This window comes from Streptomyces panaciradicis (genome assembly GCF_023516615.1).
Classification (GTDB): domain Bacteria; phylum Actinomycetota; class Actinomycetes; order Streptomycetales; family Streptomycetaceae; genus Streptomyces; species Streptomyces panaciradicis.
Map to the genome: position 1 here is coordinate 1 of NZ_JAMGBF010000110.1, position 48,591 is coordinate 48,591.

Sequence of the window (48,591 nt, forward strand, 5' to 3'; positions counted from 1 at the left end):
CCCCGCGTGGGGGCCGCGCCGCGCCGAGCGGACGGCCGGGGCGCCGACGGGTGGCGCGGTCGGGCGGTCTCCGGGTGTCCAGGCGCGTGCCGTGCGGGAGTTGCTCGCCGGGGCCTTCCGCATGCCTGCCGACGAGGACCCGCAGGAGGACGGGGCCACGCTCGACGCCCCGGCCGGCGAGGGAGGCCCGGCCGCCGCGGGCGCTCGGCGCGCGGACCCCGACGAGGTGCGCGGTCCGGACGGGCTGTCTCCGGGAGGCGCCGGTTCCGGCGGCGACGCGTCCGCCGAGCCGTCCCTTCCGGCGCCGGCCCTCTCCATGGCCGCCCCCTCGCGCGACGGCGAGTTGCGGCGCACGTTCGCCGCTCTGCCGCCCCCGGACGCCGGGACGTTCGCGCGGACCTGGTGGGGGAACGCGTGGGTCACGGCCCTGGAGGAGGGCGCGCTCGACGCCAAGAGACTGGCCCGGGGCAGGAGTTACGCCGAGCAGGGACACGTGGACGCCATCACCGTCACACCGGGGCTGGTGCTGGCGTACGTGCAGGGCAGCCGTCCGCGCCCGTACCGGGTGCAGGTGCGGCTGCGCACGCTGGAGGACGACGACTGGCGGCGTTTCCTGGACGCCGCCGTCGAGCGGCCCGGGCACATCGCCGCGCTGCTCGACAAGGAGCTGCCGCACACGCTGGCCGACTGCGGGGTGCCGCTGCTGCCGGGGCCGCGCGACCTCGACCCGCACTGCAGCTGCCCCGACCGCGGGCACCCCTGCAAACACGCCGCCGCCCTGTGCTACCAGACGGCCCGGCTGCTCGACGCCGACCCCTTCGTCCTGCTTCTGCTGCGCGGCCGCGGTGAACGCGAACTGCTCGACGCCCTGTCGCGGCTGAACGCGGCCCGGGCGGCCCGCGCCGCCCAGGAGCGGGAACCGGCGCAGCTCCCCGGCGTCCGCGCCGCCGACGCCGTCCTGGCCGAAGGCCGGCTCCCGGCCCTGCCGCCGCCGCTGCCCGTGCCCGCGCACCCCGGGCAGCCTCCTGTCTACCCGGCGGCGCCGGGCGGCCCCGACCCGTTCGCGCTGGACCAGCTGGCGACCGACGCCGCGGCCCGTGCGCACGCCCTGCTCAGCACCGGCCGTGACCCCGTGGCCGAGCTGACGCTGTGGCAGGACGCCGTCCGGGTCGCCGCCGCCCGCCCCGGTTCCGGCCTCACCGCGGCCACCCGGTCCCTGTACGCCTCGCTGGCCGCCGCGTCCGGCCGCACCCCGGCCGAGCTCGCGCGGGCCGTCGCCGCCTGGCGACAGGGCGGTCCGGAGGGGCTCGCCGTCCTGGAGGAGCCCTGGGACCCGCCGGCCGGCCGCTTCGACCGTGCGCGTCCGCTGCTCCTCGCCGCGGACCTTCCGGCCTTCCGTCCCTGGCACAACCACCTCACCCACCCCCGCGGCCACGTCCAGCTCCGCCTCGGCCGTGACGGCCTCTGGTACGCCTACGAGTCCGAACCGGGCCACGACGACTGGTGGCCGCGCGGCACGCCGGACCTCGACCCGGTGGGGGCGCTCACCGGTCTGGGCGCGCCGAACGACCTCTGACGGTGCCGTGCCGTCAGGCCTTGGCCACGGTGAGCAGGACGACGGCGTCCTCGTCCGCCCGCAGGCTGTGGCGGGCCGGGGGGAGGGCGATGAGGTCGCCGGTCCGGCCGTCCCAGGACGTGTCGCCGCTGATGAGGCGGACCCGGCCGCGCAGGACCAGCAGGGTCGCTTCCCCGGGGCTCTCGTGCTCGGCCAGCTCGGTGCCGGCGGTCAGGGCGAGCACGGTCTGGCGGAGGACGTGTTCGTGCCCGCCGTACACGGTGGTGGCGCTGCGGCCGGTGGCGGCGGCCGTGGCGCGTTCGAGGTGCTCGCGGGCGAGTGCGTCCAGTGACAGTTTCTGCATGGTGACCAGTGTCCGCGCGAGGCGCGGCTGCGGCCACCGTGGGTGCGGGCGGCGGCACCGCACAGGACCAACAGCCCCTGCGATGGGGGCTGTTCGGCCCGTGTGCCGCGCTTGCGGGTCGGCGATGCTTCTTCCCGGAACCGGACGGCGGGAGCCGCCGAAGGTCGCTGTCACCCGTGCGCCGAGTGTTCTCCATGCCTGACGGCCGCGGAGGGGAGCGGCGGCCCGCCGTCCCGGTCACCGCCGGCCGCCTCCCGTGCCGGGGAGGCGGCCGGCCCCCCGCACGGCGCCTGCCACGGCTGCCCCGCCTCCTGGCTCACCCTGCACCAGCGGCTCGAGCGCCGCATTCGGCAGCGCCATCCCGCGTTGCGGGAGGTCCGCGACAGCGCCGCGCCGCACGGCCCGCCGTTCAGAGCAGGCCGCTCCAGTAGGACCAGAAACGGGTGAGGACCAGCATCACGATCACCCCGTACCAGCCCGCCAGCAGCAGCCCGTGGGTGTCCCGCAGGACCGTGACCACACCGCGTGGCGCGCGCAGGATGCCTCGTTCCAGGCAGTGCAGGGTCAGGTACCAGAACAGGGCGATGGTGACGGCCCAGACCGCGGCGCAGTAGGGGCAGAGCTTGTTCAGCTCGTACAGGGACTGGCCCATCAGCCAGTGCACGAAGACCACTGCCGCCAGCGCCCCGGCGTCCAGCGCCAGCCACAGCCGGGGGTGCAGGCGGGCCCCGGCCAGCACGGCCACGCCCAGCGCGGTCACGGCCGCGAACGCGCCCAGCCCGAGCAGCATGTTGGGAAACCCGAAGAGACTGCCCTGGGCACTGGACATGACGCTGCCGCAGCTCACGACGGGACTGATGTTGCACGGCGGCCGGTAGCCCGGGTCCTTCAGCAGCCGCCAGTCGTCCACCGTGAGCTGGAAGGAGGCGAACCAGCCGACGACCCCGGCCACGAGCATGACCAGACCGGTGCGGCGTCCGGCGCCCACCGCACGCGTGGGCGGGAGGGGTGCGGGGGCGCCGCTCATGCCGCGCGGCGCGAGCCGGACGAGGAGCCCGCCCCGACGGCCGGCTTCGGTACGGGCGGTGTGCCGGCCCGCCGCCGGTAGACCAGGTAGGGCCGCACGAGATAGCCGACCGGCGCGCTCCACACGTGCACGAGCCGGGTGAACGGCCAGGCCGCGAAGAGCAGGCAGGCGCTCAGGGCGTGCAGCTGGAACAGCAGCGGCGCCCCGGAGATCGCCTCGGGCTGCGGGTGCAGGGTGAAGACGCCGCGGAACCAGACGGAGACGGTCTCCCGGTAGTCGTAGCCGCCGCCGAAGACGTTGTGCACGGCGGTGGCGCTGAAGCCCAGCAGGACCGTGAGGGAGAGGAGGGGGAAGAGCAGCTTGTCGCTGCGGTCGGTGGTCAGGCGGATCCGGCGGGCGAGCAGGCGGCGGGCGCACAGCATGCCCAGGCCCGTGACCATGGCGACCCCGGCGACCGAACCCAGCGCCACGGCCGCGGTGTGGTAGGCGTGTTCGCTGATCCCGGCCGCCTCCGTCCAGGTGGCGGGGACGGCCAGGCCGACGACGTGTCCGGCGATCACGGCGAAGGCGCCGAGGTGGAACAGCGGGCTGCCCCAGCGCAGCCAGCGGTGCTCGAGGAGCTGACTGGTGCGCGAGGTCCAGCCGAACTGGTCCTGGCGGTAGCGCCAGACGTGCCCCACCACGAACACCGCGAGGCAGATGTAGGGGAAGGCGGTCCACAGCAGCAGGTCGGTGCTGCTCGCCGTGGCGGTGGCCGACAGGGTCAGCGGGGCGTTCATCGGGGGCCTTCCGTACGGCTGGTCGGGGCGGGCGGTACCCGGGTCGGCGGGGCGGGCGGCGGCGGCACGAACGCGCCCGGAGGCGCGAACTCGCCGTCCCCGTAGGTGCCGTAGGGATCGAGTCCGACGTCCTCGTTGGGCGGCCCCTCGGCGGCCAGCCGGGCCACCGCGGCCCGGTCGGCGTCGGTGGGCGGCGGCAGCAGGGTGAGCAGCGCGGCGAGGACGTGCCGGTAGGGCGAGTCGGCGTCGGTCAGCGCCCGGTGGATCAGCTCCAGGCCGCGCCGGTGCTGGCGCAGCGGCGCCTCGCCCCCGCCCGGGCCCGCCAGGGCGGCGAACTCCAGGACGACCGGGAGGTGGTCGGGCAGCTCGCCCCCGTCGGTGTCCCAGCCGGCGGCGCGGTAGCGCTGGTTGAGGGTGAGCAGCGCCATGCCGCGGCGCCGGGTGTCGCCGTGCAGGTAGTAGGTGAGGTAGAGGCTGCTCTTGCGGCGCAGGTCGAACATCTCGACGTAGTGCCGTTGCAGCGCCTCGGGCTCCTGCGCGGCGAACCAGCCGGCGAACCGCGTCAGCCGCTGCGCCGCCGGGGTGTCCGGCAGTGCCGCCACCACGGTCGTCAACTCGGCCCGCGCATCGGTCAGTTCCTCGTCCGGGTACTGCAGCAGCAGCGACACCAGCCGCAGGGTCAGCGCCCGGCCGGCGGTCTCCTCGGGCGTGAGCCGGGACGGGCGGCGGACGGCGGCCCGGACGCGGGTGCGCACGAGTGCGGGAATGGTCGTCGGCAGGGGGCTCATGCTCGTCCTCCGTCGGACGCCCGGCGCAGGGTGGGGATGCCGAGCATCACCTTGCGGGGCTGCGGGTCGCCGGTGGTCTCCACCGGGCAGCGGTTCTCGATGGCGCTCAGCGCGGCCGCGTCCTCCTTGTGCGCGGCCGGCACGACGTAGCGGTCGGCGTACTTGGCGACGGCGAGCAGCCGGTGCAGGTCCTCGGCCTCGCCCGCGGTGAGCCCGACGGCCGCCAGCGCCGACTCGTCGGCCTCCTCGCCGAGCGTGCTCGAGCGCATGTGGGAGCGGAGCGCGGTGAGTTTCATCAGCACGCCGGCCACCACGTCCGTGTCGCCCGCGGTGAACAGCTCCGCCAGGTACTCCAGCGGGATGCGCAGCCGGGTGACGGCGGCGAAGACATGGTCGGGGTCGTTCTGGTCGCCGCCCGCGCCGGTGACGGCGTCCAGCACCGGTGACAGCGGCGGCACGTACCAGACCATGGGCAGGGTGCGGTACTCCGGGTGCAGCGGCAGCGCCACCTTGTATCGGCAGACCAGGTCGTACACGGGGGAGCGGCGGGCGGCCGCCAGCCAGTCCTCCGGGATGCCCGACTCCCGTGCCGCGGCGGCGACTTCGGGGTCGTTCGGGTCGAGGAAGACCCCGCGCTGGGCGTCCAGCAGGTCCTGTTCGTCCGCGGTGGCCGCGGCCTCGCCGACGCGGTCGGCGTCGTACAGGAGCAGTCCGAGGTAGCGCAGCCGGCCGACGCAGGTCTCCGAGCAGACGGTCGGCTGGCCGGCCTCGATGCGCGGGAAGCAGAACGTGCACTTCTCGGCCTTGCCGGTGGCGTGGTTGACGTACACCTTCTTGTACGGGCATGCCGTGACGCACATCCGCCAGCCCCGGCAGCGGTCCTGGTCGACCAGGACGATGCCGTCCTCGGTGCGCTTGTACATCGCGCCGGACGGACAGGCCGAGACGCAGGCGGGGTTGAGGCAGTGCTCGCACAGCCGGGGCAGGTGGAAGAGGAAGGTCTGCTCGAACTCGAACTTCACCTTCCGCGCCCACTCACCGGAGAGGTTCGGGTCGCCGCCGGCGTGTTCCGGGGCGCCGCCCAGGCCGTCCTCCCAGTTGGCGCCCCAGGTGATGGCGGTGGGGCGGCCGGTGAGCACGGACCGGGGGCGGGCGACCGGGATGTCCGGCCCGGCCGGGGCGCCGACGAGGTTGTCGTAGTCGTAGGTGACCGGCTCGTAGTAGTCCTCGATGGACGGCAGGTCGGGGTTGGCGAACAGCGACAGCAGCCGCTTGACCCGGCCGCCGGAGCGCAGCACCAGCCGGCCCCGCTTGTCGAGCATCCAGCCGCCCTTCCAGCGCTGCTGGTCCTCGTAGCGGCGCGGGTAGCCGACTCCGGGCTTGGTCTCGACGTTGTTGAACCAGGCGTACTCCACGCCGGTGCGGTTGCTCCACGTCTGCTTGCAGGTGACGGAACAGGTGTGGCAGCCGATGCACTTGTCGAGGTTCATCACCATCGCCACTTGGGCCAACACGCGCATGTCAGTACTCCACGTCCTGCGAGCGACGGCGGATGACCGTGACCTCGTCGCGCTGGTTTCCGGTCGGGCCGTAGTAGTTGAAGGCGTAGGTGAACTGCGCGTAGCCGCCCGCGAGATGGGTGGGCTTGAGCAGCAGCCTCGTGAGGGAGTTGTGGATGCCGCCCCGCTTGCCGCTGACCTCGGTCTTCGGCACGTTCACGGTGCGGTCCTGGGCGTGGTACATGTACACCGTTCCCTCGGGCATCCGGTGGGTGACCACGGCCCGGGCGGCGACGACGCCGTTGCGGTTGTAGGCCTCGATCCACTCGTTGTCCTTGACGCCGATCTTCTCGGCGTCGGCTGTCGACATCCAGATCGTGGGGCCGCCGCGGGACAGGTCGAGCATGTACTTGTTGTCCTGGTAGTTGGAGTGGATGGACCACTTCGAGTGCGGGGTGAGGTAACGCACCGTCACCTCCGCGCGTCCGTCCCGCAGCTGCTCGTCCCCGTAGTGCCTCGGGGCGTTCAACGGCGGCCGGTACACCGGAAGTTGCTCGCCGAGCTCGGTCATCCAGTCGTGGCTGACGAAGAAGTGCTGGCGGCCGGTGAGGGTGTGCCAGGGCTTGCGGTGCTCGGTGTTGATGACGAACGGCGAGTAGCGCCGTCCGCCGGTCTCCGAACCCGACCACTCGTAGGAGGTGATGACCGCCCGGGGCTGGGTGCGGGTGTCGGCGAACGTGATCCGTTCCGCCTCCCGCTCGGCGGACAGTTCCACCAGGCCCTCGCTGCCGGTCTGCTCCTGCAGTCGCCGGAAGCCCTCCGTGGCCAGACGTCCGTTGGTGGTGCCGGACAGGGCGAGGATGGCCTCGCACATGTCGGTGGCGGTGGCCAGGGACGGGCGGCCGGCGGCCACGCCGTCGCGGACGGTGCCGTTGCGGTGGCGCAGGTCCTCGATCTCCCGGTCGGGGTGGACGGTGACGCCCTTGGTGGTCGTGCCGAGCGTGTCGAGGAGCGGGCCGACCGCCCGCATCTTCTGCGCCACGGCCGTGTAGTCGCGTTCGACGGTGACGAGCTTGGGCATGGTCCGGCCCGGGACGGGCTCGCACTCGCCGGCCTTCCAGTCCCGCACCACGCCGCCGGGCTGGGCGAGTTCGTCGGGGGTGTCGTGCTGCAGCGGCACCGCCATGACGTCGGTGCGCGTGCCCAGGTGGTCGACGGCCAGCTCGCTGAACCTGTCCGCGATCGTCAGGAAGGTGTCGTAGTCGGTGCGCGCCTGCCAGGGCGGTGCGATGGCCGGGGTGAAGGCGTGCACGAAGGGGTGCATGTCCGTCGACGACAGGTCGTCCTTCTCGTACCAGGTCGCGGCCGGCAGGACGACGTCGGCGAGCAGGCCGGTGGACGTCATCCGGAAGTCCATCGCGACCAGCAGGTCGAGCTTGCCCTCGGGTGCCTCGTCGTGCCAGACCACCTCCCGCGGCCGGTGCTCGGGCGGGGTCTCGGCGGAGCGGACGGCCGCGTCCGTGCCCAGCAGGTGCCGCAGGAAGTACTCGTTGCCCTTGCCGGAGGAGCCCAGCAGGTTGGCCCGCCACACCGTCAGCACCCGCGGGAAGTTGGCCGGGTCGTCCGGGTCCTCCACCGCGAACCTCAGCCGTCCTGACTTGAGTTCGTCGACGACGTGCTCGGCGACCGGCCGGCCCTGCGCCGCGGCCTCGTCGGCCAGGTCCAGCGGGTTGCGGTCGAAACCGGGGTGGCCCGGTGTCCAGCCCAGCCGCACCGCCTGCGCGAGGGTGTCGGCGAACGCCTTGCCCTTGAAGCGTCCCGCGCCGAGCGGCGAGGCCAACTCCTCGGGTCCGAAGGCCTCGTAGCGCCACTGGTCGGTGTTCAGGTACCAGTACGAGGTGCCCGCCATGTGCCGGGTGGGCCGCTGCCAGTCGAAGGCGAACGCCAGATGCTGCAGCCCGGTGACGGGACGGACCTTCTCCTGGCCGACGTAGTGCGCCCAGCCGCCGCCGTTGACGCCCTGGCAGCCGGTCATCGTCGTCAGCGCAAGAAACGCGCGGTAGATGGTGTCGGAGTGGAACCAGTGGTTGGTCCCGGCCCCCATCGCGATCATCGAACGGCCCTGGGTGCGCTCCGCGTTGCGGGCGAACTCCCGGGCGATACGGGCGGCCTGCTCGGCGGGCACCGAGGTGACGGTCTCCTGCCAGGCCGGGGTGTACGGCTGCGAGGCGTCCTCGTAGGAGGCGGGCCAGCTGCCCGGCAGGCCGGGGCGGTGGACGCCGTACTGGGCGAGCATCAGGTCGAAGACGGTGGTCACCAGCCGGCCGCCGACCGTGCGGACCGGCACCCCGCGCACCATCACCGAACCGCCCTCGGTGGGGCCCTCGTCGAAGCGCGGCAGCGCGATCCCCACGGTGTCCTCGGCCGACTCCAGCAGGCTCAACTCGGGCACCACGTCACCGAGTTCCAGGTTCCAGCGGCCCCGCTCGGCCTCCCCCCAGCGGAAGCCGAGCGAGCCGTTGGGTACCACCGGTTCGCCGGTGGCCGTGTCGAGGAGCACGGTCTTGGACTCCGCGTGCTCCGTGTCGTGCCCGAGGTCGGCCGCGGTCAGGAACCCGTCCGGGACCATGCCGTGTTCGCTCTCCCGCAGGGTCACCAGGAACGGCGCGTCCGTGAACGACCTCAAGTAGTCCCGGAAGTACGGCACTTCACGGTCGACCAGGAACTCGCGCAGGATCACGTGCCCCATCGCCATGGCCAGCGCCCCGTCCGTGCCGGGATGCGGGGCGAGCCATTCGTCGGCGTGCTTGACGTTGTCGGCGTAGTCCGGGCTCACCGCGACGACCTTGGTGCCGTTGTAGCGGGTCTCGGTCAGGAAGTGCGCGTCGGGCGTGCGCGTGACGGGGATGTTGGAGCCCCACATGATCAGATACCCGGCGTTCCACCAGTCGGCCGCCTCGGGCACGTCCGTCTGGTCACCGAACACCTGCGGCGAGGCGATCGGCAGGTCGGCGTACCAGTCGTAGAACGACAGCAGGGTGCCGCCGATCAGAGACATGAAGCGGGCGCCCGCGGCGAACGACGCCATCGACATCGCCGGGATCGGCGAGAAACCGGCGACGCGGTCGGGCCCGTACTCCTTGACGGTGTGCACCTGCGCGGCGGCCACCAGCTCGGCCACCTCGTCCCAGTCGGCGCGCACCAGGCCCCCCTTGCCGCGAGCCCGCTTGTAGGCGCGGGCCTTCGCCGGGTCGGAGGTGATCTCCGCCCACGCGGCCACCGGGTCGCCGAGGCGCCCGCGCGCCTCGCGCCACAGCTTCAGCAGCGCACCGCGCACATACGGGTAGCGCACCCGGCTGGGCGAGTACGTGTACCAGGAGAACGACGCGCCCCGGGGGCAGCCGCGCGGCTCGTACTCCGGGCAGTCCGCGCCGATCGACGGATAGTCGGTGGCCTGGTGCTCCCAGGTGATGATGCCGTCCTTGACGTACACCATCCACGAGCAGGAGCCCGTGCAGTTCACGCCGTGCGTGGAGCGCACCACCTTGTCGTGCGCCCACCGGTCCCGGTAGAAGCCCTCCCACTTGCCGTCGTTCTCACCGAACACGGCCCGGCCGTCGGCCGAGACCTCACGCCGCGTCAGCAACCGCCGGGCCGCGAGCGGCCAGCCCTGCTCGCCGCGCGGCTGTTCCCGCCGAGCGTTTTGATCGTTCTCCATGGACCGGAACGCTAGGTGGCGCGTCCCCTGGTGCGCCTGGGGCCGGCGGTCCTGCCCGGACAGCCTTTCGGCCCCGTTCCGGCGGTGGGGCCAGGGCCCAATGGCCCCGGTGCGGGGACCGGTCGGCGGGCGAGGCGGGTGAGCCCGGCGTTGCATTCTGAGCACGGGGCTGGCCGCGCCGCACGGCCCGTTTCCGCTGCTCGCCCAGATCGCTGACCGGTACCCCGGCGTCTTCGCGGTGGAGTACCTGGAGCGAGGCCCGGAGACCTGGCGGCTCCGGCTCGGCCACCGCTGACACCCGTTCACCGCCCCGCGTACGAAGGAAGACCCCTCATGAAGGCCGCGCCCCGCCCCACCCGTGCCCTGATCGGCCTGGTCGGCATCGCCCTGTCCGCCGCCGGGCCCGTCATGCTGCTGCGCGGGCGCAGCGGCCGCAAGGAGATACGGGCCGAACTGACCGCGCAGCGCATCTCCTTCCCGGACCACGGACTCCCCGCCCACCTGGCCCGCTTCACCGGCTGCCAGGTGCGCACCGGGATCGAGGCCCATGCCTACGCCGACCTCATCAAGGACCATCTCGCCCGGGCGACCGGCGGCCGGACCTACGCGGAGATCACCGACGAACTCCACGCCGGCGGCGGCGAGGACGACACGCTCGTCCGGCTGCGGCAGACCGCGTTCATGGGCGAGACCCTGCGCGGCTCGCTGCTGTCCGCCTGCCAGGCCTGGCACCTCACCACCCTCGTCATGGGCCTCGGCGCCCTGCTGACCGGCACCGGAGCGGCCCTCGTGGCCACCGCCACCGGCCTGGAAGCACAGCTCCGCCGCCCTGACCGGCCGTAGGTCAAGGGACCGTCGGCCCTCCGGCGGGGACCGGTCGGCCGCCGCGCCGCGCCCTTCCCGCTCCGCATGATGATCAGCGACCGACCCGGAGGTATCCCGTGCACCACCGCAATCCGCGCCTGTGGGGCCGTTTCCGTCGCCGTCCCCCGGCACAGGCGCCGCGCACGGTCCGAGCCGGTCACCGTCCGGCCGCCCGCCTCGTCTGCCCTGACTCCAGGGCGGCCGGACACAGCCCCGGCACACGGGGGAGGGCGGGCAGATGAGCACCGCCGTACGGGCCGTGCGCCGCCAGCGGCACGACGCGGCGGAACGCCCGTTCATCGTCATCTGGGAGTCCACCCGGGCCTGCCCGCTGGCCTGTCTGCACTGCCGGGCCGAGGCCGTACCCGGCCGTGACCCCCGCGAACTGGACACCGCCGAGGCCGAGGACCTGCTGCGCCAGGTCGCCGACTTCGGGCAGCCCGCCCCGCTGTTCGTCATCACCGGCGGAGACCCCTTCCAGCGCCCCGACCTCACCGAACTCATCGCCCACGGCAGGCGGATCGGGGTCCGGGTCGCCGTCTCGCCCTCCGGCACCCCCACGCTCACCGAGGAGCGGCTGCGCGCCGTGCACGCCGCGGGCGCGTCCGGGCTCTCGCTCAGCCTGGACGGTTCCACCGCCGAGGTGCACGACACCTTCCGCGGGGTGCCCGGCGTCTACCGCTGGACCCTGGACGCCTGGGACACCGCCCGCTCCCTCGGCATGAAGGTGCAGATCAACACCACGGTCGCCCGGCACAACCTGCACGACCTGCCCGACATCGTCCGACTGGTCGCCGACCACGGGGCGATGCTGTGGAGCGCCTTCTTCCTGGTGCCCACCGGCCGCGGCCGCGACCTCGGCGCACTGACCGCGGCCGAGACCGAGGACGTGCTCCACTTCGTCCACGACGTGGGCCTGACCGTGCCCGCCAAGACCACCGAGGCCCACCACTTCCGCCGCGTCGCGCTGCAGCGCCGCATCCTCGCGGACCGCGGCGAGGACCATGTCGCGGTCCTCGGCCTCGGCCCGCTGTACCGCGAACTGCGCGAGCGCGCGGCCGAGTCGGGCCTGGACGGCACGGTGCGCCGGGTGCGGCGGCCGCCGCTGGACGTCAACGCCGGCCGCGGCTTCGTCTTCGTCTCCCACACCGGTGACGTGCACCCCAGCGGCTTCCTGCCGCTGAGCGCGGGGAACGTGCGCACCTCGCCGCTGACGTCGGTCTACCGCACCTCCCCGCTGTTCACCGCCCTGCGCTCACCCGGCATGCTCCAAGGCCGGTGCGGAGCCTGCGAGTTCCGCGAGGTCTGCGGCGGCTCGCGGTCACGGGCGTACGGCGTCACCGGCGACCCTTTCGCCGAGGAGCCGTGGTGCGGCTACCGGCCCGGCTCCTTCCCTCACCAGCGGGAACTGGCCGCACTGCTGAACAGAGGTGACAGCCGCCCGCACCGCGGCTCCAGGGAGTGAGGACCCCGTACCGCAAGCCCTGCTGTGATCAGGTTCGGTCGGGCCGGCACGCGGTTCAGGCGCCGGTCCCGGCGGGGCGCGGCACGGCACTCTCCTTCGCCGCCACTCCCACGGCTCCGTTGACCTCCCGGCCGGTGATCATCTCGGCCTCGATCCGGACGAAGACCCCGTCCCGCGGGGGCATCCAGGAGATGGGGCCGGAGCGGGACAGCCGCTCGTGCTCGGCGGGGTCGGTCACCACGGTGGCCCGCCCGGTGACGACCACGCTCCAGCCCGACCGGGTGAGCGCGTCGAACTCGTCCGCCTCGAACGCGACCACGACGCCGTCGATGGCCCGCACCAGGTCGGAGGCCGGCGAGGTGTACACGAGGACGGCGTCGTCCTCGTCGAGGGAGAAGTTGATGGGCAGGACCGCGGGCAGCGCCTGACGGGTGTACACGACGCGGCCGACCGGCACCTCGGCCAGCAGGCGCAGACTCTCCTGTCGGTCGAGTGTGCGGAAGCTGTCTGTCTGGAACATCAGTCCATCGTCCGTGGGAGTGTACGGGCGGGGTAGGGCCGACCGGCCCCAGGGCGTGTTTCGGAAGTCCCGTCTGCCGGGCGACGCGAAACACGCCCTGGTGCGGCGGGCGGGACCTCCGTCCTCGGCCGGGGACCGATGGCCCCTGCCGTCGGCGGACGCGGGGACGCACCGTGGTGGGAGCGCCCGTCTGCGGCGCGCCCGTCCCGGCACAGGAGCGAGGAGAGACACCGGTGTGCGAGTACTGCGGCTGCCAGTCCCTGGCGTCCATCGACGAGCTGACCCGTGAGCACGACGAGGTCGTCCGCCTGATCAGCCACCTGCGCAGCGCCCACCGGGAAGCCGACGAGGCACGGATGGCCGAGGTCGCCCGGCGGATCAGCACCGTCCTCGGCCCCCACACGCGGGTCGAGGAACACGGGCTGTTCCCCGCGCTGGCCCCGGACTTCCCGGAGCAGATCGCCGCCCTGGAGGCCGAGCACCGCCACGTCGAAGCGGTGCTGGCCGAGTGCGCCGACGGTGTCACACCCTCCGACCCGTCCTGGCCCGATCGGCTGATGGCGGCGATGGCGGTGCTGCGCGACCACATCCTGAAGGAGCAGGACGGCGTCTTCCCGGCCGCGCTCGCGACCTTGGGCACCGAGGAATGGGAAGCGGTGGAGGAGGTGCGCGCCCGGGCGGGTGGCGCCCTGCGCGGACGCGCCGCCTGACCCCCGGCTGTTGACCTTCGCGGGGGCGGCGGTCGTAGAGTCGTGAAAGGCCGGACTCGATCACGACTCGTACGGGCCTCGACGCCCGGGGCGGAGCGGCACGGTGGGCACGGAAACCAGCCGGACACGGGCGGGCCTGGACGGCGAGCTGACGGACGCGCTGGTGCGCTCACGCCGGTTCTTCACCCGGGCGGAGATCTCCGAGGACCTGCGCACCCTGCACCGCAGCGGCGGCCGCCAGGCGGACGCGTTCTACCGGGACCGCTGGTCGCACGACAAGGTGGTGCGCTCCACCCACGGCGTGAACTGCACCGGCTCCTGCTCGTGGAAGGTGTACGTCAAGGACGGCATCATCACCTGGGAGGCGCAGCAGACCGACTACCCCTCGGTCGGCCCGGACCGCCCCGAGTACGAGCCGCGCGGCTGCCCGCGCGGAGCGGCGTTCTCCTGGTACACCTACTCGCCGACCCGGGTGCGCTACCCGTATGTCCGCGGTGTGCTGCTGCGGATGTACCGCGAGGCCAAGGCCCGCCTGGGCGACCCGGTGGCGGCCTGGGCGGAGATCGTCTCCGATCCGGAACGCGCCCGCCGCTACAAGCAGGCGCGCGGCAAGGGCGGTCTGGTGCGGGCGAGCTGGGACGAGGCGGTGGAGCTGGTGGCCGCCGCGCACGTGCACACGATCAAGGAGTACGGCCCCGACCGGCTGGCCGGCTTCTCGCCGATCCCGGCGATGTCGATGGTCTCCCACGCGGCGGGCGCCCGGTTCTACTCGCTGCTCGGCGGGGTGATGCTGTCGTTCTACGACTGGTACGCCGACCTTCCGGTGGCCTCGCCGCAGGTCTTCGGCGACCAGACGGACGTACCGGAGTCGGGGGACTGGTGGGACGCCGGCTACCTGATCATGTGGGGCTCGAACCTGCCCGTCACCCGCACCCCGGACGCGCACTGGATGGCCGAGGCCCGCTACCGCGGCCAGAAGGTGGTGGCGGTCTCCCCGGACTACGCCGACAACGTCAAGTTCGCCGACGAGTGGCTCGCGGCCAGGCCCGGCACCGACGGGGCGCTGGCGATGGCGATGGGCCACGTCCTCCTCAAGGAATTCTTCGTCGACCGGCCCACCGGTTACTTCACCGACTACGTCAAGCGGTACACGGACCTGCCCTTCCTGGTCACCGTCGAGGAACGCGAGGACGGCACGTACACGCCGGGCAAGTTCCTGACGGCGGCCGACCTGGGCGGCGAGCACGCCGCGGCGGAACACGCCGAGTTCCGCACCGTGCTGCTGGACGGCGCGACCGGGCGGCCCGTCGTGCCCAACGGCACCCTCGGCGACCGCTACGGCGAGTCGGGCGCCGGACGGTGGAACCTGGATCTCGGAGACGTCGACCCGCTGCTGTCCGCCGAGGGCGGCGGCGAGGAACCGGTGCCGCTGGAGCTGCCCCGCTTCGACACCGACGGCGGAGCGGACCGGCTGCGCCGCGGCGTGCCGGTGCGGCGCGTGGCCGGCCGCCTGGTGACCACCGTCTACGACCTGCTGCTCGCCCAGTACGGCGTGGCCCGCGCCGGACTGCCCGGCCGCTGGCCCACCGGTTACGACGACGCGAGCGAGCCGTACACCCCCGCCTGGCAGGCCGCCGTCACCGGGGTGGACGCCGGCAAGGCGGCCCGGATCGCCCGGGAGTTCGCGGCCAACGCCGAGGAGTCCGGCGGCCGTTCCATGATCGTCATGGGGGCGGGGACGAACCACTGGTTCCACTCCGACACCATCTACCGCGCCTTCCTGACGCTGACCACACTCACCGGCTGCCAGGGCGTCAACGGCGGCGGCTGGGCCCACTACGTCGGCCAGGAGAAGGTCCGCCCGCTCACCGGCTACTCGGCGATCGCGACCGCGGCCGACTGGAACCGCCCGGCCCGGCAGATGATCCAGACCGCCTACTGGTACCTGCACGCCGACCAGTTCCGTTACGACCCCTTCTCCGCCGACACCCTCGCCGCGCCCGGCTCCGGCGGCCCGTTCGCCGGCCGGACCACCGCGGACGTCATCGCCGCCTCCGCGCGCATGGGATGGATGCCGTCGTACCCGACCTTCGACCGCAACCCCCTCGACCTCGCCGACGAGGCCGCGGCGGCCGGGCGCACGGCCGCGGAGCACGTGGTGGCCGAACTGAGGGCGGGCCGGCTGGGGTTCGCGGGCGAGGACCCGGACGCCCCCGAGAACTTCCCGCGGGTGCTCACGGTCTGGCGGGCCAACCTGCTCGGCTCCTCCGCGAAGGGCAACGAGTACTTCCTCAAGCACCTGCTGGGCACGGACTCCTCGGTGCGCGCCGCCGAGGCCCCGCCGCACGCCCGCCCGAAGGACGTGGTCTGGCGGGAGGAGGCCCCCGCCGGAAAGCTCGACCTGCTGCTGACCCTGGACTTCCGGATGACCAGCACGACCGTCTTCTCCGACGTCGTGCTGCCGGCCGCCACCTGGTACGAGAAACACGACCTGTCCAGCACGGACATGCATCCCTTCGTGCACGCCTTCAACCCGGCCATCGCCCCGCCCTGGCAGACCCGCACCGACTGGGACGCCTTCCACACCCTCGCCCGCGAGTTCAGCCGCCAGGCCGCCGGACACCTCGGCGTGCGCATGGACGTGGTGGCCGCGCCACTGCTGCACGACACCCCCGACGAACTGGCCAATCCCCGCGGCCGGGTCCGCGACTGGAAGGCCGGCGAGTGCGAGCCCGAACCCGGCCGCACCATGCCCCGGCTCGTCACCGTCGAACGCGACTACGGCGCGATCGCCGACAAGATGGGCGCCCTCGGCCCCCTGCTGGACTCCCTCGGCGCCACCACCAAGGGCGTCACCTTCCACCTCGACAAGGAACTGCAGTACCTGCGGCACAAGAACGGCGTCGTCCGCGGCGGCCCCGTCGACGGCCGTCCCTCGCTCACCCGGGACGTGGACGCCTGCGAGGCCGTCCTCGCCCTGTCCGGCACCACCAACGGCCACCTGGCGACCCAGGGCTTCCACACCCTGGAAGCCCGCACCGGACGGCAGTTGGCCGACCTGGCCGCCGAGCACGAGGGCAGGCGGATCACCTTCGCCGACACCCAGGCCGCCCCCGTCCCGGTCATCACCAGCCCCGAATGGTCCGGCTCGGAGACCGGCGGCCGCCGCTACTCCCCGTTCACCGTCAACGTCGAACGCCTCAAGCCCTGGCACACCCTCACCGGCCGCCAGCACTTCTACCTCGACCACGACTGGATGGCCGCCCTGGGCGAACAACTCCCCGTCTACCGGCCGCCGTTGGACATGCACGCCCTCTTCGGCGAACCGCAGGTGGGGGAGAGCGGCGAACTCGGCCTGACGGTCCGCTACCTCACCCCGCACAACAAGTGGTCCATCCACTCCGAGTACCAGGACAACCTGTTCATGCTGTCCCTCTCCCGCGGCGGCCCGACGATCTGGATGAGCACCCAGGACGCCGCCAAGGTGGGCGTGAAAGACAACGACTGGGTCGAGGCCGTCAACCGCAACGGCGTCGTCGCCGCTCGCGCGATCGTCTCGCACCGCATGCCGGAGGGCACCGTCTACATGCACCACGCCCAGGACCGCCTGATCGACGTGCCCCGCACCGAGACCACCGGCCGGCGCGGCGGCATCCACAACTCCCTGACCCGCCTGCTGATCAAACCCACCCATCTCATCGGCGGCTACGCCCAGTTGTCGTACGCCTTCAACTACCTGGGTCCGACGGGCAACCAGCGCGACGAGGTCACGGTCATCCGGCGCCGCGCGAACCAGGAGGTGACCTACTGATGCGCGTGATGGCCCAGATGGCGATGGTGATGAACCTCGACAAGTGCATCGGCTGCCACACCTGTTCCGTCACCTGCAAACAGGCGTGGACCAACCGCACCGGCGTCGAGTACGTGTGGTTCAACAACGTCGAGACCCGCCCCGGCCAGGGCTACCCCCGCCGCTACGAGGACCAGGACACCTGGAAGGGCGGCTGGGAACTCAACAAGAAGGGACGCCTCGCCCTGAAGGCGGGCGGCCGGTTCAAGAAGCTCATCCAGATCTTCTCCAACCCGGTGCTGCCCACCCTCGACGACTACTACGAGCCGTGGACGTACGACTACGAGACCCTGACCAACGCCCCGGCGCAGGAGCACACCCCCGTCGCCCGGCCCAAGTCCCTGATCTCCGGCAAGGACATGAAGATCTCCTGGTCGGCGAACTGGGACGACGACCTCGGCGGATCGGCCGCGACGGGCGAGAAGGACGTTCTGCTCGGCGAGATCTCCGAGAAGATCAAGCTGGAGTTCGAGCAGAGCTTCATGTTCTACCTGCCGCGCATCTGCGAGCACTGCCTCAACCCCTCGTGCGCCGCGTCCTGCCCCTCGGGCGCCATCTACAAGCGCACCGAGGACGGCATCGTCCTGGTCGACCAGGACCGCTGCCGGGGCTGGCGGATGTGCGTGACGGGATGCCCGTACAAGAAGGTCTACTTCAACCACCGCACCGGCAAGGCCGAGAAGTGCACCTTCTGCTTCCCGCGCGTCGAGGTCGGCCTGCCCACCGTGTGCTCCGAGACCTGCGTCGGCCGGTTGCGCTACATCGGACTCGTCCTGTACGACGCCGACAGGGTGCTCGAGGCCGCCTCCACGCCCGACGAGAAGGACCTCTACCAAGCCCAGCGCGGCGTGCTCCTCGACCCCGCCGACCCGGACGTCGTCCGTGCCGCGGAGCGGGCGGGCATCCCCCGGGACTGGATCGAGGCCGCCCGGCGCTCCCCGGTCCACGCCCTGATCGACACCTACAAGGTCGCCCTGCCGCTGCACCCGGAGTACCGCACCCTGCCCATGGTCTGGTACATCCCGCCGCTGTCCCCGGTCGTGGACGCCGTCCGTGACACCGGCCACGACGCCGAGGACCACACCACCCTCTTCGCCGCCGTCGACGCCCTGCGCATCCCCGTCGACTACCTTGCCCAGCTCTTCACCGCCGGCGACCCCGGCCCGGTGGACGCGGTGCTGCGCCGCCTGGCCGCCATGCGCTCCTACATGCGCGACATCAACCTCGGCCGCGAACCCGACGCCGCCATCCCCGAGGCGGTCGGCATGAGCGAGGAGCAGATGTACGACATGTACCGGCTGCTGGCCCTCGCCAAGTACGACGAGCGCTACGTCATCCCCCCGGCCCACGCCGAACAGGCCCACCGCCTGGAGGAGTTGGCCACCGAGTGCAGCCTCGACCACGAGGGCGGCCCCGGCATGGGCGGCTCCGGCCCCTTCGGCGAGACCTCCGGAGGCGCCGCGCCGATCGCGGTGGAGAACTACCGGGCCCTGCGCGAGCGGCAGACCGCGGAGACCCCCGCGGCCCCCGTGGACAAGGCCACCCGGGTCAACCTCCTCAACTGGGACGGCAAGAGCTCCCCGCCCGGCCTGTTCCCGCCCCCGCCCGCCGCCGGCCCCGGAGAGGAGGCCGAGCCACAGCCATGAGGAAGACATCGCGCGGCTCCCGCGGCGAGCCCTGGCACCCGCACGCCTGGCAGACGCAGTCCCTTCTGCTCGGCTACCCCGACGCACACTTCGCCCGGCACCTCGACCTCGCCGTCCGGGTCGCCGCCGGTCTGCCGCAGCCGGTCGCCCGGCCCCTGCTGGCCTTCACCGCCGTCGCCGGGCGGACCGCCCCCGACGACCTGGCCACCGCCTACGTGGCCACCTTCGACCACCGCAAACGCTGCTGCCTCTACCTCACCTACTACACCCACGGCGACACCCGGAAGCGCGGCCCGGCCCTGCTGCGCCTGAAACAGGCCTACGCCGCAGCCGGCTGGCGGCTGAGCGACGACGAACTGCCCGACCACCTCGCCGTCGTCCTGGAGTTCGCCGCGACCGAACCGGACGCCGGAGTCCGCCTGCTCACCGAGCACCGGGCCGGCCTGGAACTGCTGCGTCTGGCCCTCACCGACGACGGCTCGCCCTGGGCCTCTGTGCTCGACTCCGTCTCGGCCACCCTGCCCGCTCTCGCCGGCGACGAACGCGAGGCCGTCCTGCGCCTCGCCGCGGCCGGCCCGCCCGACGAACAGGTCGGCCTCGACCCGTACGCCACCCCCGTACTCCTGCCCGACCCCACCGTGAGGGGCCCCCGATGACCACGCCCGCACCGCCCCTCACGCTCGCGGCCGGCACCGGCGCCGGCGCCGTCCTGCTGTGGGTCGCCCTGCCCTACGTCGCCCTCGCCGTGTTCGTCCTCGGCCACGTCTGGCGCTACCGCTACGACAAGTTCGGCTGGACCACCCGCTCCTCCCAGCTGTACGAACGGCGCCTGCTGCGCATCGGCAGCCCGCTGTTCCACTTCGGCATCCTCGTCGTGCTGCTGGGCCACATCGGCGGCCTGGTCGTCCCCAAGAGCTGGACGGAGGCGGCGGGCATCGGCGAGGACGCCTACCACGCCTCGGCCGTCGTCCTGGGCACGATCGCGGGCGTGTGCACGCTCGGCGGACTGGCGATCCTCGTCTACCGCCGCCGTACCGTCGGCCCCGTCTTCTCCGCCACCACCCGCAACGACAAGGCCATGTACGTCCTGCTGACCGCGACCATCGTGCTCGGCCTGTCCGCCACCGTGGCCGCGAACCTCGTCGGCGGCGGATACGACTACCGCGAGACCATCTCCCTGTGGTTCCGCGGCGTCTTCTCCCTGCGGCCCGACCCCGACCGGATGACCGGCGCCCCCGTCCTGTTCCAGCTGCACGCGATCAGCGCCATGCTGCTCTTCGCCGCCTGGCCCTTCACCCGCCTCGTGCACATGCTCACCGCGCCGCTCGGCTACCTCACCCGCCCCTACATCGTCTACCGCAGCCGCGACGAGCGGCTCGGCGCCCGCCCGCCACGCCGCGGCTGGGAACGCGTCGGCTGACCGCCCCGCGGGAGGTCGCGCCGTCGCCGACGGAGATCGTCCGCCGCCCGCGGCGCCATGCTCCTCCCCAGGCCTTCACCCGATCCCACCCGCATTCTCACGACCTGCGTCAGAGGGGCACAGTGAGATGTGGGAGCGTGAGTCGGGTGAGTGAGAGTTCGTCCAACACCCTGCAATACCGCTTCGACGGGCCGGAAGAGGCCCCCGTCCTGATCCTCGGTCCCTCCCTGGGCACCACCTGGCACATGTGGGACCGCCAGGTGCCGGAGCTGACCAGGCAGTGGCGGGTCTTCCGCTTCGACCTGCCGGGACACGGCGGCGCACCCGCGTACCCGGCCGGATCGGTCACCGAGCTCACCCAGCGGCTGCTGGCCACCCTGGACCGGCTCGGGGTGCAGCGCTTCGGCTACGCGGGCTGCGCGCTCGGCGCCGGCCTCGGCCTGGAGCTCGCCCTGCGCCACCCCGAACGGCTCGCCTCGCTCGCGGTGATCGCGGCCTCGCCGCGCTTCGGCACGGCGGACGAGTTCCGCCAGCGTGGGGTGATCGTGCGTACCAACGGGCTCGACCCCATCGCGCGGACGTCCCCCGACCGCTGGTTCACCGACGGGTTCGCGGCGACGCAGCCCGCGATCACCGACTGGGCCGTGCAGATGGTGCGCACCACGGACCCCGGCTGCTACATCGCCGCCTGCGAGGCGCTGGCGTCGTTCGACGTGCGCGCCGAACTGGGCCGGGTCGGGGTGCCGACCCTCGTCCTGGTCGGCTCCGACGACCAGGTCACCGGGCCCGCCGAGGCCCGCACCCTGGTCGCGGGCATCCCGGACGCCCGCCTCGCCGTCGTGCCGGGCGCCTCCCACCTGGTGCCGGTCGAGCAGCCCGGCGCCGTCACCGACCTGCTCGTCCGGCACTTCTCCACCGCCTGGCAGCCCGGCTACGTCGAGTCCTCCACCGGCCAGATCGCGATCCCGGCGGCCCCCGTCAAGCCCGCCCTCGCGGACCGGCCGCAGCCCCGGCAGCCCGCGCCCATCGCCGAGATCGCACCGGCCGCCGCCCCCGCGCCGGAGACCGGCCGCTCCGACCTCTACGACACCGGCATCAAGATCCGCCGCGAGGTGCTCGGCGACGCGCACGTCGACCGGACGCTGGCCGAGGCCGACGCGTTCTCCGGGGACTTCCAGGAACTCCTCACCAGATACGCGTGGGGCGAGATATGGAACCGGCCCGGCCTCGACCGGCGCTCGCGCAGCTGTGTCACCCTCGCCGCCCTCGTCGCGGGCGGCCACCTCGACGATCTCGCCGTCCACGTCCGGGCCGCCCTGCGCAACGGCCTCACCCCGCTGGAGATCAAGGAGGTGCTGCTGCAGGCGGCCGTCTACTGCGGCGTACCGGCGGCGGGCAGCGCCTTCAAGGTGGCGCAGCAGGTCATCCGGGAGGAGACCACGCCCGAGGAGTGACCCGCGGGCCCGGCTGGGCCGGCGGGCGGCCACGACGGCAGGATGGACCCATGAAGCTCACCAAGAAGTCGCACTCGTGCGTGCGCCTCGAGAAGGACGGGCGCACGCTCGTCCTCGACCCCGGGGGATTCAGCGAGCAGGACGCCGCGCTCGGCGCGGACGCCATCCTCGTCACGCACGAGCACCCCGACCACTTCGACGAGGGGCGGCTGCGGGCGGCCATGGAGGCCGACCCGGCCACCGAGATCTGGACGCTGGCCTCCGTCGCCGGGCAGATCGCGGCCGCCTTCCCCGGCCGCGTGCACACCGTCGGCCACGGCGACACCTTCACCGCCGCCGGCTTCGACGTCCAGGTCCACGGGGAGCTGCACGCGGTGATCCACCCGGACATCCCGCGGATCACCAACGTCGGCTACCTGATCGACGGCGGCAAGGTCTTCCACCCCGGCGACGCCCTCACCGTCCCCGACCACCCCGTCGAGACGCTGATGCTCCCGGTGATGGCCCCCTGGAACAAGATCTCCGAGGTCATCGACTACGTCCGCGAGGTCCGGCCGCGGCGCGCCTACGACATCCACGACGCCCTGCTCACCGACCTCGCCCGCCCGATCTACGACCGGCAGATCGGGGCCCTGGGCGGCTCGGAGCACCTGCGGCTCACACCGGGCGGCACGGCGGACCTCTGAGCCCGGCGGCGGGCGGGAGGCGTTGTCAGTCCCGCCGGGTAGGTTGTGGGACATGCGCATCGCGACCTGGAACGTGAACTCGATCACCGCCCGCCTGCCGAGGCTCCTGGCCTGGCTGGAGAGCAGCGGCACCGACGTGCTCTGCCTGCAGGAGGCCAAGCTGGCCGAGGAGCAGTTCCCGTTCGACCAGCTGCGCGAGCTGGGCTACGAGGCGGCGGTGCACGCGACCGGCAGGTGGAACGGCGTGGCGGTGCTCTCCCGCGTCGGCCTGGAGGATGTGGTCAAGGGCCTGCCCGGCGACCCCGGTTACGACGGCGCCACCGAGCCCCGCGCGATCTCGGCGACCTGCGGCACGGTCCGTGTCTGGTCGGTGTACGTGCCCAACGGCCGCGAGGTGGACCACCCGCACTACGCCTACAAGCTCCAGTGGTTCGAGGCCCTGAAGGCCGCGGTCGCCGGTGACGCGGCCGGCAGCCGCCCCTTCGCCGTCCTCGGCGACTACAACGTCGCGCCGACGGACGACGACGTCTACGACCGGGCCGCCTTCGAGGGCTCCACCCACGTCACCGCGGCCGAGCGCGCCGCCCTCGCCTCCCTGCGCGAGGCGGGCCTGTCGGACGTGGTCCCGCGCCCCCTGAAGTACGAGCACCCCTTCACGTACTGGGACTACCGCCAGCTCTGCTTCCCCAAGAACCGCGGCATGCGCATCGACCTGGTGTACGGCAACGAGCCGTTCGCGAAGGCGGTCAAGGACGCCTACGTCGACCGGGAGGAGCGCAAGGGCAAGGGCGCCTCGGACCACGCGCCGGTGGTCGTGGACCTGGACGTCTGAGACCTCACAGCAGCCTGAGGTCCACCGACCGCGCGAGGGCCGCCGGCCCCGCGTCGCCCGGGCGGGGTCGCGCACGACGGCGTCGAAGTCGAGGACGCCGTCGAACGCGTCCGTCCCCCGGGCGAAGGCGTTGACCGCGACCCGCTCGGCGTCCGCAGCGGGCCTCGCCCTCGCAGCCCGGCCATCACCTGCCGCGCCGACGTCGGAGCCGTCAGCGTGTACGAGGAGCGGGTGCCGTTCGTGTACGACACCGAGCCCGGGCCGCCCGGCTCGCCCCCGCCGGTGCCCGTGACCAGGAAGGCGAGCGCGTCGTCGCCGCCGCACACCCGCACGGACTGCCCGTCGGCGCGGACGTTGTCCGGCTCGCCCGGCCGCCGGTCCGGCCAGGTCAGCCGGGCACCCCGCACCGTCGGCGCGCGGCCCGGAGTCCAGCCCGCCGCCAGATCGCCCGCCGACAGGGAGGCGCCGGAGCCGTCGGGGTCCGCGGCGGCCGGCCGGGAGTCGTCGCTGACGGTCCTGTTGCCGAAGAGCGGCTCCAGCGGCAGCGGTTCCGCCGGGCGGCGGGTGACGGCTTCGGCTTCGGCTTCGGCTTCGGCTTCGGCCGAGGCTGCCGGCACCAGGGCGGCGAGGAGGACGAGGGCGGTCGCGAAGCCCCCGGACCCGTCGGCTCACGCTCCGACTCCTCCCGCTCGCCGGTGGGACGAAAGACGCAGGGTGAAGCCAGGGAGGCGGGAGGGGTCCGTCAACGCGGCGTGCACGGACCCGGCGCGAAATCACCCCGAAGTGACCATCCGCGCGCCTGTGGTGCGCACGCCGGTGCGAATGACACGCTGGACGTATGAAGATCCCTTTTCTGGGCCACCCGCACCAGGAGTACGGCGCCCTCGATCCCGAAGGCATCGCCGAACTCCTCGCCGAGTGTGAGCTGCTCCGGTCGCTGGCGTCCCGTGAGGGCGTCCAACTCGACGACTCCGCCGCGTCGTTGGAGGCCCTCGACCAGGTCGTTCCGCGCTGGCGGGACGACGAGGAGGTGCTGCCCTGGCTCGGCAACGACGCGGGGCTGTACCTGGGCACGGTCATCGTGCGCACGGTGCCCGGCGCCGCCTGGGAGATCCGCTCCGACGGCCAGCCCGTCGTCCTGCTCGAGTCCGGCCGGGAGTTCGACGTGGTGGAATCCGGCCAGGAATGGGCGGCCAGCGGCGCCCCCGAGCTCTCGCAGCTGTACGCCGAGGTCGCGGAGTCGTAAATACGGCTAATGCCCGAAAAGTGCGTGTCGTGCATCAACTGGGGCCCGGGCCTGGATAGTTTGCGGCAACCACGACACAGCTGAGAGTGAGTAGGGCTGCGTATGGCCGTCGATCCGTTGATCGAACTGCGTGACGTCAACAAGTACTACGGAGAGTTGCATGTCCTGCAGGACATCGACCTCACCGTCGGCAAGGGGGAGGTGGTCGTGGTCATCGGCCCGTCCGGGTCGGGGAAGTCGACGCTGTGCCGGACCATCAACCGGCTGGAGACCATCCGGTCCGGCACGATCCTGCTCGACGGAAAGCCGCTGCCCGAGGAGGGCAGGGCGCTCGCGCGGCTCCGCGCCGACGTGGGCATGGTGTTCCAGTCCTTCAACCTCTTCGCCCACAAGACCGTCCTGGAGAACGTCTCGCTCGGCCAGATCAAGGTCCGCGGACGCCGCAAGAGCGAGGCCGACGAGCGCTCGCGACGGCTTCTCGACCGCGTCGGGCTCGCCGACCAGGCGCCCAAGTACCCGGCCCAGCTCTCCGGCGGCCAGCAGCAGCGCGTGGCCATCGCCCGCGCCCTGGCCATGGAGCCCAAGGCGCTCCTGTTCGACGAGCCGACCTCCGCGCTCGACCCGGAGATGATCAACGAGGTCCTGGAGGTCATGCGGCAGCTGGCCCAGGACGGCATGACGATGATCGTCGTCACCCACGAGATGGGCTTCGCCCGCTCCGCCGCCAACCGCGTCGTGTTCATGTCCGACGGCCGCATCGTCGAGGACCGCGCACCGGAGGAGTTCTTCACCGCCCCGCGCAGCCGGCGCGCCCAGGACTTCCTGTCGAAGATCCTCCAGCACTGAGCCACGCGGCCACCGACGGAGCCGAACCCGCCCGGCAGCGGCCGGAGATCACTGCTCGCGCACCGGAATCGACACGTACGACGGGTCGTCCGCCGGCGAGGAGAAGGTCAGCCGCGCGCCGGACGGGTTGTGCTCGATGTAGAGCGGGTCGACCGTGTCGACGACCAGGGCCAGCCGGTGCCCCGCCGGGACGTCGTAGGCCGTGGAGAACAGCTCCAGGTCCACGCCGAACGGCTCGCCGGGCGTGCGGTCGTGGAAGGTGTACGGCGCGTTGCTGACCAGCTTGCCGAGGCCGAGCGGCCCCACGTCGTAGAGGTAGGCGACGAGGGTGCCGCTCTCCTCGGTCGGGGTGAGCGTGGTGTGCAGCTTCGCGGTGCCGCGCACCCGGCGGGCCGTGGCGTACTTCTCCGACTGCCACACGGCCGCCCAGCGGCGGGGGAGCAGCGGGATGGCGGCCATGGGCGGCACCTGGGCCACCTGGTCGAGGATGCTGGACAGGAAGACGATCCCGCCGTCCGCCCCGGAGTCGACGTTGGTGTGGATCGTCGTGGTGCCGCCGAGCGCGATCTTCTGCCGGTCCGCGCCCACCGACTTCCAGTCCGGGTACCCCTCGTAGCCGCCTGCGGAGCGGGGCTTGAGCTGGACCGGCGCCTCGCGGTCGATGCCGTTGTCCGTGCCCTTGAGGTAGTGGTCGAACCAGCGCTCGGTGTCCGTCCAGACGTCGTTGGGCAGGCCGAACAGCCCGGTCAGCTCGGCGGTCGCGTGGTCGCCGGGGCGGAACTCCAGGCGCTTGGGGACGGTCAGCTTCTCGTAGAAGTCGGCGTACTGGTTGGCCGGGAAGACGGTGTCGCCCCAGGCGTTGGCCATCAGGACGGCGGCGCCGTTCTTGTTCAGCTGGTCCACGTAGGTAGCGGCTGAACGTTTCTTCCCCCAGTCGATCAGGTCCTGTTCCTTGGCGAGGTTGGAGGCGTAGAAGTCGTCGAAGACCTGCCGGACCTCGGGGTCCTGGCGGCCGGTGACCACGCTCACGCCGTCCAGCAGGGCGGCTGCCTCGACGTGCTGGGTGCGGCCGGAGTAGATCGAGCCGATCAGGTCCGCCCAGCCGCTCAGTGAGGCGACCGCCTTGATCCGCTTGTCGTGCGCGGCGGCGAGCAGGCTGATCCCGGCGCCGTAGGAGACCCCGCCCATGCCGATGTGGGCCGCGTCGGCCGGGGTGTTGGCGAGCGCCCAGTCGATGACCTTGGAGGCGTCGGCCGTGTCCTGCGGGCCGGCCACCTCCACCTGTCCGCCGGACTGCCAGAAGCCGCGCACGTTGTAACCGACCACCACATAACCGGAGTCGGCGAGTCTCTGCGCCTGGACGAGGTACTCGACCTGGGGGAAGCCCCAGCTCGTGGGGAGCACGATCAGCGGGTAGCGGCGCGTGCCGTCGGCGCCCGCCGGCAGCGTGACGTTCGCCTTCAGGACCGTACCGCCGTCACCGGTGATGTCGACGAAGCGGACGGCGCTCGTCGCCTGGGCGGCCGGGGCGAACCCGAGGACGCCACCGGCGATCAACGACGCCGAGACGGCGCCCACGGCGGTCGTGCGCAGGGCCCTGCGATGGTGTCCCACGGGTCACTCCTCACTTGGTCAGAGCAAAGTGACCAGACGGTAACCGTCGCTCACTACCCGAAGTAACCCGTCGGTAAGTTACGTGCCAGTAACGATTGTTGGCGTGTGAATCAGTTCAGGACGAGCGGTGGGAGGTGCGTGGAGCCGGCGTCGCCGCCGGCGCGGCCGGCAGGGGGGCCTGTGCCGAGCGCGTCACATCGGCGACCAGCTCCACCACATCGGGGCCGTACGCCTGGGAGTTGACGACCTTGAGCAGGAGCACGAAGGACTTGTTGCCGTACTTGCGCGCCAACTGCTCGTGATGGCGGGCGAGATAGCGCGTCGCCGCCTGGTTGGTGATCGCCCGCTGGCCGCAGAAGAGGAACACCGGACGTGACTGCCCCGTGGTGATCCGGGCCAGCAGAACGTACTCGGTGATGCCGGAATCCAGCCGGTAGCGCTCGCTCCCGATCTGGAACGCGCCCCGGTCCGGGCCCGGTTCGGGATCGATGTTGACGCGCACACCCGGCAGCATGGCCGACATGTGCGCGAGCATCCGCCGGTTCGACCCCGGCCCGCCCACACAGAACTCGGTCCGCTCGCCGAAGCCCTGCTGTGCCGCGTCCTGGGTGACGACCTGCGCGTTCGCCCCGCAGTCCTTGATGAGCGCGGACAGCTCCAGCAGGGCGAACACGTCGTACCGGTGCACCGCCAGATCCGGGCTGCCCGCGTCCCGGTTCACCACCAGCAGCGTCTCGGAGTTGTCCGGCAGCCCGAAGAACGCCTGCTTGCGGCGGAGTCTGCGCTTCCACAGGTAGGTGCGGGCGAGCCAGCCGAGCGCGGCGCTGATACCCGCCGCGACCACTCCCAGGACGATATTGCGCACGTCGTCATTCATGGGCGCGCATGCTAGCGGGCCCGCGCAAACCCGTGTTCGAGGGCCGGGCCACGCCTTCCTGACGTGGCCATGAGGATGGCATAGGCTGCCCGGACGGCCCTTCACTGGAGGTACGGATGCGTCGCCCTGTCGCGAGAAAACTGTCGGTCCTGGCGATCTCGGCCGCCGTGGTGTCGGTGGGGGCGGCGGCGCCGCCCACGGACGCGACGAGGGGCACTCCCGCGAAAGTCCCGGTCGCCGTCGGCTACGGGGGAGCGGTCGCGAGCGTCGACGCGGACGCCTCCGCGGCCGGCATCGAGGTCCTGCGCAAGGGCGGCAACGCCGTCGACGCGGCCGTCGCCACCGCCGCCGCGCTCGGCGTCACCGAGCCCTACTCCTCCGGCATCGGAGGCGGCGGCTACTTCGTCTACTACGACGCCAAGTCCCGCACCGTGCACACCATCGACGGCCGCGAGACCGCCCCGCTGACCGCCGGCTCCGACCTCTTCCTCGAGAACGGCAAGCCGCTCGCCTTCGCCGACGCCGTCAGCAGCGGCCTGAGCGTCGGCACGCCGGGCACGCCCGCCACCTGGCAGACGGCGCTGGACAAGTGGGGCAGCAGAAGACTCGGCACGGTGCTCAAGCCCGCCGAGCGGATCGCCCGCGACGGCTTCGTCGTCGACGACACCTTCCGCTCCCAGACCGCCGCCAACGAGACCCGCTTCCGGTACTTCCCGGACACGGCGAAGCTGTTCCTGCCGGGCGGGCAGCTGCCGGTGGTCGGCTCCACCTTCAAGAACCCCGAACTCGCCCGGACCTATCGGGAGCTGGGCAGGAAGGGTGTCGGCGCGATCTACCACGGCGGCCTCGGGCAGGACATCGTGAACACGGTCGAGAAGCCCCCGGTCGACCCGGCCTCGGGCTGGAACGCGCGCCCGGGCAAGCTCACCGAGAAGGACCTCGCGGCCTACGGCGCCAAGCTCCAGGCGCCCACCGAGACGGCGTACCGCGGCCTGAAGGTGTACTCGATCGCGCCCTCGTCCTCGGGCGGCACCACGGTCGGCGAGGCCCTCAACATCCTGGAGAACACCGACCTTTCGAAGGCCGGTGAGGTCCAGTACCTGCACCACTACATCGAGGCCAGCCGGATCGCGTTCGCCGACCGCGGGCGCTGGGTCGGCGACCCCGCCTTCGAGGACGTACCGACGAAGGAGCTGCTGTCGCAGAAGTACGCCGACTCGCGGGCGTGCCTCATCAAGGACGACGCGGTGCTGACCAGTCCCGTGGCGCCCGGCGACCCCCGGCACCCCGCCGCCTGCGGCGCGGGCGGCACGGCGGCCCCGACGACGTACGAGGGCGAGAACACCACGCACCTGACGGTGGCCGACAAGTGGGGCGACGTCGTGTCCTACACGCTGACCATCGAGCAGACCGGCGGCAGCGGGATCACCGTGCCCGGACGGGGGTTCCTGCTCAACAACGAGCTGACGGACTTCTCCTTCGCCCCGGCCAACCCCGCCGTGCACGACCCGAACCTGCCCGGTCCCGGCAAGCGCCCGCGGTCGTCGATCTCCCCGACGATCGTCCTCGACCGGCACAACACACCCGTGGTGGCGGTGGGTTCACCGGGCGGGGCGACCATCATCACCACCGTGCTGCAGGTGCTGACCGAGTTCCTCGACCGTCACCTGCCGCTGGTCGACGCGATCGCCGCGCCGCGCGCCAGCCAGCGCAATGCCGCCAAGACGGAACTCGAACCCGGCCTGTACAACAGCGACTTGAGGACCAGGCTGGAGGCCATCGGGCACTCGTTCTCGCTCAACCCCGAGATCGGGGCCGCCACCGGCGTGCAGCGGCTGCCCGGCGGCAAGTGGCTGGCCGCCGCCGAGACCGTACGACGGGGCGGGGGATCGGCCCAGGTGGTGGACCCGGTCCGGTAGCTCTCTACGGGGGGCGCGGGGACCGGTCGCCCGGCCCCGCGCCCTCAGGCCTCCTGCCCGGAGCGGAAGTCCAGCGCGCCGCCGGACACGTCCACCGTCACCCGGCCGCCCTTCTTGACCGTGCCGTCGAGCAGCAGCAGGGACAGGCGGTTGTCCACCTCGCGCTGGATCGTGCGGCGCAGCGGTCGGGCGCCGTACTCCGGCTGGTAGCCGCGCTCCGCCAGCCAGTCCACCGCCGCGTCCGTGAAGTCGACCGTGATGTCCTGGGCCTGCATCAGACGGCGCGTCCGCTCCAGCAACAGCTCGGTGATGCGCCGCAGCTGATCACTCGTCAGCTGTCGGAAGACGACGATCTCGTCGATCCGGTTGAGGAACTCGGGGCGGAAGTGCTCGCGCAGCGGACGCAGGATCTGCTCGCGCCGCGCCTCCTCGTCGGCGTCCGCGCCGCCCGGGCCGAAGCCGATGCCCGCGCCGCGGCGCGAGATCGCCTCGGAGCCGAGGTTGCTGGTCATCACGATGACCGTGTTGGTGAAGTCGACCGTGCGGCCCTGGGAGTCGGTCAGGCGGCCGTCGTCGAGCACCTGCAGCAGGATGTTGAAGACGTCCGGATGCGCCTTCTCCACCTCGTCCAGCAGCAGCAGCGAGTACGGGTGCCGGCGGACCACCTCGGTGAGCTGGCCGGCCTCCTCGTGGCCGACGTACCCGGGCGGGGCGCCGACCAGGCGGCTGACGGTGTGGCGCTCCTGGTACTCGCTCATGTCGAGGCGGACCATGCGCTCCTCGCTGCCGAACAGGGCCTCGGCGAGGGCGCGGGCCAGTTCCGTCTTGCCCACGCCGGTCGGGCCGAGGAAGAGGAAGCTGCCGATCGGCCGGTCGGGACTGGCCAGCCCGGCACGCGAGCGCATGACCGCCTCGGCGACCACCGCGACCGCCTCGTCCTGGCCGACGACCCGCTCGTGCAGGTGCGCCTCCAGTCCGAGCAGCTTCTCCTTCTCCTCCTGGGTGAGGCTGGCGACCGGGATGCCCGTCTGCCGGGACACCACCTCCGCGATCGCCTCGGCGGTCACCTCCAGCTGGCCCTCGTCGGCCTGGTCGCCGCCCGAGGTGTCGGTGATCCGCTGCTTCAACTCCGCGATACGGTCCCGCAACTGGGTCGCCCGCTCGTAGCTCTCGTCGGCGACCGCCTGGTCCTTGTCGCAGGTCAGCTGCTCGATCTCGCGCTCCAGGGTCCGTACGTCCGTGCCCTTCGTGCGGGCGCGCAGCCGTACCCGGGCGCCCGCCTGGTCGATCAGGTCGATGGCCTTGTCGGGCAGGCGGCGGTCGGTCAGGTAGCGGTCGGACAGCTCGACGGCGGCGACCAGCGCCTCGTCGGTGTAGCGGACCTGGTGGTGGGCCTCGTAGCGGTCGCGCAGACCGCGCAGGATCTCCAGGGCGTCCGGGACGGAGGGTTCGGGCACCAGGATGGGCTGGAACCGGCGGGCCAGGGCCGCGTCCTTCTCGATGCGCCGGAACTCCTCCAGCGTGGTCGCGCCGACGATGTGCAGCTCACCCCTCGCCAGGGCCGGCTTGAGGATGTTGCCCGCGTCCATCGAACCGCTCTCGCCGCCACCGCCCGCACCGACGACGGTGTGCAACTCGTCGATGAACACGATCAGTTGGTCGGAGTGGGCGCGGATCTCGCCGACGATGTTGGTAAGCCGCTCCTCGAAGTCGCCCCGGTAGCGCGTTCCTGCGACGACACCGGTCAGGTCCAGCGCGACCACCCGCCGCCCGATCAGCACGTCGGGGACGTCGCCGTCCACGATCCGCTGGGCCAGCCCCTCCACGATGGCCGTCTTGCCGACGCCCGCGTCCCCGATGAGCACCGGGTTGTTCTTGCCGCGCCGGGAGAGCACCTCGATGGTCTGCTCGATCTCGTCGTCCCGGCCGATCACCGGGTCGATACGGCCCTGCCGCGCCAGGTCGGTCAGGTCGCGGCCGTACTTGTCGAGGGTGGGCGTACCGGTGGCACGCGGCCGCTCCGTCCGGGGCTGGGCCGTCTCCGGCTGCTCGGGCGGCAGACCGGACGGGGCGAAGCGGGCCGAGTTGAGGATGTGCCCGGCGGCCGAGTCGGGGTTGGCCGCGAGCGCGCTGAGGACGTGCTCGGGGCCGATGTAGCCGGCGCCGCTCGCCCGCGCCAGGTCGTGCGCGTCGAGCAGGGCGCGCTTGACGGCCGGGGTCAGCGACAGCGAGGTGGGCGCCGGCGCCTCCTCGGGGGTGTGCTGGACGGGACCGGAGCGCTCGTCGATCTCCGACGCCAGCGAGTCGGGGTCCGCGCCGGCCCGGCTGAGCAGACTCCGGGTCGGCTCGGCGGACAGCGCGGCCCGCAGCAGATGCTGGGTGTCCAGGTCCCGGCTGCCGTGCTCGGCCGCGTACTGGGCGGCACCGCGGACCAGCTCCCGGGCCGGCTGACTGAGCAGACGGCCGATGTCGATCTGCCGCGGGCCTTGGCGGGGGCCGCCGAAGAAGCGGGCGAAGAATTCCTGGAAGGGGTCCGATCCGAAGTCGCCGGGACCGGGGAAGCCGCTGGTCATGAGCGTTCGTTCCGTTCCGGCGTCCCGGCGCCTGGCGGGACGCGCTCGCTGATCGACGTGCCGGTCCACGCGGGTGCCCCTGCAGGGCCCGGTTACACCACCTTGGCACGGCCCCCGGGAGGGGGCACGTCCAGCGGGTCCGGGGGTGCGTTCGGGGGTGCGTCTGGGGGGGGGAGAGGGGGGCGGCCGGCGCACGGTCGGGGGCAAGGTGGCGGGTCCGCGGTGGCCCGCGGTGCATCGGCGGGGCCCGGCGGGTTCCGCACGGGCCCGGCAAGGGTTCCGAGGCGGTCCGGCGGTGCGCCGGCTGGGTCGGGCGGACGTGCGGCGGTGGTGCCGGGCAGGTGTGCGGTGGTGGTGCCGCGGCGGACCCGCACCGGCCCTGGACCCGCACCGGCCCTGGACCCACACCGGCCCGGCAGCCCCTCGGCGGTTCGTCGGGCGGGGCGACGTCGCACGCGACCGGCACGGTCTGCCGGGAGGGCCGCTGCGGCATCGGCGCGGGCGGCCAGTCGAGGGCGTCGGGTCGGCGCAGGGCCGGGCGGTCGGTCGGGGGCGCGGGGCGGCACAGGGCCGGGCGGTCAGTCGAGGGCGTCGCCGGTCGGCACGGGCCCGGCCCCCGGGTGACTCACCGCGCGCTCAGGATCCGCGGTCCGTCGTCGGTGATCGCCACCGTGTGCTCCACGTGGGCCGCGCGGGAGCCGTCGTTCGTGCGCAGGGTCCAGCCGTCCGGGGCCTCGTGGTAGCCGTCCCGGCCGCTCGCGATGAGCATCGGCTCGATGGCGAGGGCCATGCCGTGGCGCAGCGGGAAGCCGCGGCCCGGGCGGCCCTCGTTGGGCACCGAGGGGTCCTCGTGCATCCGGCGGCCGATGCCGTGTCCCCCGAACCCCTGCGGGACGCCGTATCCGGCGTCCCGGCACACCGTGCCGATCGCGTGCGCGATGTCGCCGGTGCGGTTGCCGACCACCGCCGCCTCGATGCCGGCCGCCAGCGCCCGCTCCGCCGTCTCGATCAGTCGTACGTCGGCCGGGCGCGGCTCGCCCACGACGAAACTGATCGCCGAGTCGCTGGCCCAGCCGTCCAGTTCGGCCCCGCAGTCGATGGAGACGAGATCGCCGTCGCGCAGCCGGTAGCCGGTCGGGATGCCGTGCACGATCGCGTCGTTCACCGAGGCGCAGATGACCGCCGGGAAGGGGACCGGGGCGAAGGAGGGACGGTAGCCGAGGAAGGGGGAGGAGGCGCCGGCCTCCCGCAGCACCCCGCGGGCCACCTCGTCCAGTTCCAGCAGTGAGACGCCCACGTCCGCGGCCTGCCGTACGGCCGTCAGGGTCCGGCCGAGCACCTGGCCCGCCGCGTGCATCGCGTCGATCGATGTGTCTGTCTTGAGCTCCACCATGCCAATTACTATACCGGCTTACTCGACCGGCTAGAAATGCGGGATTAGAATGACGGCATGGTGCGCACCCCTCTCACCCCCGAAGAGCGCGAACGCGGCGAGCGTCTCGGGCGCCTGCTCCGCGACGCCCGCGGCGGCCGCAGCATGACGGACGTCGCCGCGGCGGCGGGGATCTCCGCGGAGACCCTCCGCAAGATCGAGACGGGGCGGGCGCCGACACCGGCGTTCTTCACCGTCGCCGCGCTCGCCCGGACCCTCGGCCTGTCGATGGACGACCTCGTCACCCAGTGCGCCCTGCTGCCCGTGTGACGCTCATCGGTCAAGATCCCGTAATGAGTTCTCCGCGCGCCGCCTGCAAACTGTCCGTAGCACCGCCGTAACACAACTGGTGTTGCCTACGGAACCGGAGTGCTCCGGTCTGGCGGGAGTTGGGCGATGGCTGTGGATCAACTCCCGGGACGGGTGCGGGAGTTCGCGAACTACCTGAACGGCCTGCTGGCGCGTCTGGACCAGCGTGGCGGCTGGTGCGCGGTGTTCTGGCAGCGCGATCCCGACGGGATGCACGCCTGTCTCGACGGGCGCGAGGTGCCGCCGTGGGACGTGGTGGAGGCGCTGCTGCACGACCTCGCGGCGGCGCTCGGCCCCGGCGCCGCCGCCCCGGAACAGGAGCGGGCCCGCGCGCTGCACGCCGCCGCGCTCACCGCGTACGACGCCCGCCCCGGCGGCCGGGACGCCTTGAGTGACCGGCTCGACGTGATGCTCCGCGAACAGCGCTACGCCGCCGAACGGCAGGCGCAGCTGAGCCGTCTGCTCACCTCCGCCGCCACCCGTCAGGAGGCCGACGCCCTCCGCCTCGACCTTGCCTGGGCCCGCGACGACCACGTCCGCGCCACCGCCCGGTGCGCCGAACTCCGCGCCCGCATGGCCGAGTCGGACCGGCGCGCGACGGGGGAGCGGGCGTCGGCCGTCCGCCGCGGACCCCTCGCGCCCAGCGCGCCGTACCGCATCGACGGCCCTTCCCGTCGCGACGCCGCACCCTCCGGCGAAGCCTGGACGGACGGAGGGGGCGACCGGCCCGCCGCCTCCCCGCGAGAACGTGGGTCGTACGGCTCCGGGGGAGCGGGTACCGGGCACGGCCCGCAGAGCGGCCCGCACCTCACCCGGACCGCTCGCCCGGACTCGGTCCCTCGCGCCGCCGCCCCGGCCTCACACGGCCCGCACGCCCCCGATGCCGGCCTCCGGGCCGCGGCCCCGGCGCCCGACCCGCGCGAACAGCGCGACCCGCACGCTGCGCGACCCGGAAGCCCGGGGCCCGCCCGCACCGGCTCCACCTCCTTCGAAACCTCCGCCCCCGAACCCTCCGCCCCCGAACCCTCCGTCCTCGAAGCCCCCTCCGCCCAGCCCTCCTCCCCCCAGCCCCCCACCCCTGATTCCGACGCCCCGGACGTCCCCGCTCCCAAGCAGCGCAAGCGCCGTCGTGGGAGTGCTCGGTTCGCCGGGATGGGGGAGGAGGTCGCGCCCGTCGTCGCCCCGCCGGCCGGCATACCCGCCGTCGCCGACCCCGCCGCCACCGGGGGCCGTACCCCGCGCGGAGCGCGGTTCGCCGGGGCCGCCGAGGCCCCCGAGCGGCAGCCGGAGCCCGAGACGGAGCCGCTGGACACGGCGGGGCCGCGGGAGGTGGCGGAGGCCGTCGGCAGGCTGGTGCGGCTGCGGGCCGAAGGGCGCAGCGGCGACGCGCACGCGCTGCTCGTCGAGGTCGCCCACTGGCCCGCCGCCCGGTTCCCGCTGCTCGCCGCGGAGCTGCAGGACGCGGGACTCGGCTTCGACTGGGCGACCCTGCTGTGGGAGGCCGCCTCACTGCCCGCCGACCGGCTGGTCGCGGCGGCGGACGCGCTGGTCGCGGCCGGGCGCGCGGCCGACGCGGAGCAGATCCTGCGGCAGGGCGTCGTACGGCCGGCCACGGAGATCGGGCAGGCCGTGCTGGGGCTGGCGGCCGCGGGGCGCCGGCGCGAGGTGGGCGCGCTGCTGGACGCCTACGTCCGCGTCCGCACCCCCGAGGAGGCGGCCCGCAGCGCGGAAGCCGACCCGGGCACCCTCGTACCGCTTCTGCTGGAGGCCGCGCACGGTGTGTCGGAGGAGCGACACTGGGATCTGGTGCACGCCCTCCGGGTAGCCGGATTCACCGCCTGACACCCGCCCGCCGACCTTCCGCGCGACCCCCGACATCCCTCTCCCACCGGCCTCTCCGATCACCCACAGGAGTGCGAAACATGATCGACACTGCGGGTTGACGGCGATGGTCTTGGCAAGGCCCTCCCGGAGGCTTACGTTCATCCCTCTACGGCCGTGTCTACGGGCGTAGAGGCTCTGACGTCCCCGCCGAAGGAGCAGCTCATGGCCAACGTCGTACGTGCCGCTCTGGTCCAGGCCACCTGGACCGGCGACACCGAGTCCATGGTGGCGAAACACGAGGAGCACGCCCGCGAGGCGGCCCGACAGGGCGCGAAGGTCATCGGCTTCCAGGAAGTGTTCAACGCCCCCTACTTCTGCCAGGTCCAGGAGCCCGAGCACTACCGCTGGGCCGAGCCGGTGCCCGACGGGCCGACCGTCCGCCGTATGCAGGACCTCGCCCGCGAGACCGGGATGGTGGTCGTCGTCCCCGTCTTCGAGGTCGAGCAGTCCGGGTTCTACTACAACACCGCCGCCGTGATCGACGCCGACGGCACCTTCCTCGGCAAGTACCGCAAGCACCACATCCCGCAGGTCAAGGGCTTCTGGGAGAAGTACTACTTCAAGCCGGGCAACATCGGCTGGCCCGTCTTCGACACGGCGGTCGGCAAGGTCGGCGTCTACATCTGCTACGACCGCCACTTCCCCGAAGGCTGGCGCCAGCTCGGCCTCAACGGCGCCCAGTTGGTGTACAACCCGTCGGCCACCCACCGCGGCCTGTCCTCCTACCTGTGGCGGCTGGAGCAGCCGGCCGCGGCCGTCGCCAACGAGTACTTCATCGCCGCGATCAACCGCGTCGGCCAGGAGGAGTACGGCGACAACGACTTCTACGGGACGAGCTACTTCGTCGACCCGCGCGGCCAGTTCGTGGGCGACGTCGCCAGCGACACCAAGGAGGAACTCCTCGTCCGCGACCTGGACTTCGACCTGATCGAGGAAGTGCGCCGGCAGTGGGCGTTCTACCGGGATCGACGACCCGACGCCTACGAGGGGCTGGTGCAGCCGTGAGCGACCTCTACGCACGCCATCGTTCCGTCCTGCCGGACTGGCTCGCCCTCTACTACGGCGACCCGATCGAGATCACCCACGGCGAGGGCCGCCACGTCTGGGACTCGGACGGCAACAAGTACCTCGACTTCTTCGGCGGCATCCTCACCACGATGACCGCGCACGCGCTGCCCGAGGTGACGAAGGCGGTGAGCGAGCAGGCGGGGCGAATCCTGCACTCGTCGACCCTCTACCTCAACCGCCCCATGGTCGAACTGGCCGAGCGCATCGCCCAGTTGAGCGGCATCCCGGACGCCCGTGTCTTCTTCACCACCTCCGGGACCGAGGCCAACGACACCGCGCTGCTGCTCGCCACGACCTACCGGCGCAGCAACACGATCCTGGCGATGCGCAACAGCTACCACGGCCGTTCCTTCAGCGCCGTCGGCATCACCGGCAACCGCGGCTGGTCGCCGACCTCGCTGTCCCCGCTGCAGACGCTCTACGTCCACGGCGGTGTCCGCACCCGCGGCCCGTACGCCTCCCTGAGCGACGCCGACTTCATCGCGGCCTGCGTCGACGACCTCGAGGACCTGCTCGGGCACACCCGCCCGCCCGCGGCCCTGATCGCCGAACCGATCCAGGGCGTCGGCGGCTTCACCTCGGGCCCGGACGGCCTGTACGCGGCCTTCCGCGAGGTCCTCGCCGAGCGCGGCATCCTGTGGATCGCCGACGAGGTGCAGACCGGCTGGGGCCGCACCGGCGACCACTTCTGGGGCTGGCAGGCGCACGGACAGAACGGTCCGCCGGACATCCTGACCTTCGCCAAGGGCATCGGCAACGGCAGCTCCATCGGCGGTGTCGTCGCCCGCGCCGAGATCATGAACTGCCTGGACGCCAACAGCATCTCGACGTTCGGCGGCACGCAGATCACCATGGCGGCGGGCCTGGCCAACCTCACCTACCTCCTGGAGCACGACCTGCAGGGCAACGCCCGGCGCGTCGGCGGACTGCTCGCCGAGCGGCTGCGGGCCGTCGCCGCACAGGTCCCGCACGTACGGGAGGTGCGCGGGCGCGGACTGATGCTCGGTGTCGAACTGGTCAGGCCCGGCACCGGCCAGGCCGATCCGGACGCGGCGGCCGCCGTGCTGGAGGCGACCCGCGCGGGCGGGCTGCTGATCGGCAAGGGCGGCGGCCACAACACCAGCGCCCTGCGCATCGCCCCGCCGCTGTCCCTGACCGTCGCGGAGGCCGAGGAAGGCGCCGCGATCCTCGAATCCGCTCTGAGGAGCCTGTCGTAACCGTGCGCTGAGCCAAGGGAAGACCCTCATGACCACCACCTTCGGGACCCTCGAACCCGCCCTGTCGGTGCGCCAGGTGCTCACCCTGGAACGGGTGCTCGCCGGGGAGCCCGAGGTGGTGGCCGGCGCGGGCCAGCTGGACCGGCCGGTGCGCTGGGTGCACGTCGCCGAGGCGCCCGACGTGGGCGTGATGCTCAGCGGCGGCGAGATGGTGCTCACCACCGGGGTGCTGCTCGCCGGCGACGAGGAGAAGCAGGCCGAGTACATCCGGTCCCTGCACCGCGCGGAGGCGGCCGCCGTGGTCCTCGGCCTCGGGCGGGCCTTCCCCGCGCCGCCCGACGTGATGCGCCGGGCCGCCGAGCGGTGCGGGCTGCCGATGGTCGTCCTGCACCGGCCCTTCCCCTTCGCCGAGTTGACGGAGGAGGTCCAGGCCCGGCTGGTGCGGCGGAAGTTCGCCGCCGTCAGCCTGTCGGAGTCCGTACGGACCGCCCTGACCGGACTCATCACGGCCGGCGCCCCGCTGCAACGCCTCCTCGACGAGATCGCCCAGCACAGCGCCTGCCCGGTCGTCGTCACCAACCTCGCCCACCGCGTCCTCGCCACGGCGGGGGAGCGGCCGGCCGTGGACGACGTGCTGCGCGACTGGGAGCGCATCTCCCGGCAGGCCGGCGGCAGCGAGGGCGACGGCTGGATCCGCGCCGAGCTGGGCGGCCGGGGAGAGCGCTGGGGACAGATCGTGCTGTGCGGACACCGGGGGGACACCGCCACCGGGCGGCTGCTCGCCGACCGGGCCGCCGAGGCCCTGGTCCTGCACCGCATGCTCGGCGGCCACTCCGCCCACACCTGGGAGGAGCAGTCCGCGCAGAGCCTGCTGACCGACCTCGTCAGCGGGGTCGTACCGGCACGGCAGCTGCTGCCGCGCGCGCGGGCCGCCGGACTCCCCGTCAACCGGCGCACCTTCGTGCCGCTGGTCGTGCGGGACGGCGACACCGCCCGACTGGAGCGGGTGCTGCGCCTGCTGGGGCTGCCGGGGATCGTCGCCGAGCTGGCCGACGGCGCCACCGCCGTGCTGCTGAGCCTGGCGCGGGACCAGGACGCCACCGTGCTCGTGGCCAACTTCGCCGCCCGGCTGCGGTCGGAGACCGCGCGGACGACCGTGGCCGCCGCCGACCCGCGCACCGCCTGGGACGACGTGCCCGCAGGGCTGCGCGAGGCCCAGCACGTCGCCGACGCCGTGGCGGACTCCTCGGCCGCCCTCGACCTGCCGGCCGTCGTCCGCCTCAGGGACGTGCACCTGCGCGGCCTGATCCGGCTGCTGCGGGACGATCCGCACGTGCAGTCGTTCGCCGAGCGGGAGCTGGACGGGCTGCTGTGCGCGGGCGACGAGGACCTGCTGTCGGTGCTGCGCACCTACCTCGCCACCGGCCGCAACAAGTCCCGCACCGCCCAGCTCCACCACGTCTCCCGGCCCGCGCTCTACCGCCGGCTGGAGGCCATACAGGGCCGGCTCGGTGTCGACCTCGACGACTTCGAGCAGGCGGCCTCGGTGCACATCGCGCTCCTCGCGCATGACGCGCAACAGGGGTGAAACATGCGACGACCTGGGAAAACGGCGGTGAAACATGGGCCCACGACAGGGTGACAGCGTGCCACGCGGCACCCCCGCAGACGTGACACCGTGCAACTCAAAGGCCGCTGACGGACTCCCTAGCCTTCTGGGGCGGGCGCCGGATGTGCCGTCTGCCCCGCGGCGTCCGGGCGGACGACGGCACATCCGACGCCCGCCCCAGCACACCGAGCGACCGGAGGTCCCGATGAGCAGAGTGATCCGCGCCGCCCTCTTCCAGACCGCGTGGACGGGCGACAAGGAGTCGATGATCCAGGTGCACGAGCAGGCGGCCCGGGACGCGGCCGCGCAGGGTGCTCAGGTCCTGTGCTTCCAGGAGCTGTTCTACGGACCCTACTTCTGCCAGGTCCAGGACAAGGCGTTCTACGAGTACGCGGAGGCGGTCCCCGACGGCCCGATCGTCCAGCGCTTCCAGGCCCTCGCCAGGGAGCTGGGCCTGGTCCTGATCCTGCCGATGTACGAGGAGGAGCAGCCCGGCGTCCTCTACAACACGGCCGCCGTGATCGACGCGGACGGCTCCTACCTCGGCAAGTACCGCAAGCACCACATCCCCCAAGTCCCGGGCTTCTGGGAGAAGTTCTACTTCCGGCCCGGCAACGCCGGCTGGCCGGTCTTCGACACGGCCGTCGGCCGGATCGGCGTCTACATCTGCTACGACCGCCACTTCCCCGAAGGCTGGCGGGCGTTGGGCCTGGAGGGCGCCGAGATCGTCTTCAACCCCTCGGCCACCTCACGCGGCCTGTCCCGCTACCTCTGGCAGCTGGAGCAGCCGGCGGCGGCCGTCGCCAACGAGTACTTCGTCGGCGCGATCAACCGGGTCGGTGTGGAGGACCTGGGCGACAACGACTTCTACGGCACCTCCTACTTCGTGGACCCGGAGGCCCAGTTCGTCGGCGAGGTCGCCTCCGACAAGGAGACCGAACTCGTCGTCCGCGACCTGGACCTGGCCAAGCTGCGCGAGGTCCGCGACCGCTGGCAGTTCTTCCGCGACCGCCGGCCCGACGCGTACGCCCCGATCACGGCGCCCTGACAGCCGACAGTCGTACCCGCGCCCCGGCAGGGCGCGGGGAACTGCGCGACCAGCCCCCGACGACCCGCACTTCTCGACAACCGAACGGAGCGTGAACCCATGGTCGGCCGCACCCTCATCCGCGGCGGTCTCGTCATCACCGCATCCGACGAAATCCACGCCGACGTCCTGATCGAGGACGGCCGCATCGCCGCCCTGGCCGCCTCCGGCACTCCCGCCGCCGAGGCGTTCGCCGCCGAGCGGACGATCGACGCCACCGGGAAGTACGTCATCCCGGGCGGTGTCGACGTCCACACCCACATGGAGCTGCCGTTCGGCGGCACCTTCGCCTCCGACACCTTCGAGACCGGTACCCGGGCGGCCGCCTGGGGCGGTACGACGACGATCGTCGACTTCGCCGTCCAGAGCGTCGGCCACTCCCTGCGCGAGGGCCTCGACGCCTGGCACGCCAAGGCCGAGGGCAACTGCGCGATCGACTACGGCTTCCACATGATCGTCTCCGACGTCAACCAGGAGACGCTCAAGGAGATGGACCTGCTCGTGGAGGAGGGCGTCACCTCCTTCAAGCAGTTCATGGCCTACCCCGGCGTCTTCTACTCGGACGACGGCCAGATCCTGCGCGCCATGCAGCGCTCCGCCGAGAACGGCGGCCTGATCATGATGCACGCCGAGAACGGCATCGCCATCGACGTCCTCGTCGAGCAGGCGCTGGCCCGCGGCGAGACCGACCCCCGCTACCACGGCGAGGTGCGCAAGGCCCTGCTGGAGGCGGAGGCCACCCACCGCGCCATCCGGCTCGCGCAGGTCGCGGGGGCGCCGCTGTATGTCGTGCACGTCTCGGCGATGGAGGCGGTGGCCGAACTGGCGCGGGCGCGCGACGAGGGGCTGCCGGTGTTCGGCGAGACCTGCCCGCAGTACCTGTTCCTGTCCACCGACAACCTTGCCGAGCCCGACTTCGAGGGCTCCAAGTACGTGTGCAGCACGCCCCTTCGCCCCAAGGAGCACCAGGCCAAGCTGTGGCAGGGGCTCCGGACGAACGACCTCCAGGTCGTCTCCACCGACCACTGCCCGTTCTGCTTCGTCGGCCAGAAGGAGTTGGGCCGCGGCGACTTCTCGAAGATCCCCAACGGCCTTCCCGGGGTCGAGAACCGCATGGACCTGCTCCACCAGGCCGTCGTCGACGGGCACATCAGCCGCCGCCGCTGGATCGAGATCGCCTGCGCCACCCCCGCCCGGATGTTCGGCATGTACCCGAAGAAGGGCACCATCGCCCCCGGCGCCGACGCGGACATCGTCATCTACGACCCGCACGCCGAGCAGGTCATGTCCGCCGAGACGCACCACATGAACGTCGACTACTCGGCGTACGAGGGCAAGCGCACCACCGGCCGGGTCGAGACGGTCCTCTCGCGCGGCGAAGCCGTCATCACCGAGCGGGAGTACACCGGACGCGCCGGACACGGCGTCTACACCCCGCGCTCCACCTGTCAGTACCTCAACTAGGAGTGGCGCCCATGGACTTCGGACTCGTCCTGCAGACCGATCCGCCGGCCTCGAAGGTCGTCAGCCTGATGAAGCGTGCCGAGCGCAACGGCTTCACGCACGGCTGGACCTTCGACTCGGCCGTGCTGTGGCAGGAACCGTTCGTGATCTACAGTCAGATCCTGGCGAACACGCAGAAGCTGACCGTGGGCACGATGGTCACGAACCCCGGCACGCGCACCTGGGAGGTCACCGCCTCCACCTTCGCCACCCTCAACGACATGTTCGGCAACCGCACCGTCTGCGGCATCGGCCGCGGCGACTCCGCGATGCGGGTCGCCGGCCGCAAGCCCAACACCCTGGCCCGCATCAGCGAGGCCATGAAGGTCATCCGCGCCCTCGGCCGGGGCGAGGAGGCCGACCTCGGCGGCGCGGTCGTGAGATTCCCGTGGATCAGACCCGGTGCCGAACTCCCGGTGTGGATGGCCGCGTACGGGCCCAAGGCCCTGAAGATGACCGGCGAGGAGGCCGACGGGTTCATCCTGCAGCTCGCGGACCTCTACCTCACGGAGTACATGGTCAAGGCCGTGAAGGACGCGGCCAAGGCCGCCGGCCGCGACCCCGCCGACGTCAAGATCTGCGTCGCCGCCCCCGCCTACGTCACCGAGGACGACTCGCCCGAGGCACTCGCCCACGCCCGCGAGCAGTGCCGCTGGTTCGGCGGCATGGTCGGCAACCACGTCGCCGACCTGGTCTCGAAGTACGGCGAGCACTCCGCCGCCGTCCCCGACGAACTCACCGACTACATCAAGGCCCGCGAGGGGTACGACTACTCCCACCACGGCCGCGCCGACAACCCCGACACCCAGTTCGTGCCGGACGAGATCGTCGACCGGTTCTGCGTCATCGGCCCCGCCGAGAAGCACATCGAGAAGCTGCACGCCCTGCGCGAGCTGGGCGTCGACCAGTTCGCCGTCTACGACATGCACGACGCGCAGGAAGCAGTGATCGACGCCTACGGCGCGCAGATCATCCCCGCCGTCAACGCCTGACCTCTCCCCATCCCCCCACTCCAGAACTCCCCTCCCCACCTCCCCGGGGAGGGGACACCCGGAGACCCGCACGGCCTTTCCGGACCGCCCCTCATCGATTGGCCTGCCCATGACCGACACCGCTCCCACGGCCATACCGCCGACCGCTCAAGTCACCCTCGCCGACGGACGCGTGGAGATCGCGCCGGGGTCACCGCTGCCCAGCGGCCCGTACGCGAACGAGGACCTGCTCCCGGTCCCGATCGAGAAGCGCACCTGGACCACGTACAACTTCTCCGCCCTGTGGGTCGGCATGGCCCACAACACGGCCTCCTGGACCCTCGCCTCCGGTCTGATCGCCGTCGGCATGGACTGGAAGCAGGCGGTGTTCACCATCGCCCTGGCCAATGTGATCGTGCTGGTCCCGATGCTGCTCACCGGGCACGCCGGTCCGAAGTACGGCATCCCGTTCCCGGTGTTCGCGCGCGCCTCCTTCGGTGTGCGCGGCGCCAACCTGCCAGCCGTCGTACGGGCGTTGGTGGCCTGCGGCTGGTTCGGCATCCAGACCTGGATCGGCGGCGAGGCGATCTACTTCCTGGCCGGCAAGCTCATCGGCAACGGTTGGTCCGACGCGGGGAAGATCGGCGCCTACCCCTGGACGATGTGGCTGTCGTTCGCGATCTTCTGGGCGATCCAGGTCGCGATCATCTACCGCGGCATGGAGACGATCCGCCGCTTCGAGAACTGGGCGGCGCCCTTCGTCATCGTCGGCGCGCTGGTGATGCTGGTCTGGATGAGCGACAAGGCGGGCGGCTTCGGCCCGTTGCTCGACCAGCCCTCCAAGCTCGGCTGGGGCGGCGACTTCTGGAAGCTGTTCTGGCCGTCCCTGATGGGCATGATCGGTTTCTGGTCCACGCTGTCGCTGAACATCCCGGACTTCACCCGCTACGGCAAGAGCCAGAAGGCGCAGACCTGGGGCCAGGCGCTCGGACTGCCCACCACCATGACGCTGTTCGCGCTGCTGTCGGTGCTGGTCACCTCCGGCTCGCAGAAGGTGTACGGCCAGGCCGTGTGGGACCCGGTACAGCTCGCCGCCAAGACCGACAACGTCTTCGGCCTGCTGTTCGCCCTGGTGACCGTGCTGGTGGCGACCCTGTCGGTGAACATCGCCGCCAACCTGGTCTCCCCGGCCTTCGACTTCTCCAACATCGCGCCCAGGAAGGTCAGTTTCCGGGTCGGGGCGCTCGCCACCTGCGTCCTCGGCGTACTGATCTTCCCGTGGAAGCTGTACTCCGACCCGCAGGGCTACATCTTCACCTGGCTCGGCCTGGTCGGCGGTCTGCTCGGCACGGTCGCCGGCATCCTCATCGCCGACTACTGGATCCTGCGCCGCGGGAAGCTGGACCTGGTCGACCTGTACCGCTCTGGGGGCCGCTACTGGTACGAGGGCGGCTGGAACTGGCGGGCCGTCGTCGCCTTCGTGACGGGCGGTGTGCTGGCGATCGGCGGCGCGAGCTTCAAGCCGCTGATCGACGGACGGCCCGTCCCGGCGCTCAAGCCGCTCGCCGACTACGGCTGGGCGGTGGGCCTGGGCACCTCGATGGCCGTCTACCTGGCCCTGATGCTGCTGCGCGGCAGACAGCGCCTGGAGGCCTGACTCCCGCCGGAAGGGCGGCCGGTGAAAACTACCGGCTGCCCTTCAGCGCGTTCACGGCGTCCTTCGCGGCCTTGATGGCGCCCTTGTTGATCTCGTCCGTGCCGGGCGCCTTCTTCGTCTCGAAGTCGCTGCCGTTGTAGGTGGTGACCACCAGGACGTTGGACACCTGGGCGATCACCACGCCCTCCCGGGTCTGCTGCTTGTCCTCGGTGGTGAGGTTCACGACCGAGTAGCCCGCGTCCCCGAGCCCCGGCACGGCACCTCCGCCGCTCTTCTCAGCGGTCCGATCCTTGTACTCCTTCTGCGCGGCCGCGTCGGAGTCCAGGACCTCGAAGGAGACGTCGAGCCAGCGGTAGTCGTAGCCCTTGAGGGCGTTCCAGGAGCAGGTGCGGCGCAGCTTCTCGTCCGTCGACCTGATCTCCTTCCCGGCCGTCTTGGCGCCCGGGACGAGCGACTTGAGCGTCGCCGTGGCCACGCTGCCGCACGGCGCGGGGGCGGCGCCGTACGACTTGGTCGCCGCGGCCGCCGTCGACGGCGCCGACGGCGCCGAAGTGCTCTTCTGCTGCGTCTCGTTCGTGTGCTGGTCGGCCGGCGTCGCCGGGCTGGACGTCAGCGCCCAGCCCATCGCGGCGAGCACCACGACGGGCGACAGGCGCGCGGTCAGAGCGAGCGGCAGAGGAAATTCACGCACGGGCACACTTCTCGGTGGGGGACGGTGTGCGGAAGGAGTCCGCACTGCGGACGGAGCGCCAGTCTCACATGAGTCCCTGTGAGACGGAAGTGTCAACTCGCTCCGTGCTCGGGCGGTCACGGAGCCCGGTGCGCGGGGCCGTGACCAACCGCCCGCCGTCCGAACAAGTGGCGACGATTCCCTCGTATTCGGATAAAAACCCCTAAGGGTTCTGGAAGCGAACAGAGGGGGCGTCGGTGGTCGTCATGACGTGGCCTCCTGCGCGGCCGACAGCGCGAACGCGCTCTCGATGCGGTCCACCGCCGCGAAGGCGCCGTACGCGACGAGCCGGACCAGCTGCCCGTCGTTGTGCCAGGGCATGTGCCAGGCGGCCACGTCCTCGTCCGTGATGCGGTACGGCGCGAGCGCCGCGAGCAGCGCCAGACGGGCGCCGGGCCGCTCACGCCGGGTGGGGAAGCCGCGCAGGACGGCCGACGGGTGCTCGCCGTCCCAGTCCCGCAGGGCCTGGTGGACCAGGGTGCGCTCGGCCGGTTCGAGGAGTTCGGCGCCGGTGCGGGCGGCCGCCCGCAGCGCCGCGTAGGCGGGGCCCACGGGGGAGCCGAAGGCCCAGTCCGGGCCGGGGCCGAGCGTGTCGAGCAGGGGCAGGGACGCCCCGGGCTCGGCCTCGCGGCGGACGGCGCGGCTCAGCGCGCGGCCCGCCAGACTGCGTACCGCCCGGAAGCGCTGGACCCCGCCCGGCAGGAGCTGTTCGGACAGCAGCGCCGAGGCGATGCGGTTGATGAAGTGGAAGGTGAGCATGGTCCCCAGGTAGGCGGGCGCGTGCTCCTCGGGGAAGGGGTACGGCCGCAGCGCGGCCCCCGGGACGCGGCTCGCGAGCCCCCAGTCGAGCACGCGGGTGTGCTCCTCGCTCTCGGGATCGTCGCCGCGGGCCAGCCGCTCGGCCAGCGCGTGGTCGCCGGTCGCGTGCAGCAGGACGGTGTGCGCGTCCACGCAGAACGGGCAGTTGTTGGAGAGCGAGACCCCGAGCGCGGCCAGCTCCTTGCCGGTGCGGCTGCCGGGGCCGGCGATCAGCGACTCGCGCATCAACGACCATGCCGGGGCGAGGAGTTCGGGGGCCGAGGACAGGACCATGAAGGTGGCGGGCCGGTCCATGCCGAAGTCCGCGGCGATCTGCGCGTGGACCTCGGCGACCCGGCCGGAGGCCGACGTGGGCGACGGTGGCTGTGTGTACCGGAAGGGTGTGGGCATGCACAGCAGCATGCGCGGCCGGGGCGGACCCGGTCGTCGTCCCCGCGGAGGCACTTGACGCTACGACGACGAGGCCGCCGGGGCCCGGCACTACTGCGGTGGGAGTAGCCGGGGAGCCGTCCACAGGGGTGACGCCGCGGTCTGCGCGGCCCTCTACTGTGCCTGCATGAGCGGGCACTTCACCACACGCCAGGGGCTGGCCGACGTGGCCCTCGCGGCCGCCGTCGGTGCTCTCGCCGTGACCACGGCCGCCTTCGGCCGGGACACCGGGGCCGTCGACTACGCGCTCGTCGTCCTGTCCTCGGCCGTCCTGGCGTTCCACCGCGTGGCGCCACGCACGGTGGCGGTCACCGCCGCGGCCTGCGGTGCCGGGTACGTGCTGCACGCCCACCCGGGCCCGCTGTCCGCCCTGCCGGTCTTCGTCGCCGTCGCCACGACGGCGAGTGCCGGACACCGGGGTTGGGCGGCCGTGGCCAGCGGGGCGTTCCTGGGCGCGTGGCTCGCGACGGGCCTCACGTCCCACGACGTGGTCGAGCGGACGGCGTTGCTCGCGGGCTGGTTCCTGTGCGCCGTCGTCGCGGGACAGGCCGACCGCAACTGGCAGGCCTACCTGCGCCAGACCGAGCGGCGCGCGCTGGAGGCCGAGCGGACCAGGGAGGAGGCCGCGCTGCGCCGCGCGGGCGAGGAACGCCTGCGCATCGCACGGGAGTTGCACGACTCCCTCACCCACAGCATCTCGATCGTCAAGCTCCAGGCAGGCGTCGCCGTCCACCTGGCGCGCAAGCGCGGCGAGGAGGTGCCGCCCGCGCTGCTCGCCATCCAGGACGCGAGCGGTGAGGCGATGCGCGAACTGCGCGCCACCCTGGAGATCCTGCGCTCCGACGACGAGCCCGCAGGCACCCCCGCGCTGCTGGTCGAGCGGGCCTGCGCGGCGGGGCTCACCGCCGAGCTCGCGGTGACCGGGGAGGAACGGCCGCTGACTGCCGCGGTCGACCGTGCCGTCTACCGCATCGTGCAGGAGGCCCTGACCAACGCGGCCCGGCACGCGGGCCCGGCCAAGGTGAGCGTCCGGCTCGACTACGGGGACGACGACCTGGCGATACGTGTCGAGGACGACGGCGCCGCCGACCCGGCCCGTCCTCCCACACCGGGCGTCGGCCTCACCGGCATGCGCGAACGCGTCACGGCCCTCGGCGGCACACTGGACACGGGCCCCCGCCCGGAGGGCGGCTTCGCGGTACGGGCGCGGTTGCCACTGGGGGAGGCGGGATGAGCGGCGCCGGCTTACGGGCGCGGTCGGAGAGGGAGGGGAGGCAGGGCGGCCGGAGCGGCTTCGCCCGGCGATTCCCGGCGCGGAAAGGGGAGTTGAGATGATCAGAGTCGCTCTCGTCGACGACCAGGCGCTGATGCGTGCCGGTTTCCGCGCCCTGCTGGAGGCCGAGGACGGCATCGAGGTGGTGGGCGAGGCCGCGGACGGCGAGCGGGGCCTCGCCCTGGTCCGCGCGCACGTGCCCGACATCGCGCTGATCGACGTCCAGATGCCGGTGATGACGGGCATCGAGGCGACCCGGCTGATCGCCGCCGACCCCGCCCTGGCGGCCGTACGCGTGGTGATCCTCACCAACTACGGCCTCGACGAGTACGTCTTCGAGGCGCTGCGGGC

At 72.5% G+C, this 48,591-nt stretch carries 39 protein-coding genes; 26 read left to right on the forward strand and 13 right to left on the reverse strand.

The window, feature by feature from the left end; all coding sequences use genetic code 11:
* Positions 1 to 1,576, forward strand: a 1,576-nt coding sequence (locus tag M8J74_RS31230) for an SWIM zinc finger family protein (protein ID WP_249839655.1), incomplete at its 5' end; no start/stop codon positions are given.
* A gap of 13 nt (positions 1,577 to 1,589) precedes the next feature.
* On the opposite strand, the gene M8J74_RS31235 is transcribed toward M8J74_RS31230, so the two are convergent.
* From M8J74_RS31235 to M8J74_RS31260, 6 genes are all read right to left on the reverse strand, one after another.
* On the reverse strand, positions 1,590 to 1,919 hold the full coding sequence (locus tag M8J74_RS31235) for a cupin domain-containing protein (protein ID WP_249839656.1): 330 nt from the start codon (positions 1,917 to 1,919) through the stop codon (positions 1,590 to 1,592).
* Between the two features lie 409 nt (positions 1,920 to 2,328).
* Positions 2,329 to 2,946, reverse strand: a complete 618-nt coding sequence (locus tag M8J74_RS31240; protein ID WP_249839657.1) for a vitamin K epoxide reductase family protein — start codon at positions 2,944 to 2,946, stop codon at positions 2,329 to 2,331.
* Positions 2,943 to 3,725 carry a respiratory nitrate reductase subunit gamma gene (narI, locus tag M8J74_RS31245; RefSeq protein ID WP_249839658.1) on the reverse strand — a complete coding sequence of 261 codons (783 nt, stop codon included), beginning with the start codon at positions 3,723 to 3,725 and terminating at the stop codon, positions 2,943 to 2,945. The genes M8J74_RS31240 and narI (M8J74_RS31245) overlap by 4 nt, the downstream gene beginning before the upstream one ends.
* Positions 3,722 to 4,513 carry a nitrate reductase molybdenum cofactor assembly chaperone gene (gene narJ, locus M8J74_RS31250; RefSeq protein ID WP_249839659.1) on the reverse strand — a complete coding sequence of 264 codons (792 nt, stop codon included), beginning with the start codon at positions 4,511 to 4,513 and terminating at the stop codon, positions 3,722 to 3,724. The genes narI (M8J74_RS31245) and narJ (M8J74_RS31250) overlap by 4 nt, the downstream gene beginning before the upstream one ends.
* A complete protein-coding gene (gene narH, locus M8J74_RS31255) occupies positions 4,510 to 6,033 on the reverse strand; it encodes a nitrate reductase subunit beta (RefSeq protein ID WP_249839660.1) in 1,524 nt (507 codons plus the stop codon). The genes narJ (M8J74_RS31250) and narH (M8J74_RS31255) overlap by 4 nt, the downstream gene beginning before the upstream one ends.
* Position 6,034: 1 nt before the next feature.
* On the reverse strand, positions 6,035 to 9,730 hold the full coding sequence (locus M8J74_RS31260) for a nitrate reductase subunit alpha (protein WP_249839661.1): 3,696 nt from the start codon (positions 9,728 to 9,730) through the stop codon (positions 6,035 to 6,037).
* A 169-nt stretch (positions 9,731 to 9,899) separates the two neighbouring features.
* Between M8J74_RS31260 and M8J74_RS31265 the strand changes: the two genes are divergently transcribed.
* The 3 genes from M8J74_RS31265 (at position 9,900) to M8J74_RS31275 (ending at position 12,059) form a co-directional block, all read left to right on the forward strand.
* Positions 9,900 to 10,025: a DUF2249 domain-containing protein gene (locus M8J74_RS31265; RefSeq protein ID WP_283948828.1), complete on the forward strand. Its 126-nt coding sequence runs from the start codon at positions 9,900 to 9,902 to the stop codon at positions 10,023 to 10,025.
* 38 nt (positions 10,026 to 10,063) lie between these two features.
* Positions 10,064 to 10,573 (forward strand): hypothetical protein, encoded by a 510-nt coding sequence (locus M8J74_RS31270; RefSeq protein ID WP_249839662.1) that lies wholly within the window; start codon positions 10,064 to 10,066, stop codon positions 10,571 to 10,573.
* A gap of 259 nt (positions 10,574 to 10,832) precedes the next feature.
* Complete coding sequence (locus M8J74_RS31275) at positions 10,833 to 12,059, forward strand: TIGR04053 family radical SAM/SPASM domain-containing protein (protein ID WP_249839663.1); 1,227 nt, start codon at positions 10,833 to 10,835, stop codon at positions 12,057 to 12,059.
* A 55-nt stretch (positions 12,060 to 12,114) separates the two neighbouring features.
* Here the strand turns inward: M8J74_RS31275 and M8J74_RS31280 are convergent, their stop codons facing one another.
* The gene (locus M8J74_RS31280) at positions 12,115 to 12,579 is read right to left on the reverse strand and encodes a pyridoxamine 5'-phosphate oxidase family protein (RefSeq protein ID WP_249839664.1); all 465 of its coding nucleotides are present in this window, start codon (positions 12,577 to 12,579) and stop codon (positions 12,115 to 12,117) included.
* 233 nt (positions 12,580 to 12,812) lie between these two features.
* Here M8J74_RS31280 and M8J74_RS31285 point away from each other — a divergent pair, with 233 nt between their 5' ends.
* The 10 genes from M8J74_RS31285 to M8J74_RS31335 all read left to right on the forward strand — a co-directional run bounded on the left by M8J74_RS31285 (position 12,813) and on the right by M8J74_RS31335 (position 25,269).
* Complete coding sequence (locus M8J74_RS31285; RefSeq protein WP_249839665.1) at positions 12,813 to 13,289, forward strand: hemerythrin domain-containing protein; 477 nt, start codon at positions 12,813 to 12,815, stop codon at positions 13,287 to 13,289.
* Positions 13,290 to 13,392: 103 nt separating this feature from the next.
* The gene (locus tag M8J74_RS31290) at positions 13,393 to 17,100 is read left to right on the forward strand and encodes a nitrate reductase subunit alpha (protein WP_249839666.1); all 3,708 of its coding nucleotides are present in this window, start codon (positions 13,393 to 13,395) and stop codon (positions 17,098 to 17,100) included.
* Positions 17,100 to 18,785, forward strand: coding sequence for a nitrate reductase subunit beta (narH, locus tag M8J74_RS31295; RefSeq protein ID WP_249839667.1), 1,686 nt, complete (start codon positions 17,100 to 17,102; stop codon positions 18,783 to 18,785). Before M8J74_RS31290 ends, narH (M8J74_RS31295) begins: the two co-directional genes overlap by 1 nt.
* Positions 18,782 to 19,441, forward strand: coding sequence for a nitrate reductase molybdenum cofactor assembly chaperone (gene narJ / locus M8J74_RS31300; protein WP_249839668.1), 660 nt, complete (start codon positions 18,782 to 18,784; stop codon positions 19,439 to 19,441). The genes narH (M8J74_RS31295) and narJ (M8J74_RS31300) overlap by 4 nt, the downstream gene beginning before the upstream one ends.
* On the forward strand, positions 19,438 to 20,205 hold the full coding sequence (gene narI / locus M8J74_RS31305) for a respiratory nitrate reductase subunit gamma (protein ID WP_249839669.1): 768 nt from the start codon (positions 19,438 to 19,440) through the stop codon (positions 20,203 to 20,205). Before narJ (M8J74_RS31300) ends, narI (M8J74_RS31305) begins: the two co-directional genes overlap by 4 nt.
* A gap of 146 nt (positions 20,206 to 20,351) precedes the next feature.
* Complete coding sequence (gene pcaDC / locus M8J74_RS31310) at positions 20,352 to 21,659, forward strand: bifunctional 3-oxoadipate enol-lactonase/4-carboxymuconolactone decarboxylase PcaDC (protein ID WP_249839670.1); 1,308 nt, start codon at positions 20,352 to 20,354, stop codon at positions 21,657 to 21,659.
* Positions 21,660 to 21,709: 50 nt separating this feature from the next.
* Positions 21,710 to 22,345: an MBL fold metallo-hydrolase gene (locus M8J74_RS31315; protein ID WP_249839671.1), complete on the forward strand. Its 636-nt coding sequence runs from the start codon at positions 21,710 to 21,712 to the stop codon at positions 22,343 to 22,345.
* Between the two features lie 52 nt (positions 22,346 to 22,397).
* Positions 22,398 to 23,177 (forward strand): exodeoxyribonuclease III, encoded by a 780-nt coding sequence (locus M8J74_RS31320; RefSeq protein WP_249839672.1) that lies wholly within the window; start codon positions 22,398 to 22,400, stop codon positions 23,175 to 23,177.
* Positions 23,178 to 24,015: 838 nt separating this feature from the next.
* The gene (locus M8J74_RS31330; protein WP_249839673.1) at positions 24,016 to 24,423 is read left to right on the forward strand and encodes a DUF6278 family protein; all 408 of its coding nucleotides are present in this window, start codon (positions 24,016 to 24,018) and stop codon (positions 24,421 to 24,423) included.
* A 102-nt stretch (positions 24,424 to 24,525) separates the two neighbouring features.
* Positions 24,526 to 25,269 carry an amino acid ABC transporter ATP-binding protein gene (locus M8J74_RS31335; protein WP_249839674.1) on the forward strand — a complete coding sequence of 248 codons (744 nt, stop codon included), beginning with the start codon at positions 24,526 to 24,528 and terminating at the stop codon, positions 25,267 to 25,269.
* Positions 25,270 to 25,317: 48 nt separating this feature from the next.
* Here M8J74_RS31335 and M8J74_RS31340 read toward each other — a convergent pair whose 3' ends face one another.
* Positions 25,318 to 26,883 carry a CocE/NonD family hydrolase gene (locus M8J74_RS31340; RefSeq protein WP_249839675.1) on the reverse strand — a complete coding sequence of 522 codons (1,566 nt, stop codon included), beginning with the start codon at positions 26,881 to 26,883 and terminating at the stop codon, positions 25,318 to 25,320.
* A gap of 115 nt (positions 26,884 to 26,998) precedes the next feature.
* Positions 26,999 to 27,760: a hypothetical protein gene (locus M8J74_RS31345; protein ID WP_249839676.1), complete on the reverse strand. Its 762-nt coding sequence runs from the start codon at positions 27,758 to 27,760 to the stop codon at positions 26,999 to 27,001.
* A 116-nt stretch (positions 27,761 to 27,876) separates the two neighbouring features.
* On the opposite strand from M8J74_RS31345, the gene ggt reads away from it, so the two are divergent.
* Positions 27,877 to 29,679, forward strand: a complete 1,803-nt coding sequence (gene ggt / locus M8J74_RS31350) for a gamma-glutamyltransferase (RefSeq protein ID WP_249839677.1) — start codon at positions 27,877 to 27,879, stop codon at positions 29,677 to 29,679.
* A 44-nt stretch (positions 29,680 to 29,723) separates the two neighbouring features.
* Here the strand turns inward: ggt and M8J74_RS31355 are convergent, their stop codons facing one another.
* Positions 29,724 to 32,252, reverse strand: a complete 2,529-nt coding sequence (locus M8J74_RS31355; RefSeq protein ID WP_249839678.1) for an ATP-dependent Clp protease ATP-binding subunit — start codon at positions 32,250 to 32,252, stop codon at positions 29,724 to 29,726.
* A 625-nt stretch (positions 32,253 to 32,877) separates the two neighbouring features.
* Positions 32,878 to 33,645 (reverse strand): type I methionyl aminopeptidase, encoded by a 768-nt coding sequence (map, locus tag M8J74_RS31360; RefSeq protein WP_249839679.1) that lies wholly within the window; start codon positions 33,643 to 33,645, stop codon positions 32,878 to 32,880.
* A 57-nt stretch (positions 33,646 to 33,702) separates the two neighbouring features.
* Between map and M8J74_RS31365 the strand changes: the two genes are divergently transcribed.
* The 9 genes from M8J74_RS31365 (at position 33,703) to M8J74_RS31405 (ending at position 44,989) form a co-directional block, all read left to right on the forward strand.
* Complete coding sequence (locus M8J74_RS31365) at positions 33,703 to 33,954, forward strand: helix-turn-helix domain-containing protein (RefSeq protein ID WP_249839680.1); 252 nt, start codon at positions 33,703 to 33,705, stop codon at positions 33,952 to 33,954.
* A 126-nt stretch (positions 33,955 to 34,080) separates the two neighbouring features.
* Complete coding sequence (locus M8J74_RS31370) at positions 34,081 to 35,835, forward strand: hypothetical protein (protein ID WP_249839681.1); 1,755 nt, start codon at positions 34,081 to 34,083, stop codon at positions 35,833 to 35,835.
* 204 nt (positions 35,836 to 36,039) lie between these two features.
* A complete protein-coding gene (locus tag M8J74_RS31375) occupies positions 36,040 to 36,882 on the forward strand; it encodes a nitrilase-related carbon-nitrogen hydrolase (protein WP_249839682.1) in 843 nt (280 codons plus the stop codon).
* Positions 36,879 to 38,162: an aspartate aminotransferase family protein gene (locus M8J74_RS31380; protein WP_249839683.1), complete on the forward strand. Its 1,284-nt coding sequence runs from the start codon at positions 36,879 to 36,881 to the stop codon at positions 38,160 to 38,162. Before M8J74_RS31375 ends, M8J74_RS31380 begins: the two co-directional genes overlap by 4 nt.
* Positions 38,163 to 38,190: 28 nt before the next feature.
* Positions 38,191 to 39,750: a PucR family transcriptional regulator gene (locus M8J74_RS31385; protein WP_249839684.1), complete on the forward strand. Its 1,560-nt coding sequence runs from the start codon at positions 38,191 to 38,193 to the stop codon at positions 39,748 to 39,750.
* A gap of 226 nt (positions 39,751 to 39,976) precedes the next feature.
* Positions 39,977 to 40,819: a nitrilase-related carbon-nitrogen hydrolase gene (locus M8J74_RS31390; RefSeq protein ID WP_058922200.1), complete on the forward strand. Its 843-nt coding sequence runs from the start codon at positions 39,977 to 39,979 to the stop codon at positions 40,817 to 40,819.
* Between the two features lie 99 nt (positions 40,820 to 40,918).
* The gene (hydA, locus tag M8J74_RS31395; RefSeq protein WP_249839685.1) at positions 40,919 to 42,322 is read left to right on the forward strand and encodes a dihydropyrimidinase; all 1,404 of its coding nucleotides are present in this window, start codon (positions 40,919 to 40,921) and stop codon (positions 42,320 to 42,322) included.
* Positions 42,323 to 42,333: 11 nt separating this feature from the next.
* Complete coding sequence (locus M8J74_RS31400) at positions 42,334 to 43,353, forward strand: TIGR03842 family LLM class F420-dependent oxidoreductase (RefSeq protein WP_249839686.1); 1,020 nt, start codon at positions 42,334 to 42,336, stop codon at positions 43,351 to 43,353.
* A gap of 109 nt (positions 43,354 to 43,462) precedes the next feature.
* Positions 43,463 to 44,989: an NCS1 family nucleobase:cation symporter-1 gene (locus tag M8J74_RS31405; RefSeq protein WP_058922197.1), complete on the forward strand. Its 1,527-nt coding sequence runs from the start codon at positions 43,463 to 43,465 to the stop codon at positions 44,987 to 44,989.
* A gap of 28 nt (positions 44,990 to 45,017) precedes the next feature.
* Here M8J74_RS31405 and M8J74_RS31410 read toward each other — a convergent pair whose 3' ends face one another.
* Positions 45,018 to 45,680, reverse strand: coding sequence for a hypothetical protein (locus tag M8J74_RS31410; protein ID WP_249839687.1), 663 nt, complete (start codon positions 45,678 to 45,680; stop codon positions 45,018 to 45,020).
* Between the two features lie 243 nt (positions 45,681 to 45,923).
* Positions 45,924 to 46,928 carry a carboxymuconolactone decarboxylase family protein gene (locus M8J74_RS31415; protein ID WP_249839688.1) on the reverse strand — a complete coding sequence of 335 codons (1,005 nt, stop codon included), beginning with the start codon at positions 46,926 to 46,928 and terminating at the stop codon, positions 45,924 to 45,926.
* 166 nt (positions 46,929 to 47,094) lie between these two features.
* Here M8J74_RS31415 and M8J74_RS31420 point away from each other — a divergent pair, with 166 nt between their 5' ends.
* Both M8J74_RS31420 and M8J74_RS31425 read left to right on the forward strand, forming a co-directional pair.
* A complete protein-coding gene (locus M8J74_RS31420; RefSeq protein ID WP_249839689.1) occupies positions 47,095 to 48,201 on the forward strand; it encodes a sensor histidine kinase in 1,107 nt (368 codons plus the stop codon).
* Positions 48,202 to 48,298: 97 nt separating this feature from the next.
* On the forward strand, positions 48,299 to 48,591 hold a 293-nt coding region (locus M8J74_RS31425), incomplete at its 3' end, for a response regulator (RefSeq protein WP_249839690.1).

Bases quoted from the DNA above. Each gene is read 5' to 3' on its own strand.
- M8J74_RS31235 (WP_249839656.1), bottom strand. From the start codon at position 1,919: ATGCAGAAACTGTCACTGGACGCACTCGCCCGCGAGCACCTCGAACGC.
- M8J74_RS31240 (WP_249839657.1), bottom strand. From the start codon at position 2,946: ATGAGCGGCGCCCCCGCACCCCTCCCGCCCACGCGTGCGGTGGGCGCC.
- narI (WP_249839658.1), bottom strand. From the start codon at position 3,725: ATGAACGCCCCGCTGACCCTGTCGGCCACCGCCACGGCGAGCAGCACC.
- narJ (WP_249839659.1), bottom strand. From the start codon at position 4,513: ATGAGCCCCCTGCCGACGACCATTCCCGCACTCGTGCGCACCCGCGTC.
- narH (WP_249839660.1), bottom strand. From the start codon at position 6,033: ATGCGCGTGTTGGCCCAAGTGGCGATGGTGATGAACCTCGACAAGTGC.
- M8J74_RS31260 (WP_249839661.1), bottom strand. From the start codon at position 9,730: ATGGAGAACGATCAAAACGCTCGGCGGGAACAGCCGCGCGGCGAGCAG.
- M8J74_RS31270 (WP_249839662.1), top strand. From the start codon at position 10,064: ATGAAGGCCGCGCCCCGCCCCACCCGTGCCCTGATCGGCCTGGTCGGC.
- M8J74_RS31275 (WP_249839663.1), top strand. From the start codon at position 10,833: ATGAGCACCGCCGTACGGGCCGTGCGCCGCCAGCGGCACGACGCGGCG.
- M8J74_RS31280 (WP_249839664.1), bottom strand. From the start codon at position 12,579: ATGTTCCAGACAGACAGCTTCCGCACACTCGACCGACAGGAGAGTCTG.
- narH (WP_249839667.1), top strand. From the start codon at position 17,100: ATGCGCGTGATGGCCCAGATGGCGATGGTGATGAACCTCGACAAGTGC.
- narJ (WP_249839668.1), top strand. From the start codon at position 18,782: ATGAGGAAGACATCGCGCGGCTCCCGCGGCGAGCCCTGGCACCCGCAC.
- narI (WP_249839669.1), top strand. From the start codon at position 19,438: ATGACCACGCCCGCACCGCCCCTCACGCTCGCGGCCGGCACCGGCGCC.
- M8J74_RS31315 (WP_249839671.1), top strand. From the start codon at position 21,710: ATGAAGCTCACCAAGAAGTCGCACTCGTGCGTGCGCCTCGAGAAGGAC.
- M8J74_RS31320 (WP_249839672.1), top strand. From the start codon at position 22,398: ATGCGCATCGCGACCTGGAACGTGAACTCGATCACCGCCCGCCTGCCG.
- M8J74_RS31330 (WP_249839673.1), top strand. From the start codon at position 24,016: ATGAAGATCCCTTTTCTGGGCCACCCGCACCAGGAGTACGGCGCCCTC.
- M8J74_RS31335 (WP_249839674.1), top strand. From the start codon at position 24,526: ATGGCCGTCGATCCGTTGATCGAACTGCGTGACGTCAACAAGTACTAC.
- M8J74_RS31345 (WP_249839676.1), bottom strand. From the start codon at position 27,760: ATGAATGACGACGTGCGCAATATCGTCCTGGGAGTGGTCGCGGCGGGT.
- ggt (WP_249839677.1), top strand. From the start codon at position 27,877: ATGCGTCGCCCTGTCGCGAGAAAACTGTCGGTCCTGGCGATCTCGGCC.
- M8J74_RS31355 (WP_249839678.1), bottom strand. From the start codon at position 32,252: ATGACCAGCGGCTTCCCCGGTCCCGGCGACTTCGGATCGGACCCCTTC.
- map (WP_249839679.1), bottom strand. From the start codon at position 33,645: ATGGTGGAGCTCAAGACAGACACATCGATCGACGCGATGCACGCGGCG.
- M8J74_RS31365 (WP_249839680.1), top strand. From the start codon at position 33,703: ATGGTGCGCACCCCTCTCACCCCCGAAGAGCGCGAACGCGGCGAGCGT.
- M8J74_RS31370 (WP_249839681.1), top strand. From the start codon at position 34,081: ATGGCTGTGGATCAACTCCCGGGACGGGTGCGGGAGTTCGCGAACTAC.
- M8J74_RS31375 (WP_249839682.1), top strand. From the start codon at position 36,040: ATGGCCAACGTCGTACGTGCCGCTCTGGTCCAGGCCACCTGGACCGGC.
- M8J74_RS31385 (WP_249839684.1), top strand. From the start codon at position 38,191: ATGACCACCACCTTCGGGACCCTCGAACCCGCCCTGTCGGTGCGCCAG.
- M8J74_RS31390 (WP_058922200.1), top strand. From the start codon at position 39,977: ATGAGCAGAGTGATCCGCGCCGCCCTCTTCCAGACCGCGTGGACGGGC.
- hydA (WP_249839685.1), top strand. From the start codon at position 40,919: ATGGTCGGCCGCACCCTCATCCGCGGCGGTCTCGTCATCACCGCATCC.
- M8J74_RS31400 (WP_249839686.1), top strand. From the start codon at position 42,334: ATGGACTTCGGACTCGTCCTGCAGACCGATCCGCCGGCCTCGAAGGTC.
- M8J74_RS31405 (WP_058922197.1), top strand. From the start codon at position 43,463: ATGACCGACACCGCTCCCACGGCCATACCGCCGACCGCTCAAGTCACC.
- M8J74_RS31415 (WP_249839688.1), bottom strand. From the start codon at position 46,928: ATGCCCACACCCTTCCGGTACACACAGCCACCGTCGCCCACGTCGGCC.
- M8J74_RS31420 (WP_249839689.1), top strand. From the start codon at position 47,095: ATGAGCGGGCACTTCACCACACGCCAGGGGCTGGCCGACGTGGCCCTC.